Source organism: Yoonia sp. (assembly GCF_965660735.1).
Classification (GTDB): domain Bacteria; phylum Pseudomonadota; class Alphaproteobacteria; order Rhodobacterales; family Rhodobacteraceae; genus Yoonia.
Genome location: NZ_CBFIBD010000024.1, coordinates 1 through 48,162 on the forward strand (window position 1 = coordinate 1; position 48,162 = coordinate 48,162).

Sequence of the window (48,162 nt, forward strand, 5' to 3'; positions counted from 1 at the left end):
GGGGTGGACAGGTCGCGCGACACGCTGATGGCAAATACCTTGCAATTCGCGCGCGGTTTACCTGCAAATAACGCCCTGCTATGGGGCGCGCGCGGCATGGGAAAATCAAGCCTTGTCAAGGCGGTGCATGGCGCTTTGCAGGTTGATCACCCCGATCTGAAGATGGTCGAGGTCCAGCGCGAGGATTTGCCGACGATCGGGCGTTGCCTGAATGTGCTGCGCGGTGCGCCGGAACGGTTCATCCTATTCTGCGATGACCTGTCGTTTGGCCATGACGATGCGCATTACAAGTCGCTCAAGGCCGTTCTGGATGGCGGGATCGAGGGGCGGCCGGATAATGTGGTCCTATATGCGACATCCAACCGCCGCCATCTGATGCCCCGCGACATGATCGAAAACGAACGTTCCAGCGCCATTTCCCCCGCCGAGGCGGTCGAGGAAAAAGTGTCGCTTTCGGATCGGTTCGGGCTGTGGCTGGGCTTTCATCCCTGTGATCAGGATCAGTATCTCGCGATGATCCGCGGGTATTGCGATGCCCACGGTGTGGATATCGACGATGCCACCCTGAGAGCCGAGGCGATTGAATGGCAAGCGACCCGCGGCAGCCGGTCGGGCCGCGTAGCCTGGCAGTATTTTACCGATCTTGCGGGCCGGCGTGGTGTGATCCTGCCGTAAGCTGGATCACGCTCTACCCTACGTCACGGCAGGAAATCGGTTGGATCGACACTCTGCAGCCCGCGGCGCACTTCGAAATGCAGGAATGAAGGGTCGCTTGCGCGGATCTTGCCGATGGTTTGTCCGCGCGAAACCGTATCACCCTTGTTCACGGTCAGGCGGTCGATATTGGTATATACCGTCAGCAAGCCGTCATCATGCTTGATCACCACGATGGCCACACCGCTGGTGTTGGTGGTCACTGCGGCAACACTTCCGGCGTCGGCTGCTTTGACATCGGTGCCTGCGGGGGCCGCGATATCAATGCCTTCATTCGTGCCGGGGTTGTAGCCACGAAAAATGCTGCCTTGCACGGGCTGCGCAAGCCGGGCCGACGAAGTTGTGGTCGGCGATCCCAGATCGGGGGCCGCTGGCGTTGCGCTGGCGGGCAGGGGGGCCGACGGCCTCTCGTCGGGCAGCGGCGTTGCCGCGCTTGGCGGCACTGGCGTGGCAGACCCTGCGCCGGGGGCTTCGATCACGCGTGTCGTGGGGGCGGGGGATGACTGGCCTTGGGGGATCAGCAGAAACTGCCCGGAGCGCACCGTAAATTCACTGTCCAGTCCGTTCCATTCGGCAATCGTGCGCACCGGCACATTGTAAAGCCGCGACAACGCAAATACCGTTTCCCCACGTTGCACCTGGTGCCGGATCGGTTCGGGCTGTGCCGGAACCGCTGGTGCAGGATTTGCAACCGGTGTGACCGGATCAAGCGGCGTGGCTGTCACGGCCGTACTGCCTGCGCCTGCACGATCAAGCGCGCCCGTCGCCACGGCTGCCACGTCAAGCGGCTGACCGGCCACTGGCCCACCGGCGGTCATTGGGTCCGGTACACGGGACGGCAGCGCAACAATTTCGTCACGACGCAAGATCACATCCGGTGCGATTCCGTTATACGTCGCCAGTTCGTCCACATCCAACCCCAGACGGATGGCGATGCCGCGGATTGTATCGTCGCGCTGCGCCACCACAACCTGATAGGTCGGATAGGAAATCACACCACGCGCATCGGGCCTTGGTCGATCAGCCCGTGTCTGCACTGCATTGGTGGTGTCGAACCCATTGCCAAGATTGCGCATGTCGGGATCAAAATCCGCGCATGCCGACAGTGCCACCAATGCTGCACCTGCCATCAGCAGCGTCTTTTTGGGGGTCTTTTGCCCTTGGGCCATCTTACCGCTCCTCTTTGTCAGCCGCCCCTTGTTGTCCGGGGTCGTGCTTTTGCCTGTCTAGTCCTGTCCCAGCCCTTCAAGCAAGGGAACAAAGCGCACGGGGCGCAATTCGTCATAGTCATAGCCACTCTCGTGCCGGGTGACGCGGATCAGGCTTTGCACTGTATCCGACTGGCCGACCGGCAACACCATGATACCCCCAATGCGCAATTGCGCCAAGAGGGGGCCGGGCGGGTCTTCGGCGGCGGCCGTCAGCAATATCCGATCAAACGGGGCCTGTTCGGCCAGACCGAAACTGCCATCGGCGGTAAAAGCGGTGATGTTTGTAATGTCGCGTGCCTCGAATACGGCGCGGGCGGCCTGTACCAGCCGCCGGTAACGGTCCACCGTATAGACCCGGCGCGACAGTTTGCTTAGGATTGCGGCCTGATAGCCCGATCCGGTGCCGATTTCCAGAACCTTGTCGCGCGGCGTGATCCGCAAGGCCTGCGTCATGATTCCCACGATTGACGGCTGGCTGATCGTCTGACCGCAGGCGATAGGCAGCGGCATGTCGTCATATGCACGGTCGGCAAACGTGCCGCGCATGTAGTCGGCACGGTCCACTTGTTCCATCGCGGTCAGCACGCGGGCATCCGTAACCCCCTTGCTGCGCAGGGCGTAAAGGAATTGCATCTTGGTGGCCGCGTCGAACGTCACTTGAGCGCATCCCGCAGTGTCGCGACCATATCGTAATCGGTCAGGTCTACGCGCATCGGCGTGATCGAGATAAAGCCATCCAGATTGGCCGCCGCATCGGTGCCGGGGGCGGTGGGTTCGTGTTGCGGGCCACCGCGCAGCCACAGGAACTTGCGCCCGGTGGGCGATGTCTGGGCCTCGGCCCGGAACCGTGTGTTCAGACGGAACCCCTGGGTGGTGGCGGCCATGCCCTTGACGGCGGCCGCGGGCACGGGGGGGAAATTGACATTATAGAAAATCTGATAGTCCGCATCGTCCCATAGATTGTCGTTCAACAAGGCCCGCACAGTGGCCGCGCCATGGGCTGCCGCCGCTTCGAACGGGTTATCCAGATCCTTGTTGCCGTCGCCATAAAACTGCGACAAGGCGATTGAACGCACCCCTTGCAGCGCGCCTTCGATACAGGCACCGACCGTGCCGGAATAAAGCGTGTTTTCAGCCGCGTTATTGCCCCTGTTCACGCCAGACAGGATCAGGTCGGGCAGGCCTTCTTTCATCACGTCATAGATGCCGGCCATGACGCAATCGGCGGGCGAGCCTTCGGCGGCAAAGCGACGCTCGGACAGTTCTGCTATCATCGTCGGGTGGGTGTAGCTTATGCAATGACCGACGCCGGATTGCTCGAATGCGGGCGCAACGGTCCAGACCTCGCCGCCCGCGCCTGCGACATCATGGGCGATGGCAGTCAGCACCTTCAGCCCCGGTGCGTTGATCCCGTCGTCATTGGTGATGAGAATGCGCATTGTTCACCCCTGTTTCCCATTGTTCCTATGGCAGCGGGCAGGGGGCGGCAAGCCGGGTGGCACGCTGCAAGTTGCGCTTTTCGGGAATGTGGCGCAAAGGACTCAGAACCGGCCTAAGCGGGCAGGATTTGAGGCAACAGGCGCGCGGCCTCGGTGGCGGGGTCGGTCAGGGTGCTGCGATCCTCTCCGGGGTGGAACCGGGCGCGTGTGGCCGTGGGCATGGGCGCGGGTTCGAGGATCGTCACCTTCGGCCCGGTCCGCAAGCTTTCGGCCTGCCAACTGCGCGCGAGTGCGATCTGTGCGGCCTTGCTTGCACCATATGCGCCGAAAAACTGCGCCCCGCCGCGCGGGTCATCGAAAAACACCGCCTGTCCTGTTTCCCCCAACAAGGGGCCCACATAGGCGATCAGGCGCGCCGTGGCCTCAACGTTGATGGACATGGATTTCGCCAGATCCTTGGGGCCGATATGTCCGGCAGGCGCCAGGGGGGCCGCATGAACAGCAGCATGCAGCCACAGATCCAGTTTGCCCCAGCGGTCAAAGATTCCGCGGCACAGCTGCTGCATGGCCGCATCGACGGTAATGTCCATCGGTGCCAGCGTCGCCTGCCCACCCAGCGCCTGAATTGCGTCATCCAGGTCTTCCAGTGCGCCGACGGTCTTGCCAACGGCGATGATGTGATGCGTTGGCGCCAGCGCCTTGGCCAGTGCCGCGCCCAAGCCCCGAGAGGCACCCGTGATCAATGCTATCTGTGTCATGCGCGCGGTGATGTGCCGAACCGGCGGCAAGGTCAAGAGGTCAGGATCACGAACCGGGCACGGCCAGCGCATGCGTGGAGCCTGCAACATCCAACAGCATCACGGATGTATCGCCGATGGCGGTGACGGTGACGCCCAGCACCTGCGCCCCCGGCGTGGCCCGTGCGATTTGTCCGCGAGACGACCGCAACAGCGCCGCAGGCCCATCATGTGAATTGAAGATGCCGATCAGGGTCAGACCGTTCAACGGCAGAATGCCCGCGAGGGTCGCGTGATCGGCCGCAAGGGCCGGTGTTGTTTCTGACATGTGAACACCGCTTGTTTTTCTTCTGCGCACCTATGCCAGAGCCAAGGGGCAGGCAAAAGCCCGTCACAGGCGCCGCAGTGGTCTGATGGGCGTTATTCCGCCGCCGTTTTCGCCTGAAACCCCTGTTCGATCATATCGCTGGGCGCGATGGGGTATTCGCCAGAGAAACAGGCGTCGCAATAGGCGGGGTTCTTCTTGTCGCGCCCCTCTGCCACGCCGACGGCGCGGTAAAGCCCGTCAAGAGAAATGAATTTCAGGCTGTCCACTTGCAGATGGTCGCGCATTTCTTCTTCGGTCATTGTCGCGGCAAGCAGCTTTTCGCGCTGCGGTGTGTCCACGCCGTAAAAACAGGGCCATGCGGTGGGGGGGCTTGCGATGCGAAAATGCACTTCTGCCGCGCCGGCATCAAGGATCATTTCCTTGATCTTGCGGCTGGTGGTGCCGCGCACCACGCTGTCGTCCACCAGAATGACGCGCTTGCCCTTGATCAGGGCGCGGTTGACGTTCAGTTTCAGACGCACACCCATGTTGCGGATGCTTTCGGATGGTTCGATGAACGTCCGCCCCATATATTGGTTGCGGATGATTCCCATTGCATAGGGAATACCCGATTGCAGCGAATAGCCGATCGCCGCAGGCGTGCCGCTGTCGGGCACCGGGCAGACCAGATCGGCATCGACCGGGGCCTCTTTTGCCAGTTCGCGGCCGATGCTTTCGCGGGTTTCATAGACCGACCGGCCACCCAGAATACTATCGGGGCGGCTGAAATAGACGTGTTCGAAGATGCAGAAACGCGACTTGGCGCGGCGAAACGGGAAATGGCTTTCGACGCCATCGGTGTTGATCACGACCATTTCACCGGCTTCGATTTCGCGAACGAACTCGGCACCGATGATATCCAGCGCACAGGTTTCCGACGCCAGCACCCAAGCGTCGCCAACCCGGCCCAGCACCAGCGGGCGTACGCCTAACGGGTCGCGGCATCCAATCAGTTTTGTGCGGGTCATGGCGACGATGGAAAACGCGCCTTCGACCTTGCGCAGCGCCTCTTCCATACGGTCAACGATGGTGCGACCCATGGACCGGGCCATCAGGTGGATGATGCATTCACTGTCGGATGACGACTGAAAGATCGACCCGCGTTCGATCAATTCGCGCCGCAGGCGCAGGGCGTTGGTGATATTGCCGTTATGGGCAATTGCCGCACCGCCCATCGCAAATTCGCCAAAGAAAGGCTGCACATCGCGGATCGCGGTTTGCTGGCTTTTGTCACCGGCGGTGGAATAGCGCACATGCCCGATGCCAATGGGGCCGGGCAGGCGGGCCATCATGCTGGCAGAGGTAAAGTTATCGCGCACCAGACCCATCCGGCGGGCTTGATGAAACCCGCTCTGCGGGTCGTGGGTGACGATGCCGCCGGCCTCTTGGCCGCGGTGTTGCAGGGCGTGCAGGCCCAGGGCGATGAAATTCGATGCATCAGTGACACCGACCACACCAAAGACGCCACATTCCTCGCGCAGCTTGTCGTCGTCAAAGGGATGGGCGGGGGGCATGTCGTGGGACAAGAGGGCAGCTCCGAATCCAAGGGGGTTGACTTGGGCCCGTCTTAATAGGTCAGACGGGCCATGTCACGAAACGATCATCAGATGCCCGGCTGCAAAAGGCGCAGCTGCACATTTGTTGCACACCTGCTTATTGCGCAGCAGGCGGTGCGGCGGGTTCACCACAGGAACCGACCAATTGCTCATATTGTTGTGTGATCCATCCCAACGCCTGTTCGGGGTTCTGCGCCTCGATCCGGCCGGTCAACTGGGCAAATGCCCCGGCGGACCTGCTATCGTCAATCATTGCAATGGCTTGGCCGGAAAACACCGTCTCGTAGACAAAAAAGGCAACCGCAATCAACAGCACGCCGCGCAGCGCGCCGAACAGGAAACCGGCGGCCTGATCAACCCCACCCAAGGCCGACCGTTGCACCACTGTCGAAAACAGGGGTGTAAAGACGGACACCACGACAAGTGCGACGGCAAAAACTGCGGCAAATGCGGCGATGATGGCCAGTTCACAACTGTCTCCGATGAAATCGCCGACAACAGGCACCTGGCGGACCAACGGTTCCACCTGATCGGCAAAAATAAAGGCAACGACAGTGGCCCCGATCCATCCCAGGATCGCCATGGTCTCGCGGACGAAACCCCGGCTATAGGCCAGAACGGCCGATAAAAGGATGATGATGGCGACACCTGCGTCTACCAATGTGAAACCGTCCATGATCCGTCTCCTGCGTGGGCGCTACCTTGCGCCGAATAACTCTTCTACAAATCCGGCCAGATCCTGCGTCTGGCGCAGGCTTATTCCGGCAACCGCGGCTTTCTTGACCTGTTGCGGCATGATCGCGGATGTAAAACCAAGTTTCTGGGCTTCTTTCAATCTATTTTCGGTCTGGACCACCGGACGCAGCGCGCCCGACAGGCTGATTTCCCCGAATATGACGGCCTCTGACGGCAAAGCAGCATCTTCGCGCGCGGACACAAGGGCAGCAGCAACAGCCAGATCCGCAGCCGGTTCGGTGATGCGCAAACCCCCTGCTACGTTGAGATAAACATCCAACCCCGTAAAGGGCACGCCGCAGCGCGATTCAAGCACGGCAAGGATCATCGCCAGCCGCCCGCCGTCCCATCCGACGACGGATCGCCGGGGTTGGCTGTGTGGCGAAGGTGCCACAAGTGCCTGTATCTCGCACAGCATGGGGCGGGTGCCTTCGATGCCAGCAAAGACCACCGACCCGGGGGCAGGGGTACTGCGTTCGGACAAAAACAGCGCCGAGGGATTCTTGACCTCTGCCAGCCCCTTGCCGGTCATTTCAAAGACGCCGATTTCATCTGCGGGGCCAAAACGGTTCTTGACCGACCGCAGGATGCGGAACTGATGCCCACGTTCGCCTTCGAAATAAAGCACGGTATCGACCATATGTTCGACAACGCGGGGGCCTGCGATCGTGCCGTCCTTGGTGACGTGACCGACCATGATGACAGACATGCCATTGCGTTTTGCAAAGGTGGTCAATTCATGCGCCGAAGACCGGACCTGCGACACGCTGCCCGGCGCGCTGTCTACATTGTCGGCCCACATCGTCTGGATCGAATCGATGATTGCCAGATCGGGCTTTTCAGCCTCCAGCGTGGTCAGGATATCGCGCAGGTTGGTTTCGGATGCCAGCATCACAGGGCTTTTTTCCAACCCCAGCCGCCGTCCGCGCATTTGCACCTGCGCATTCGATTCCTCGCCGGAAATATAGATGACTTTCAGCCCGTTGCGGGCAAATCGTGCGGCCGCCTGCAACAGCAGAGTGGACTTGCCGATGCCGGGATCGCCACCCACCAGCAGGGCCGATGCCTTGACCAGCCCGCCGCCCAGCACGCGGTCCAATTCGCCCACACCGGCCTGCGTGCGCGGTGGTTCTGCCTCTTGCGTATCAAGATCGGTCAAGGGGATCGATCGGCCCCGCAATCCGCCCAGCGTCTTGCCCTTGGGGCCGGACGACAACGCCTTGTCCTCGGTAATGGAATTCCAAGCACCGCAAGCGTCGCAGCGACCCGACCATTTGCCGAAGGATGCGCCGCATTCATTGCAGGAAAAGGAAAGATCTTTCGCCATGTTCACCTTTTGGACCAATATGAAACGGTCGGCAATCTACTTTGTCTGTTTCGCGGTCAGGGTTGATATGATGACAGAGGCAAGAATACATGCCGTGAACAGGTAAAGCCCCCATGCCGTTTCCACCTTGCCCACGCCAATCCCCTTGATCACCACGATGTATAGCGCGACCAGAAACACATCGGCCATCGCGAGTTTTCCCAGCCACGACAGCACCGGCAATACCTTGCGCCGCATCATGTTGAAATGGATCAGCGCCAGCCCGATGGTTTTCAGATAGGGCGCGAACAGCGCAAAGAATGTGACCAGCAACGCCAGCGCCACATCGCTGTCCCACAGCGCCTGCATTCCCGAAATCACGCTGATTTCGCTTAGCCCGAACAGCGGCAGCAGGCCCGCGCGCATCAGTGGCGCGAACCACGCGATCGGAAACAGGACCAGCAGCAACAGGTTGGCGATCCTCAGGGCATTCAGCATCTATTTGCCGTAGGTCTTGCGGTTATAGCGCGCGCCAAGCTGGGTCAGTACTTCGTAACCGATTGTTTTTGCATCCGCAGCCAGATCGTCCACGCTTTGCTGCGGGCCGATAAGTGTCAGCTTGTCGGGCGTTTCATCAAGGTCGGTGATATCGATGGTCAGCAGATCCATCGACACGCGCCCCACCAGCGGGCAAGCCGTGTTGCCATGATAAAGCGTGGCCTTGTCAGACAGGATGCGGAAAATCCCATCGGCATACCCGCCCGAGACAGTGGCCAGCCGCGTCGCACGTTCAGCCTGCCAGCTATTGCCATACCCCACGACCTCGCCTGCGGCGACATCGCGGACCTGCACGACAGGCAGGTCCAGTTCGACCACCGGGGTCGCATCTGCAAACGGAAGCCCCCCATAAAGCCCGATACCCGGGCGGGTGAGGTCAAAGTGATATTCCGGCCCGAGCAGGATACCGCCCGTGGCCGCCAGTGACCGTGGCACATTGATGCCGTCCGTCAGCTGTTTGAAAATATCCAGCTGATGCGGGTTCATCGGGTGGTCGGGTTCATCGGAACAGGCCAGATGCGACATCACCAGCGTCGGGTTTTGCGACAGCACCAGTTCAGCCACCGCGGCCCATTCCTGCGGCTCCATCCCCAGTCGGTTCATGCCGGTGTCAAGCTGGATGCCAAAGGCGTGGCCGGGCAGGGTTTCGAAATGCTGTGTCATCTGCGCGACCGAATTCAGCAGGGGCGTCAGTCGCAATTCGCGGATCAGGTCGGTATCGCCCTTCATATGTCCTGAAAACACGTTGATTTCAGGCTTGTCACCCAGTTCGGCACGGATGGGTGCCGCCTCTTCCGCGACGGCGACAAAGAATTGCCGCACACCCGCGCGAAACAGCGCCTTGGCCACATTGGCGGCGCCAAGGCCATAGCCGTTTGCCTTGACCACGGCAGCGGTCTTGGCGTTGGTCATGTCGTCCAGTGCACGCCAGTTGGCGACAACGGCATCAAGGTCGATTGTAAGGCGTCCTGTACTCATGTCGCATCTTTTGGCAGGGGGAGGACCGCGCGGCAAGAGCTTACCGCATCACCGGCAGATTCTGCTCTGCCGAACCGTGACAGGCTTGCAATGATACATGCAACAACAGACGATCTCAGAACTGCTGATCTTCGCCTTGCTGCCATGGTTTGATCAGATTGCCGAACCGCGTGAATTCGGATGTGAACGACAGCTCGACCGTGCCGATTGGTCCGTGCCGCTGCTTGCCGATGATCACCTCTGCCTTGCCATGCAGGTTCGACATCTTGTCCTGCCAGGCGGCGATGGCTTCCATGTTGGCATCATCGGGCTTTTCACGTTCCACGTAATATTCGCCGCGATAGACGAACATGACGACATCGGCGTCCTGCTCGATCGACCCTGATTCGCGCAGGTCAGACAGTTGGGGGCGCTTGTCTTCGCGGCTTTCCACCTGGCGCGACAGCTGTGACAAGGCCACGACGGGAATGTTCAATTCCTTGGCAATCGCCTTGAGCCCCATCGAAATCTCGCCGATTTCCTGCACGCGGTTGTCAGAAGTGCCGCGCACCAGCTGCAAATAATCCACGATCAACAAATCCAGCCCATGCGTTCGTTTCAACCGGCGCGCGCGAGCCGCCAGTTGTGAAATCGGGATCGCGGCGGTGTCATCAATGAACAGTGGACACGATTCCAGCTTTTTCGCCGCATCGACAAAGCGGCGGAATTCGCTCTCGGTCATTTCACCCTGCCGGATCTTGTGGGACGAAATTTCCGACGCCTCCGCCAGGATACGTCCAGCCAGTTGTTCGGCGCTCATCTCAAGCGAAAAGAAACCGACGACCCCGCCGTCCATGGCCCCTTCCGACCCATCGGACAGCCGCCCCCGCTGATAGGCCTTGGCGACATTATAAGCGATATTCGTGGCCAGCGATGTCTTGCCCATCGACGGGCGCCCGGCAAGGATCAGCAGGTCCGATTTATGCAGCCCGCCCAGCTTCTTGTCCATATCGACAAGACCCGTGGAAATTCCCGCCAGCCCGCCCTCGCGCTGATAGGCAGAGTTGGCGACATTCACAGCTGTGGTCACCGCGCGCAAGAAACTTTGAAACCCCTGTTCGGCTGTGCCCTGTTCGGCCAGCGAATAAAGTGCCTGTTCGGCTTCGACGATCTGTTCCTTGGGCTCGCTTTCCACATCGACCTTGGCGGCTTTATCAGCAATGTTACGCCCCAGCTGGATCAGCTCGCGCCGTGTGGCCAGATCATAGATCATCTGGGCATAGTCGCGCGCCGCAAAAGCCGAGATCGCAGCCCCCGCCAGACGCGCCAGATAGGGCGGCCCGCCCAACTCCTTCAGGCCCTCGTCGTCCTCCATGAAGGTTTTCAGCGTTACAGGGCTTGCCAGCATGTTCTTGCCGATGCGGCTCGCGGCTGTTTCAAAAATACGCGCATGGACCGGATCATAGAAATGCTTGGGCCCGATCACCGAAGCTACCCGGTCAAAAATATCGTTGTTGGTCAGGATCGCGCCCAGAAGCTGTTGTTCGGCCTCGATGGAATGCGGCATCAGGTCAGGCGTGGTGTCATCAGACCCGGTTGCATTGAATGTCGTGATCTCGTTCATTTTATTGCCCCGCCTGCTCCAGACTGCTCCTAGCAGTAATGCAGATGCGCCTGCCACACCTGTTCCTGTGGATACCCGGGGATAACTCTTGCCGAGCCCCCCAAAAAAGGCAGGCGCCGTCAACATCGGGTAGCCATCGCTGTTCAGGCTACCCTATGCGGCAATATCCATCCACAGCCTGTGGAAAAGATTTTAACGGTTTATGCAGGCGTCCAATCGGCCGGATCGCGCAGATAGGCCTCGACTGTGGCCAATGTGGCCGGATCGAACGCGCCGCGCGCCTTGGCTTCGGTCAGGACATCCCACCATGTGCAAAGATGGATCAACTGCACGCCGTGATCGGCCAGTGTCTGTTCCACACCGTCAAAGATGCCATAGAAAAAGATCACGGCAGTGGCCGAACAGGTGGCACCCGTGTCGCGGATCGCATCCACAAAAGACAATTTCGAGCCGCCGTCGGTGGTCAGATCCTCGACCAGCAGCACCCGCTGACCTTCGGTCATCACGCCTTCGATGCGGGCGTTGCGGCCATAACCCTTGGGTTTCTTACGCACATAGGTCATTGGCAAGGCCAGACGTTCAGCGACCAGTGCTGCAAAGGGAATACCCGCCGTTTCGCCACCTGCAACATTGTCGAAGGCCTCGAAACCGGCCTCGCGCATGATTGAAACTGCCATGAAATCCATCAGCGTGGCGCGAATGCGCGGATAGGAAATCAGCTTGCGGCAATCAACATAGGTCGGCGCCTGCTTGCCGGATGCATGGGTGAACGGTTCAAAGGCGTTGAAATCAATCGCTCCGATCTCGATCAGCATGCCGGCGGTCAACTGCGCCATTTCTTCTTTGGTGGGAAAAGAGGTCGGGATCATCACGTCTACCTATTGCTTCTTCAGAGTATAAATATCCCCGCCGGAGGCATCCGCCGGTTCAATCAACGACACGCCAGTGCAGATCGAAACCGGGGTCAAAGACCGTCAGAGGGCCGTCATCTGTCGGGATCGTGGCGGGATAGGTGACAGGCGCCCCTTTTTCCAGCGTGATTGTCGCGTCATTGGGGGGCAGGCCATAAAATTGCGGTCCGTTCAGCGATGCGAAGGCTTCCAGCTTTTTCAGTTTGCCGGCGACTTCGAACACTTCGGTCAGACAGGACATGGTGTTTGGCGCCGTGAATATTCCGGCACAGCCACAGGGTTGCAGCTTGGCGGGGTCTGTGTGCGGCGCACTGTCGGTGCCAAGGAAAAACCGCTTGTCCCCCGAAATGGCCGCCTGCACCAGCGCGATGCGATGTGCCTCGCGTTTGGCGACGGGCAGGCAGTAATAATGCGGTTTGATGCCACCTGCGAGGATATGATTGCGGTTGATGATCAGGTGATGGGTCGTGATCGTCGCGGCCAGGTTCTTGTGGCTGTCGCGCACGTAATCCACCGCGTTCTGCGTGGTCACATGTTCCATCACGATCTTCAGATCAGGCACCTTCTTGCGCAGCGGTTTCAGTACCTTGTCGATAAACACCGCTTCGCGGTCGAAAATGTCGATGGCGCTGTCTGTCACCTCGCCATGCACGCAAAGCGGCATCCCGATTTCCGCCATGACTTCCAGCACCGGTCGGACCTTATCGAAATCGCGCACGCCTGATGCCGAATTTGTCGTGGCACCTGCCGGATACAGCTTGACCGCCGTGGCGATGCCGTCGGCATGGGCGCGGCGCACATCGGTGGGGTCGGTTTCTTCGGTCAGGTACAGCGTCATCAAGGGCGTAAAGTTCGCCCCCGCTGGTAACGCGGCCAGGATCCGGTCGCGATAGGCAACGGCTTGTGCCCCCGACACCACGGGCGGGACAAGATTGGGCATGATGATTGCCCGACCGAAATGGCGTGTCGTTTCTGGCAAGACAGCCCGCAACATGGCCCCGTCGCGCAGGTGCAGGTGCCAATCATCAGGGCGGCGGATCGTCAGGCGTGTGATATCAGTTTCAGTCATGCGCGACGGATTACACCTTTGCGCCCGTCGTGACCATAGGTTCTTGTCTTTGACCTTGCGCATCGCGGGGTTGATCCCGATATGTAACGCGTTGCCCACCATAGCCGGAGCCACAAGATGCTTGGATTTCTCATCGCCGCCGCCGCAGGATATTTGACGCCGCAGATTACCGAAAGTCTTGCTGATCCGGTGATCAAGGCGGTGTCGCGTCATATAACAATTAAACCGGCCGAAAGACCCGTCGTCGGCTTCCTGATTGCGATGCTGGCGGCAGGCGTAGCGGCGGATCTGCTACACAGCGGTTCACCATTTTGGGTGATCGCGGGCGGTGCGCTGGGCTATTTCGGCACGCGCCTTGCAAATCGCATCCAAAAACTGATCAATCGCGCCCCAGACGACCGCTAGCCATGCGGATGCTGCATTGCGGCAATGCGGCTTTGACGGTTTTGGGTTCATCGCAATGTCATATGTTCGGGTCAACGCACACCTAGCAGGAGTTGACCCATGGCTTTTTTCAATGAACCACTTGCCACGATCACGCACAGCGGCCTGATGTCCCGCATCGCGGCAAGGATGGTGCATTGGCTTGATCAGTTGATGGAGGCCCGAAGCCGGTCCGATGTCGTTGCCCGCCTCGAGAACTGCAGTGACGCCGATCTCAAACGGATGGGCGTTGCCCGTTCCGACATCGTCCGGCATGTCTATCGCGACGTCTATTACCTTTAATCTTCCGGCATCTCTGACAGATCGCGCAGCTTTTCGGCAAAAAATGCATTGCGCCCGCGCTGAAGCATGTAGCGGCAGATGACCCGTGCAAGGCCGCGATGATCGATGCTGATCAGCCGCAAGACCAGCGCCCGCACATAGGTCTGGTCATAACGCCTTGCACGCAACAACTGGATGAAACGCTCGCGGTCAAGCGTGCCATCCATGGCCAGTTTGATCATGACATCATGGATCCCAAGACGGTCCAGCGCCTGATCAAGATGCGTCCCCAAAAGCGGACAAGGCAACATCGTGACATGGGATTGCCTGAACAATGCCGCATGCACCGCGTCCAGTCGCTGCAGGGGATCAAAGGCGACAAAAACCTCATCTGCCGCGTCGATCATCTCGGGCGCATACCCAAAGCGATCATTGAAGTTGTTGATCCGTTGCGCCTTGTAACGCGGATCCCAGCCAGCTGTCTGCGCGTCAAGCGTCGCCTGTGGGCGTAGCGCGATGACTGTCGCACCGGGGGCCGCCACGCTAAAGGCCGCAGCGGCATAGGCACCACCATGGGCCCCGTGAAAGACGATTCGTTCGAAATCATCGAAAAATCCGTCATCAATCATACGGTCGAAGAAATCATAAATCGCCTGATCGCGAAACCAGCTTGCCTCGAACGACATTAGTGACAGATGTGACCAGCCATCCTGACGGGCAAATGCAAAACCGCGCGGCTCTGCATCCGCGTTATGGGCCCGAATTTCTTGCGCGTTTTCAAAAGTCACCAGCAGCTTGTTGCAGCCTTCAAGAAAGCCGACACAATGCGTGCTGCCTAATTGCTCAAAAAAACCATGGTCTTCGCAAATATCGTCGATTTCGGCGAACCAGTCGTTTGGTTCGAGGTCGGTCAAATTGGTAATAATCGTTAACTGTGGGTCTTGCATCGTTACGCTCCAACTGGGGAAAACACCCCCATCTGTCGGCTTACTATCTAACTAGGCTTTGCGGCAATAGTGGGCGCATTTTGGTGCCCAATTGTCAGCGTAAACGCCTAAAAGAACGCCTGAAGGCCCGTTTGTGCACGTCCGAGAATTAGTGCGTGCACATCATGCGTCCCTTCATAGGTATTCACCGTTTCAAGGTTAACCATATGCCGCATGATCTGGAAATCCTCGCTGATTCCATTGCCGCCATGCATGTCGCGCGACGCCCGCGCGATATCCAGCGCCTTGCCGCAGTTGTTCCGTTTCAACAGACTGATCATTTCAGGGGCTGCGCGGCCTGCCTCCATCAGGCGGCCAAGTTGCAGCACGCTTTGGGTGCCCAATGCGATCTCGGTCTGCATATCGGCCAGTTTTTTCTGGAAAAGCTGGGTTTGCGCCAATGGCTTGCCGAACTGCTTGCGGTCCAGGCCATAATTGCGCGCCGCGTGCCAACAGGCCTCTGCCGCGCCCATGACACCCCAGGCAATGCCATAACGCGCACGGTTCAAACAGCCAAATGGCCCTTTCAGGCCCTGCACGCCGGGCAACAGCGCCTCCTCGCCCACTGCGACACCGTCCATAACGATTTCGCCGGTAACCGAGGCGCGCAACGACAGCTTGCCGCCGATTTTCGGCGCGCTCAATCCCGCCATGCCCTTTTCAAGGACAAAGCCTCTGATCTTGCCGCCATGTGCGTCGGATTTGGCCCAGACCACAAACACATCCGCGATGGGGGCGTTGCTGATCCACATCTTTGACCCGTTCAAAACATACCCGTCAGCGGTCTTTTTCGCGGTCGTTTTCATGCCCGCCGGGTCGCTGCCCGCATCCGGTTCAGTCAACCCGAAACAGCCGATCAGCGTGCCTGCCGCCAATCCGGGGAGGTATTTGGCGCGCTGCGCGTCGGACCCATAGGCGTTGATGGGATACATCACGAGGGACGATTGCACCGACATCATCGACCGGTACCCGCTGTCCACCCGCTCGATCTCGCGCGCGACAAGCCCGTAGGTGACATAACCCGCGCCCAGCCCGCCGAATTCTTCGGGTATGGTGACGCCCAGCAACCCGGCTTCGCCCATCTGGGCAAAAATCGCAGGATCCACGATTGCGTCGCGGTAGGCGTCCTTGATCTTGGGCTGCAAAACACCCTGCGCGAATGTCTGCGCTGCATCGCGCAGCATCCGTTCGTCCTCGGTCAACTGATCCTCAAGCCGCAGTGGGTCGGCCCAGTCGAACGGGCCCAGATCAGGGCCAAAGCCAGTTGTTTTGATAGGGGTGGAATCATTCATGTGGCAGCCTCCGCAGTTGCCGGCAAGGCTAGGACTTTGGGGGCATCGTGGCAATGCACGGCTTGACGACGCGCGCACAGGATGCAGCTATAGCCGGTGAGGGAGTGAAAAAATGGCATTTGCAGATATCGAAGAGGTGCAGGCAGCGCTTGCCGGGCAGGACTATGTCTGCGGGCGGGCATTGGCGACGGTGGTGTTTCTCAGCCTGCGTCTGGGGCGGCCACTGTTTCTTGAAGGTGAAGCCGGCACCGGGAAGACCGAAATCGCCAAGGCGATCGCAGCGGCGCTGGGCCGGCGGCTGATCCGGCTGCAATGCTACGAAGGGCTTGATGCCGCTTCGGCCGTTTATGAATGGAACTTTGCCGAACAGATGATTGCCATCCGCGCGGCAGAGGCCGCAGGCGGGGCGGATCGCGATACGCTCAAGACAGAGCTCTTCACCGAAGACTACCTGATCGAACGCCCGCTGCTACAGGCCATGCGCCCCCAATCTGGTGGACCGCCCGTGCTTTTGATCGACGAGCTTGACCGCACCGACGCCCCGTTCGAGGCGTTCCTGCTCGAGGCGCTGTCGGATTTTCAGGTGACGATCCCGGAACTGGGAACCATCAAGGCCCCCGCACCGCCTATCGTGATCATTACATCCAACCGCACCCGCGAAGTGCACGACGCGCTGAAACGGCGCTGTCTTTATCACTGGGTCGACTACCCTGATTTCGATCGGGAAATGGAAATTCTGCACGCACGCGCGCCCGAAGCATCCGAGGCCTTGTCGCGTGAAATCGTGGCTTTTGTGCAAAAACTGCGCGGCGAGGATCTGTTCAAGAAACCGGGCGTGGCCGAAACCATCGACTGGGCAAAATGTCTGCTGGCACTGGATGTGATCAACCTGTCGCCCGCGACAATCGCCGATACGCTGGGTGCCATCCTGAAATATCAGGACGATATCCAAAAACTCCAGGGTTCCGAAGCGAAACGGATCCTGGATGCGGCAAAGGCCGAACTGGACATGCATTGATGCTTCTTCTGTTCAAAAATACCTCACAGGGGTCCGGGGATGTGAAATCCCCGGTCCGACGCGCGCAACATGGTTGATCTGCCTGATCTGGCGTTGCCGGACGACCCCAAACTGGCACAGAATATCGTGCATTTCGCACGCGCCCTGCGGCGTGCGGGCTTGCCGGCCGGGCCGGGCCGGGTAATCGATGCGATCCGGGCGGTGCATGCGGCCGGTTTCACGCGCCGGAATGATTTTTACTGGACCCTGCACGCCTGCTTCGTGTCGAAACCAGAAGAACGACTTGTCTTCGCTCAGCTCTTTCGGCTTTACTGGCGCGACCCGCAATATCTGGAACAGATGATGTCGTTGCTGTCGCCCATGGTGCGGGGCGCCCAAGACGAACGGTTGGCGCAAGCGGCTGAGAAACGCGCGGCACAGGCGCTTCTTGACGATCAGCTGCCCGACTTGCCCGCAACCGAACAAACAGGTGAAGAAACCGAGGTCGAGATCGACGCATCGCGCACCATATCGACCACCGAACGCTTGCGCAGTCTGGATTTCGAACAGATGAGCACCGCCGAAATGGCCGCCGCACAACGGATGCTGGCCAAACTGCGTCTGCCGGTTCCCCCGATCCACAGTCGCCGCACGCAACCCTTGCCGGGGCATCTGCCCGACTGGCGCGGCACCATGCGGACTGCCATGCGCCGCGGCGGCGAGGTGACTGATTTCGCGACCAGACGTCGGCGCTTGCGCTATCCAAATCTTGTCGTTCTGTGCGATATTTCGGGGTCGATGTCGCAGTATTCGCGGGCTGTCCTGCATTTCCTGCATTCCGTCGCCAATCGCGAGGGGCAAGGCTGGGCGCAGGTTCACGCCTTTACCTTTGGCACGCGGTTGACCAACATCACCCGGCATCTGCGCACCCGTGACGTGGATGCTGCCCTTGCCGCAGCCGGGGCCGAGGCGCAAGACTGGGAAGGCGGCACGAGAATCGCCGCCTGTCTGCACGCGTTCAACCGCGACTGGTCGCGCCGGGTCATGGGGCAGGGGGCCGTCGTCTTGTTGATCACCGATGGCCTTGACCGTGACAGCGATGCCAATCTGGGCCGTGAGATGGAACGGCTAAAACTATCGGCACGGCAGGTCATCTGGCTGAACCCGCTGTTGCGGTGGGATGGCTTTACCCCCAAGGCGCGCGGGATCATCCAGATGCTGCCCCATTGCACAAGCTTTCGGGCGGGGCATAATATCGCGTCATTGGAAGGGCTGACACAGGCGCTGGCCCATCCTGATGACGGCGGCCAAAAGGTGCGGCTGATGGCGATGATGGGGCAGGAGGGGGCATGACCCGTATAGCCAGACAAGAGGAACCGGCCATGATGGATATTCCAGAATTGGCTCTGCAATGGTATCGGGCCGGGCGCGACGTGGCCCTTGCGACCGTGGTGCAAACATGGGGGTCCGCACCGCGCCCCATCGGCAGCCAGTTGGTCATCGACGCAGACGGCATGATCCAAGGGTCGGTATCGGGGGGCTGCGTCGAAGGCGCGGTCATCTTGGAAGCGATCGACGCGCTGGCCGATGGCAAGCCGCGGCTGCTGGATTTCGGCGTCAGCGATGACGAAGCCTTTGCCGTGGGTCTGGCGTGCGGCGGACAGATCAGGGTGCTGGTTGAACCGGTCGGCAGTGCCCTACCGGTGCCCATCCTGGAACAGCTTGTTGCGGCACGCGCCCGGGCAGAGCCTGTGGCCTACGTGACCGATCTGGAAAGCGGGCCCGCGCGCCTGGCACCGGCTGGTGCCTACCCCGACCGGTTCCGCATGGATCGGTCCGGCATTGAGGATGACGGGCGGACGTTCGTGGGTGTGCACAACCCGCCCTTGCGCATGATCATCGTCGGGGCGGTGCATATCGCGCAGCCGCTGGTCGTCATGGCCCGCGCATGTGGTTATGCGCCGACGCTGATCGACCCGCGCGCCGCCTTTGGCGCGCAAGGCCGTTTTCCCGGCGAAACCATTCTGGACGACTGGCCGGATGCAGCCTTGGCTGCATTGCGGCCCGATGCGCGCACGGCGGTGGTGACGCTAACCCACGATCCAAAGCTGGATGATCCTGCGATCAAGGCTGTCTTGCGGTCCGACATCTTTTACCTAGGCTGTCTGGGATCGACCCGCACCCATGCCAAGCGCGTGGAGCGTTTGCAGGATGCAGGGTTCACGCCAGCAGAGATCGCGCGCATTCATGCCCCTGTCGGCCTTGATATCGGTGGGCGGAACCCGGGCGAGATTGCTGTCAGCATCATGGCGCAGGTGACGCAGACCCTGCGCAAGCGGTCGTGAAATTCGGCCCTGTCCCCGTCACCGATGCGCTGGGCGCGGTGCTGGCGCATTCGGTCGTTGTGGCGGATGGGCGCTTACGCAAGGGCCTGACGTTGGGGCCAGCGGAATTGGCCAGGCTGCTCGCAAGCGGACATGATACTGTTGTCGTGGCGCGGCTCGCACCGGACGACATGGATGAGGACACAGCCGCAGCACATCTGGCAAGGGCGATTACCGGCCCGGGGCTGCGGTTGACGCAGGCCGCCACCGGTCGGGTGAACGTCATTGCAACAGCCATCGGTATCGCCCGGATAGCGGTGGATGGGATCAACGCAGTGAACGCGGTGAACCCGATGATCACCGTGGCGACTGTTCCGCCACTGCACCGGGTCGCGCCCGGCAGCATGGTTGCCACGATCAAAATCATTTCCTACGCGGTCCCGCGGCCGCATCTGCAAACCGCCGCCGCGGCCGGAAGCGATCTGCTTGCGGTTGCGCAGCCGGCCTATCGCGACGCCACATTGATCGAAACCCGGCTGACGGATGTACCTGCGGCCAAGGGACGCGATGCGATCCGGGGGCGGCTGGACCGACTGGGGCTTGACCTGACGCCGCGGATCATCGTCAAACACGATACCGCCGAATTGGCGCAGGCCATTGCCCAAAGTCCCGGCGAGGTGATTTTCGTGCTGACGGCCTCGGCCACGTCTGACCCGGATGATGTGGGCCCTGCGGCCCTGCGTGCGGCGGGCGGGCGGCTCGTTCAGTTTGGCATGCCCGTAGACCCCGGGAACCTTCTTTTCCTGGGGTATCTGGACAAACGTCCGGTGATCGGATTGCCGGGGTGTGCCCGGTCGCCCGCGCTGAACGGGGCGGATTGGGTGATGGAGAGGGTGATTTGCGGCGTCGATCTGACGCCTGCGGATTTTGCCGCGATGGGGGTCGGAGGGTTGCTCAAGGAAATCCCGACACGACCCCAGCCGCGCGCGCAGATTGGCGCAGCCAAAAGAACCAGATAGCCTTTTGTCAGCTTGGGTATTGTGGCACGCCTGCCCGCCAAACCGGCATGATGCTGCAACTGCAGCGAAAGTTTGCTGTTCTCATGTCTGAAAAGCCGTGTTTAACTCTTACGAAAGAAAACACCATTTCGGGAGGGATTCATGACCAAGGTGACGATGCAGGTGAACGGGCGATCGGTGTCCGGGGACGTCGAAGGCCGGACACTGCTGGTGGATTTTCTGCGGGACGACCTGCGGCTGACAGGGACGCATGTGGGATGTGACACCAGCCAATGCGGCGCTTGTGTGGTGCATGTTGATGGGAACGCAGTGAAATCCTGCACGATGTTTGCGCTTGAGGCGGACGGGGCCGATGTGGCCACGATCGAAGGTCAGGCGAACCCCGATGGATCGCTGAATGTCATTCAGCAGGCGTTTCAGGACCATCATGGTCTGCAATGCGGATTTTGCACGCCGGGCATGGTGATGTCGGCAGCGGCGCTGCTGAAAGAGAATCCTACCCCGACAGAGGCCGAAATCAGAGAGTATCTGGAAGGAAATATCTGCCGCTGCACGGGCTATCACAACATTGTCAAGGCGATCATGGCCGCATCGGGCCAGGATGTAGGGGCGATCGCAGCCGAGTGATTTTGCGGGGCAGGGACAGGCAAGGCCTACCTGACGCACCCCGATTTACTTAGGGTGGAGCTTGGCCACCCGACGAGGGAGGAAATTCAATGCCAAAAGACACTGGAATAGGTGCAAGCACCAAACGCCGCGAGGATGTCCGGTTTCTGACCGGTCGTGGCCGATACACCGATGATATCTATACCCATGGCGAATGCGCGGCCGTCTTTGCCCGCTCTACCGTGGCAAACGGGGTCATCAAATCCATCGACACCAGAGCGGCCGCATCCATGCCGGGCGTGCTGGCGATTTTTACCGGCGAGGATTTTGCCGAGGTGGGTGGCAACCCCGCTGGCTGGCTGATCAACAGCCGCGACGGCGAGCCGATGAAAGAACCCAAGCGTCCGGTGCTGGCCCATGGCAAGGTCCGCCACGTGGGCGACGCCTATGCCGCCGTCATCGCAGAAACGGTCCAGCAGGCCCGCGATGCGGTCGAGGCGATCGAAGCCGATATCGAAGAGCTGCCCGCCATCGTGAACATGAAGGACGCGCTGTCAGGCACCAACTATGTCCATGATGAAATCGGCACAAACCAGTGTTTCGACTGGGGCTGGATCGAAGATAACCGCGCTGCGACGGACGAGGCGATCAAGAACGCGCATCACGTCACCACGCTGGAACTGGTCAATAACCGGCTTGTGCCCAACGCAATGGAACCGCGCTGTTCCATCGGGCATTACAATCCCGGTACAGATGAATACACGCTGCACACCACCAGCCAGAACCCGCATCTGACGCGGTTGTTGATCAGCGCCTTTGTCATGGGGATTCCCGAAAACAAGCTGACCGTGATCGCACCCGACGTGGGTGGCGGTTTTGGGTCCAAGATCTATCACTACGGCGAAGAAGCACTTGTTCTGGCGGCTGCCAAGAAACTGGGCCGGACCGTCAAATGGACTGCCGACCGGACAGAATCGTTTTTGACAGACGCCCATGGTCGCGATCACGTCACCAAGATCGAACTGGCGATGGACGCCGAGGGCAATTTCCTTGCCTTCCGGACCGAGACCATGGCCAACGTCGGCGCCTATCTGTCGAATTTTTCCACCGCAACGCCGACGTTCCTGCATGGCACGCTGATGGCGGGCAACTACACCGTGCCGCTGGTCTATGTGAACGTGAAGGCCGTGTTTACCAACACTGCCCCCGTTGACGCCTATCGCGGCGCGGGCCGCCCCGAGGCGACCTTTTCACTGGAACGCGTGATCGACAAAGCCGCCCGTGAGATCGGGCGTGACCCGATTGAACTGCGTCGGCAGAACTTCATCAAGCCGGACCAGTACCCTTTCGCCTCTGCGGCAGGTCTGGAATACGACAGCGGCAACTACGACGCACTGATGGACCAGATGGAAAAGGTCGCCGATGTGGCGGGCTTTGCCGGACGGCGCAAGGCGTCCGAGGCCAAGGGACTGCTGCGCGGCTTTGGCGTGAACGCCTATATCGAGGCTTGCGGCATCGCGCCGTCGAACCTTGTGGGTGTGCTGGGGGCGCGTGTCGGTCTTTATGATGCAGCAACGGTCCGGGTGAACGCCACCGGCAACCTGTCGGTCATGGTCGGCGCGCACAGCCACGGGCAAGGGCATGAAACAGTGTTCCCACAGGTCGTGGCCGAAATGCTTGGCATTGATCCGCAAAACATCGATATCGTGCATGGCGACACGTCGAAAATCCCCTTCGGGATGGGCACCTATGGATCGCGGTCCCTGGCGGTGTGCGGGTCGGCCGTGGTGCGTGCGACCGAAAAGATCATCAGCAAAGCCAAGAAAATCGCAGCGCATATGCTAGAGGCTTCTGAGGCGGATATCGAGCTGACGGACGGCGTGTTCAGCGTTGCAGGGACCGATAAATCCGTGAGCTTTGGTGAGGTCGCGCTGAAAGCCTACATCCCCCACAATTTCCCGATCGAGGATATCGAACCGGGGCTGGAGGAAACAGCATTCTACGATCCGGCGAACTTTACCTATCCGTCGGGTGCCTATTGCTGCGAGGTCGAAGTCGATCCTGAAACCGGCAAGGTGCGTGTGGACCGGATGACGGCGGTTGATGACTTTGGTAATGTTATCAACCCGATGGTTGTGACCGGGCAGGTGCACGGCGGTCTGGGACAGGGGATCGGTCAGGCCTTGGTCGAAAACACCACCTACGACGAGAACGGCCAGCTTCTGTCAGCCAGCTATATGGATTATACCATGCCGCGCGCCGATGACCTGCCGTTCTATACGGTCGATCACAGCAAGGGAAATGCCTGCACGCATAACCCCTTGGGTGTCAAAGGCTGCGGCGAGGCGGGGGCCATCGGATCACCGCCAACGGTCGTCAATGCGGTTGTCGACGCCCTGCAATCGGGCGGCAAGAACGTCACCCATATCGACATGCCAATGACCCCGCACCGGGTTTGGTCCGCGATGCAGGGGGCATGAAGAGAGAGGGCAGGACCGGGGGCCAGCCCCCGGACCCCCGAGGTATTTTTGAACAAAAGAAGGGCCATGGGCCACTTTTGTCGCACGAAAGGACGAACGATGTATGCTTTTGAGATAGAACGGCCCGCCACGATCGCCGATGCGGTCGCGGCGTTGCAGGCAGAGGATGCGCAGGCTTTGGGTGGCGGGCAGACCCTGATCCCGACGTTGAAGGCGCGGCTGGCGATGCCCGGCAGCTTGATCAGCCTGAGCGGAATTGGCGAGATGCAGGGTGTATGTCAAGACGATGACGGGTCAGTCTGTATCGGGGGGGCGACCACCCATGCCGCGGTTGCCGGGCAGGCCGCAGCGCATTATCCCGCGCTGGCCGCACTTGCCAGCCATATCGGTGATCCGGCCGTGCGTAACCGCGGCACGATTGGCGGATCGCTGGCCAATAACGATCCCTCGGCATGTTATCCTGCGGCCGCCCTTGGATCGGGAGCCACGATCATGACCAACGCGCGCAAGATTGCGGCCGACGATTACTTTCAAGGCATGTTCACAACAGCCTTGGACGCAGGCGAGGTTATCACCGAGGTGCGGTTTCCCGTGCCAGTGGTGGCGAATTATCAAAAGTTTGTCCAGCCTGCGTCCCGTTTCGCATTGGTCGGTGTTTTTGTCGCGAAATATGCGGATGGCGTGCGCGTGGCCGTTACCGGCGCGTCCGAGGAAGGCGTGTTTCGCTGGACCGAGGCAGAGGCAGCATTAACCGCGAATTTCACCGGCGACGCGCTGGAAGGGCTGAACGTTCCCGAAGAGGGTATGATTGCCGATCTGCATGGCTCTGCTGCATATCGTGCCCATCTTGTCGGCGTGATGACGAAAAGGGCTGTTGCAGCCGCAAGCTGAGCGACAATACCGGGTGATCGGGTCAGCCAAGGGGTTTTTGGGGCCCGTTCCTCGTGACGGAAGAAGCATTTGCGCGGCATTACCCGCCAGGACGTTCCGTTGGGCTGCTGAAAGAATCGATCACGAATCGAAAACGCCCTGACGAAAAGTCAGGGCGTTTGCGCAGCACATGCCGAGAGCGGCCAGCCAAAAGTGCTATTTCGGCAGTGGCCCGATCAGCATAACCATTTGGCGACCTTCCATCTTGGGAAAGTTTTCGACCCGTCCTGTCTCTTTGGTATCCTCAGCCACGCGTTCCAGCAACTGCCGCCCGAGTTCCTGGTGGGCCATTTCACGGCCACGGAAACGCAGGGTGATTTTCACCTTGTCGCCGTTTTCCAGAAACTTGAACACATTGCGCATTTTCACTTCGTAATCATGCTGGTCAGTGTTCGGACGAAACTTGACCTCCTTGATCTCGATGATCTTCTGCTTCTTGCGCGCCTCGGCTTCTTTTTTCTGGGTCTCGTATTTGAATTTGCCGTAGTCCATGATCTTGCACACCGGCGGCGTCGCATTGGGTGAGATTTCGACCAGATCCAACCCCGCCTCCTCGGCCATGACCATGGCACGTTCAGGCGTGACGACGCCGACGTTTTCACCATCGGCCCCGATGAGTCTGATTTCGCTGCTACGGATACGGTCATTGATCCGTGGGCCGGTATCGCGCTGCGGTGGCGCGTTATGTGGTCTGCGTCCTATGGTCTTTATCCTTTGATTGTTCCAATTGCGTAGCCTGCACGCTAGACTCAGTCTGCGCCCGCTTCAACCGGAAAAGGGGCGGTTTATCGCCAATCGTTCCGTTGATCCGGCTTTCCTGCGTCCCCATATGCTAAGACATCAACAACGGTCCTTTGGGCCAACAGGAAGGATCAGATCAATGAGAGCGATTATCATCATCGTCATTGCAGCCGTGCTTGGTTTTTTTGGGTATCAGTATGCCGTTAATGGACGTGCCCCGGCAGAGGCGGTATCCGTTCTGACCGGAGAGGCCGCAAGACAACAGGCCGAAGCCGAGGCTGCCGCAGCGCAAGCTGCCGCCGAAGCAGAGGCTGCCGCTGCCGAAGCCGAGGCCGCCGCCGAAGCCGCACAACAAGCGGCCCTGCAAGAGGCTGAGGAAGCCGCCGCTGCTGCAGAGCAAGCCGCCGCCACCGCTGCTGCCGAAGCCGAGGCTGCAGCACAGGCTGCTGCAGAAGAGGCCGCTGCTGCGGCAGAGGCTGTGATGGAGGGTACATCTGGCGCCGCAGAAGAGGCCGTTGAAGCCGCGACAGAAGCTGCATCCGAAGCGGCAGAGGCTGTTGCCGAAGCCGCAGATGCTGCCGAAGAGGCAATGACCGACGGCACCCAGGCCGCGACCACGAATGACATCATGGAACAGTCGGACGAGCTACTGACGGTTGAAGGGTTCAATGCGGACCGGGTGCTGATCCTGATCGAAAATGCTGACATCCCTGAAGAACAGAAAGCCACGCTGACCAACGCGGTCAATACGGCCAAGGAAAACCCTGTCCTTTTGCAGCCCGTGCTGGACCAGATCAGGCAATTCATCGGCCAGTAAGTGCGACATCAAGAACAGGCCCGCATCGTGAGTGATGCGGGCCTTTCGCTGTCACGACAGTGGTTTATCCAACAAAAGCCTTTTCAATGACGAACTGGCCGGGGTCTGAATTGGCACCTTCGTGCAGGCCCGCTTTTTCCAGCAGTGCCTTGATATCATGGTTGAACGCCAGCGATCCGCAGACCATTGCCCGATCCGTGGCGGGGTCCAGTGGCGGCACACCCAGATCGACAAAAAGTTCGCCGTTTTCGATCAGTGTGGTGATCCGCCCCATCTTGGGGCTTTGTTCGCGTGTCGTCGTGGGATAATAACGTATCTTGTCCAGGTTTTCCTGTCCCAGAAGTTCCAGCATCATCTCGTCTGACTTCAGATTTTCGATCAGCTCGCGGCTATAGGTCAGTTCGTCCACGTCGCGGCAGGTGTGGGTGATGATGACTTCGTCATAGTTTTCATATGTTTCAGGTTCGCGCAGCAGTGATGCGAAAGGGGCAAAGCCGGTACCGGTGGCAAAGAAGTAAAGACGCTTGCCGGGCAGCAGCGCGTCATGGACCAGCGTGCCGACGGGCTTGGGCCGCAGGATGATCTCGTCTCCCGGCTGGATATGCTGCAAACGCGACGTCAGCGGGCCGTCGGGAACCTTGATCGAATAGAACTCCAGCTCTTCATCCCAGGATGGTGAGGCGATGGAATAAGCGCGCAGCAGCGGCTTTTGCTTACCGGTTTCAGGGTGCGGGTCGCCCATCAGGCCGATCATGACGAATTCGCCGGACCGAAAGCGCAGGCTGGCGGGCCGTGTCACCCGAAAGGAGAAAAGCCGGTCGGTGTAATGTTTCACCTGCGTCACTGTCTGCGCGTCGGGCAGGGTGGGCACGGGCTTGGCGGTGTCTAGGGTCACGGGTGTCTGCTCTGTCATATGTCTACTGGCGACCCTGATGGGGCCGCCCTCCGTCTTAGTCATTGATATGGATCAGGGAAAGGGTGCGTCTTAATTTTGGGTGCGCAAACGGGCCTGGTAGTCGTGATTTTTCCAGTCCGCACGGGCCAGCCATTGGTTTTCAGGCTGCCGCGCGGCAAGGTCGGGGTCGATTTCGACCTCGTCAAAGCCGGACCGGCGGGCCATGGCGTATTGATCGGCAAGCACATGCCCGCGCGCGCGCAGACGGCCCTTGAACCCCGCCCGCCGCAACATCGCCGCCAATGTAAACCCGCGTCCGTCCGCGAAGGACGGGAAATCGATGCGGATCATCGGTGCATTGGCATAGCGCGGCAAGGTCGCGGGGGCGGCGTCTGAAGGGATGTCCACCGCGCAGTCGCAGTTGTTGGCCGCACAATTCGCAGCGTCGCGGAATGCGCCTGTCCAGTCGTCGTTGGCAAAGCCGGTATCGGTGACGATCACGTTCATGCTGCTTTCCCTTCCCGCACCATGCGGCCGTTTTCAAAATGAATCCCGCATTCCGATTTGTCGCTGTCACGCCAGCGGCCCGCGCGTGGGTCTTCGTGGGCACCGACGCGGGTGGTGCAGGGCATGCAGCCGATTGACGGGAACCCGCGCGCGACCAGCGGATGCCGCGGCAGGCCGTGATCGGTGATATAGGTGCGCAGATCCCCGGCCGTCCAGTTGGCCAGCGGATTGACCTTGATCCTGCGCCCTTCTTTTTCGAAAAGCGGCAGTTCCGCCCGTTGCCCGCCCTGATAGCGTTTGCGCCCGGTTATCCAGCCGCCGAACCCTTGCAGGGCGTCTTCGAGTGGCCGGGTTTTACGCAGATCGCAGCAGGCGTCCGTGTCGGCCTGATGCAACAGACCGTCCACGTCTTCTGTCAGAACCGCGTCGCGGTTCGGCGTGCTGACGCGGACGTCGGTCAGGCCCAGCGTTTGCGCAACCCGGCGCTGATAGTCCAGTGTTTCGGGGAACAGCATTTCGGTATCCAGAAAGATCACCGACACGTCCTTGCGGATATGCGCGGCCATATGCAGCAACACGACGCTTTCGGCCCCGAAAGAAGACACAATCGCGATCTTGCCGATTTCCCCATCCGTCAGCGCATGGCGCAGCACAGTCTGGGTGTCGGATTTACGGTGCAGGATGTTGCGGCGCTCGGCCAGTTCCTTAAGCGGCATCTGCTTTGTCCTCGGCTGGGTAGAGAAGGGTTTTGAAAGGGGCCATGCCAAGCCGGCGATAGGCCTGCAGGAAGGTTTCATCGGCATCGTGACGCAGGTCGAGATAACCGGTCACGAGCCGTTCGATGGCTGGCACGATTTGGTCAGCGCTGAACCCCGGTCCGGCGCGTTCGCCGATACTTGTCGTCTGTGTACCGTCGCCGCCCAGCGTGATCTGGTAGTTTTCCACGCCTGCGCGATCCAGACCAAGAATCCCGATATGGCCGACATGGTGATGCCCGCAGGCGTTGATGCAGCCGGATATCTTGATCTTGAGTTGGCCAATGTCGTGCTCGATCTTCAATTCATCAAAGCGGGTCGCGATTTCCTGCGCGATTGGAATCGAACGGGCCGTGGCCAGCGCGCAGTAGTCCATGCCGGGGCAGGCGATGATGTCAGAGGCAAGCCCGATGTTGGCGGTGGCCAGATCGGCGGCGCGCAGGGCGGCATAGACCGCCGGCAGGTCCGACTGATGCACATGCGGCAGGATCACGTTCTGCTCGTGGCTGATCCGCAGTTCGTTGTGCCCAAAGCGTTCGGCGATATCGGCCATGGCGCGCATCTGGTCAGATGTGGCATCGCCGGGCGTTGCCCCGTGTTTCTTGATGCTGATCGACACAATCGCATATCCGTCTGCCTTGTGCGCCGCCAGATTGGTGTCGGTCCACGACCGAAACGCGGGATTGGCAAGGCGTGCGGCCTCGTACCCGTCCGTGGATTTGGTCGCGAAAGCAGGCGGAGCAAAGGCAGTTTCGATTTCGGTCAGCAGGGCCTGATCATGACCGGTAAAACCGGGACGGATCGCGTCAAAGCGGTCTTCGACCAGTTGTTGTATCTTCTCCAGCCCGTTTTCATGGACGGTGATCTTGATCCGCGCCTTGTACTTGTTGTCGCGGCGGCCCAGCAGGTTGTACACGCTGACGATTGCTTCGCAGTAGGCCAGCAAATCAGCCTTGGGCAGGAAGTCGCGCAGGACCTTGCCGACCATTGGCGTCCGGCCAAGGCCACCACCGACGATCACTTCGAAGCCAGGTTCGCCATCGGCATTGCGCACCATGCGCAGGCCAATGTCATGGGCTTTCGTGACTGCGCGATCTTCGGCAGCACCAGTGACGGCGATCTTGAACTTGCGCGGCAGGAACTGGAATTCGGGATGGTCGGTGGACCACTGGCGCAGCAATTCGGCAATCGCGCGCGGGTCTTCGATTTCGTCAGCGGCAGCACCGGCGAAATGGTCGGCTGTCACGTTGCGGATCGTGTTGCCGCTGGTCTGGATCGCGTGCATGCCGACATCGGCCAACGCGTCCAGCATATCCGGCACATCGCGCAGGGCGGGCCAGTTGTACTGGATGTTCTGGCGCGTGGTGAAATGGCCATAGCCCTTGTCCCAGCGGTCGGCGATCATCGCCAGTTGCCGCATCTGGGCGGGGTTCAACGTGCCATAAGGTACGGCGACCCGCAGCATATAGGCGTGCAGTTGCAAATAGAGCCCGTTCATCAGGCGCAGCGGCTTGAATTCATCCTCTGTCAGGGAACCGTCAATACGGCGTTCCACCTGCCCACGAAACTGGGCCACGCGGCTGCGCACAAATGCGTCGTCGAAGTCATTGTATACGTACATTTTAAAGCTCTGCCTGATTGCCGTGCCGATAGTTGGATGGCCCGCGCGTGCGGAAATCCTCTCGGAAGTGGGTAGGTTCAGGGCCTGCGGCACCGGGTTTTGCCTCGGCCAGATAGGCCCCGGCGATTTCGGCCTGCCGTGATCGTGCCTCCAGCAGGCGCAGGTCGGCGTGGGCCTCGTCTGTCATCAGCTCGGCCTTGGCAATGTCGCGGGTCCATGTGTCATCTTCGGTCAGCCAAACGGCGTCGCCTTCGAGCAGGGCATTGGCGGTCACGACCTTGGGGGTGAAAGCGCGGGGCATTACGCGAACTCCTTGCGTTGATTGGCGTAGGCTGCGGCGTCGCGCGGGGCGAGGCCAAGAAATGTGATCGCGGGGCCTGTCAGGTTGGCCTGTGTCATGGTCGGTTCCATGTCGGCCAGCGTGGTGGCGATGATGCGCTGGTCTGCGCGGCTGACGTTTTCGATGATCGTGACGGGCGTGCAGGGATCCGCCCCATGCATCAGCAGACGGCCCTGAATGAAGCGGGCGGATTTCTTGCCCATGTAGATCGCCGCGACCTCGCCTGATTGCGCCAGTGCGCGCCAGTCGTGGTCTGCGTAGCCCTTGGTGTCATGCCCGGTAATCAGCCGCACGGCGGAATTGCGGCCGCGTTTGGTCAGGCTTTGGCCGATGTTGGCCACGGCAGCAGAGGCGGCAGTGATGCCGGGAATGACCTGATAAGAGATGTCAGCGGATTCCAATGCTGCGATCTCTTCGTCCAGCCGCCCGAACACGGTCGGATCACCCGCTTTCAAGCGCACGACATGGTGCCCGTCCTGCGCGTGGGCAACGATCAGCGCGTCGATGTCGGACTGCGCCATGGATGCGCCGAAACCTTCTTTGCCCGCGTCGATGATGATTGCTTCGCGGCGGGCAAGCTCCAGGATTTCTGGCGTGACCAGGCGGTCGTGAATAACCACGTCAGCCTTGTCGAGCGCGTTGCGCGCCTTGAGCGTCAAGAGTTCCGGGTCGCCCGGACCTGCGCCGACAAGGTCGACATGACCGGCCTTTTGAGTGGCCGCAATGTGGGCATCAAGAAGGGTTTCGAGCGTCGGGATCACGCCTGCCGCGCCTTTGTCGCCAAATGCCTTGGGGCCTGCGTTGAAATAGAAGTCGGCCCAGAAATCGCGGCGCCTGCGCCCCATTGGCAGCACCTCGACCGCGTGGCGGAAGGTCTTGCCGATGCGGGCCAGAATGCCAAGCGATTGCGGCAGGCGTGCTTCGATGTCGGCCTTGATCGCACGGGCCAGGACAGGGGCGGCGCCTTCGGTGCCGATGGCCACTGTCACCGGATCGCGGTCGACGATTGCGGGGGTGATGAACTGGCTGTCGTGCAGGTTATCCACGATATTGACCAGCGCACCTTCGGCATGGGCAATGGCCGCGACGCGGGCGTCTTCGGCGGCATCTTCGTTTGCGGCATAGAACAATGCCGCGCAAATCGTATCACCCTTGTCCATTGCGCGGCGGATCACACGCAGCTTGCCTTGCGCGGCCCAGCGTTCGATTTCTGGGGTGATGTCGGCGGCAACGACCGTCAGGCGTGCTTCGGTCTTCATCAGCAGGCGCAGTTTGGCCATGGCAGCATCGCCACCGCCTGAAAGAACGATGCGGCGGCCTGCGACGGCCATGAAGATCGGGAAGTGTTGCATGATGCGCCTCTGATTTCCTGTCTTCAATATAGAACAATGTTCTGCTATTTGCCTCCCCCAGAGGTCAGTTAAGGATGTTTGTTCCAGTTGATCCTGAATTTGGACGGGTTGTCCTGTAAAGGTGGAGAAAAGAGAATGTCAGTGCGGATAGACGCTGTGGATCGGAAAATCTTGGCGGCGCTGCAGGCGGACGCGGCGCAATCGCTGGACGAAATTGCCAAGAGTGTGGGGTCATCCAAGACCCCTGTCTGGAATCGCATTCGCAAGATGCGCGAAGCCGGGATCATCGGCCAGCAAACCGTCTTGCTTGACGCAGAAGCGCTGGGGTTCGAGGCATGCTTCTTTGTCCTGATCCGCACGTCGGAACATGATGCGGAATGGCAGGCGAAGTTTCTGCATGCGTTGAAATCCCGCGCAGAGGTGCAAGAGGCGCACCGCCTTGCGGGGGACATCGATTATATCCTGAAGGTGCGGGTGAAAAATGCGCGGGCCTATGACACGTTTTATCAGGCGCTGATTTCAGAAGTGAAAGTGCACAACGTCACGGCACTTTTGTCGATGGAGGAAATCAAATCGACAGTGGCGCTGCCACTTTAGATCGGGTCAAATGAGGCGTCCCGGTTTGAGGTTCTGACATGATATTCATCACGATCTGGCCGCTGTTCGCGCTGATCTGTCTGGGCTACGTCATGGCGCGCGGCGGCTTTCCGGAACCGGGGTTCTGGCCTGCGGCCGAGAGGGTGAACTATTTCATCCTGTTCCCGGCGCTGCTGGTATCAAGCCTGTCGGACGCGCCAGTACGCGACCCGGCGATCCTGCGGCTGGGGTTGGCGGTGATCGTCACGATTTGCCTTGCCGCAGGGACGCTTGCGGTGGTGCGCCGGCTTACCCCGATGCCAGCAGCGCGCTTTGGTCCCTCTTTGCAGGGGGTCGTGCGGTTCAACACCTATCTGGGTCTTGCGATCACGGCGAGCCTTGGCGGACCTGCGGGGCTGGAACGGGCGGCGGTGTTGTTGGCCGTGGCAGTGCCGCTCGTCAATGTGCTTTCGATCATCGCGCTGACCGATGCCGGGGCCGCGCGGCGTCCTGTGGCGCTGCTGCGCATGGTGCTGCGCAATCCGCTGATTTTGGCGTGCCTTGCCGGGATCGTCATTGCGTTGACCGGGATTGGTTTGCCATTTGGTATCGGACAGTTCTTTGCGTTGCTGGGACAGGGCAGCCTGCCTTTGGGCCTGTTGTGTGTTGGTGCCGCACTGCGGCCGGGGGCGTTGCGGCAGGATATGGGCGCGCTGGCGGGGAATGGTGCGGTTCGCCTGTTGGGAATGCCGCTGCTGGCCGCGGTCATCGGGCGAGCCATGGGGCTGGAAGGGGTCGAGGCGCTGGTACTGGTCGTTTTCTGCGCCATTCCGACGGCACCTACGGCCTATGTGCTGACGCGGCAGTTTGGTGGCGATGGGACCTATATGGCGGGGCTGGTCACGGCGCAGACCATGGCGGCGGTTGTCACGATCCCGCTGGTCTTGCTGGTCATCGGCTACGGCTGACCATCAACCGTTCCAGCCCGTGAAAGTGGTAGACATCGCCATATCGTGGCGGCGCGCTCAACGTCAGATCAAGGCAGCGGCTGAACAATACTTGCAGGGCGATCCGCAATTCCAGCCGGGCCAGTGGCGCGCCAACGCAGAAATGGATCCCGCCGCCAAAGCTGGTGTTCTGCGGGCCCCTGCGCGCCGGATCGAACGTATCCGGCGCGGCATAGGCTGCCGGATCACGGTTCGCGGCCCCTAGCAGGCAGGCGATCTGATCACCGCGTTTGAAGCTGTGACTACCGATCTGCGCATCCTCGTAAACCCAGCGTGTGAACATATGCAGAGGCGGATCAAACCGGATGATTTCCTCAACACAAAGATCTGTAATCGTTGATATATTACGTTCCAGCAGGGTCTTGGTGCCGTTGCCCAGCGTGTGCACTGTGGCCTCGTGCCCGGCATTCAGCAGCAGGATGCAGGTCGTGATCAATTCGTCCGTCGTCAGTTTTTCGCCGTCCTGTCCAGCGGCAATCAGGGTCGAGATCAGATCATCGGTCGGCGTGGCGCGGCGCTTCGAGACATAGCTGCGCATGAACGCCACGAAGTCATTGGTGGCGGCGATGGCTGCGGCTTCGATTTCCGGTGTCCGCCGGGCCTGATACATCGCGACCATCGCGTTGGACCAGCGCAGCAGATCATCGGCGCGGTCTTCGGGCACGCCCAGCAGGCGCGAGATGATGACGACCGGCACCGGCTGTGCATAGGCCGCCAGCAGGTCGAACGGCCCGGACGGGAACCTGTCGATCAGATCGTGACAAAGCCGGGTAATCTCGGGTTCAAGTGCGGCAATCGTGCGGCTGGTAAATGCCCGCAGCACCAAAGACCGCAACCGCGTGTGGCGCGGCGGTTCCAGCTCCAGCATCGAATGGGCTTCGACGTCAAAGAAGGGTTGCAGCGCGGCGGGGGTTGCGGGGACCAGTTCAGGTGGACATTCGCGCCCCATCCGCCGGTCACGCAGCACGGCATGGACCGCCTTGTGACTGACCGCGCAGGCCATTTCATAGTCGGACCACCAAAAGAAATCACCCATTGCCCGCGCACGGTCGTAGAACGGGTAGGGGTCTTGCACAAAGGAGGGATCGGTCGGCGATTGCTGCAATTTTTTCATGGCTTTCGTTTGCCTTGCCTGTCTGGTCAACGCAAGAGGCGCTGGATATGCTGATGCACATGGAGAGATTTTTGCGCCCTCGGCTTTTTGTGATTGCCGCCTTCTTGGCGGCGGTGACAGCCTTTTCTGCGGGCGTGTGGTGGTATGGTTATGTTTCTGCATTGGGGCAGCTGGAACAGCGGGCGCGGTCTGATCTGGCGCTGGCATCGGACCGGTTGACGGGAGAATTGCGCCGGTTTCGCGAATTGGCGGTGCTGACTGCTGATCATCCGCAATTGCAGCCGGTGATGGCCGGGCTGACGCCGGCGGAAATGATCCGACCTGTGCTGCAACGGATTGCGGACAAGACCGGCGCACTGGACATCATGCTGGTGGATGCGCGGGGCAACAGCGTGCTGACAACGGCCGGTGCGCCAAAGATCGATCATGTGGGGCGGCCCTATTTCGAAAGGGCGCTGGATGGTGCATTGGGCTTTTCGCATCTTTATGGCGGGGCTTACCCTGACAGGGCGTTCGCCTTTGCTGCGCCGATTTTTTCAGCCCGGGGGCCGGTCGCGGGGGCGCTGGTTGTTTATGCCGATGTCGAAATCGTGGAAGCCGCCTGGCGCGGTGCGCGACCTGCGGTGTTTTTCACGGATGATCAGGGGGTAATTTTCCTGTCGAACAGGTCCGAACTGTTGCTCCGGTCGCGGCTGGACGGGGCCCGTGATGCAACGTTGGGGGCCATTCCATTCGTACGCTACACCGAAGGAATGGTCAGTGGTTATGAAGTTTGGGATGTGGATGGGGGGCGTTACCTGCCAGCGCGGGCGCTGCATTTGACGCTGGATCTGCCGGTCATCAATCTGGTTGGCGAGGTTTTGGTCGATGTGACACCGGCGCTGCAGCTGGCCAGTTTGCAGGCTGCGGTCGTGGCGGCTGTATGTCTGGCTTTCGGTTTGTTGCTATTCATGGCGACACAACGGCGGCGGACGCTGACGGCCTTGAATCAACGGCTGGAGCGGCGGGTCCGCGACCGCACGGCGGAATTGTCTGCCTTGAATACCGATCTTCGCCGCGAAGTTGCCGAACGCACTGCCGCCGAGGCGCGTCTGCAAAAGGCGCAGGATGATCTGGTGCAAGCGGGCAAACTATCGGCATTGGGCCAGATGTCGGCAGGGATCAGCCATGAATTGAACCAGCCGCTGACTGCGATACGGTCATTTGCCGAAAACGCCCAAGGGTTTCTGGACAGGGGCAAGCCCGACATTGCGGCACAAAACCTTGGCCGTATTTCGGAGCTGGCCCGCCGCATGGGGCGGATTATCCGCAACCTCCGCGCCTTTGCCCGACAAGAGGACGAACCGCCCAAGGATGTCGATATCGTCACCGTGATTGACGCGGTGCTGGAAATCGTTGCCCCCCGGGCCGCACAGGATCAAGTCTTGCTGGAATGGGACCGCCCGGCGGAACCCGTGATCGTGCGCGGCGGCGAGGTGCGCTTGCAGCAGGTGATCCTTAATCTGGTGACAAACGGGATGGATGCCATGGAAGACAGCGCGACAAGGATCGTTCATATCGCGGTCACCCGGAACGGTGCGCGCACCCGTGTCACCGTGCGCGATACCGGTCCGGGCATTGCAGAGCCTGAAAAAATCTTTGATCCTTTCTATTCGACAAAGGCGGTGGGTGCTGCCGAGGGCATGGGGCTGGGCCTGTCGATCTCATACGGGCTGGTCCAGAGTTTTGGTGGTGCAATCCGGGGGCGCAATCACCCCGATGGCGGTGCGGTCTTTACCGTGGAACTCGATAGCGTCCTGCGACAGGCCGCAGCATGACCCGGCTTGTTTTGCTTGTTGATGATGACCGTGACATCCGCGAGGCGCTGGGCCAGACGCTGGAACTGGCAAATCTCGACGCACGGGTGGCGGGGTCTTTTGTCGAGGCCAAGGATCAGCTGAAGGCTGATTTCGCCGGTGTGGTCATCACCGACATCCGGATGCCGGGCCGTGACGGGTTCTATCTGCTGGATTACATGCGCGATCTGGACCCGGAATTGCCGGTAATCCTGCTGACGGGCGAGGCGGATATCCCGATGGCCGTGCGTGCCATGTCGGCAGGTGCCTATGATTTTCTGGAAAAACCCTGTGCGCCGCAGGATTTGGTAGCGGTCGTTGAAAGGGCGCTGAAGGCCCGCGCGCTGGTGTTGGAGAACCGACGTCTCAAGCATGAACTGGAGGTCGGCGATGCCGCTTCGCGGATGTTGTCGGGGCAGTCCAGGTTGGCCGAGGACCTGCGTAATCAGGCACGCGCGGTGGCCCGTGCCGGTACCGAGGCGCTGATTGTCGGCGAACAGGGGTCCGGCACGTCCAAGATAGCCGAAGTGATCCACCTTTTGTCCCCAGCCGCTTCACGCCCCTTTATCAAGCGGGCGGCGGCGTCGCTGGACGCGGCGGGGCTACGGGCGGCCTTTGCCGACGTGCTGGATGGCACGCTTTATATTGATGAAATCACGACGCTGGATCCGGCGGTGCAACTGTTGCTGCTGGACCAGCTGGAAGATCGCGGGGCCGCGCGGGTGCTGGCAGGCACCACGCGCGACATTCAGGCTGCTGTCAGCAGCGGTGATGTGAATGCCGAATTGTTCTATCGGCTGGATCTGATGCGCGTGCGCATTCCGGCCCTGCGCGAACGCCCCGAAGACATCCCGGTGTTGTTCCAGCATTACGTCGCGCAGGCCTGCGAGCAGGCAAACCTGACGCCGCAGCCAATTACGGCCGATCTTACGGCCAGGCTTATGGCTCAGGATTGGCCGGGCAATGCGCGTGCGCTGATGAATGTCGCGATGCGGTTCGCGCTGGGGTTGGATGAAAGCGACAGCAAGGGCGGCGCGGGGTTGGCTGCGCAGATGAACCAGGTGGAACGGTCACTGTTGATCGCGGCACTTCGCCGCCACGCGGGTCGCGCCACACAGGTTGCCCGTGAACTGCAACTGCCGCGCAAGACCTTTTACGACAAATTGAAAAAGCATGGTCTGCGCGCAGAGGATTTTCGAACCTAGGTTCAGTAGGCGCGACATTCTGACACATCTGGTGTCATATGAACTGTGCTAGCTTGTATGCGGTTGTGCACGGTCACCCAGCCATCAAAGTGTCGGGAGCCGCGTTTGGAAGGCCACAGGGGAGGGACGTCCGTGTCAAATGCGCCGATGAGCGAAGAGATATTTGATCGTTCGGAATACGAGCGGACCGGTAAACATCTGCGGTACGTCGAACGGGCGTTACCGAAAGAGTCGGTCTCCGTTCTGGCGCAAGAGGTTGTAAAGCGCCTGGCGTTTCGAATGCCCAAATCCCCTAAATCCAAACACCTTCCGACATCCCTGGAAATTGATGATTTCTGCGCGGCCTTGCGGTCGCCTGATGAAAGTGCGGGCGAAAAGATCGTCCTTGCGGCTCAGCGTGAAGGGGCTGAGACGCGTGATATCTATCTTGGCTATGTAGTGGGTGCGGCCCGCCGCCTGGGCGAGATGTGGGAAGACGACAGCGCGTCGTTCATGGAAGTTACGCTGGCCAGTGGCCGGCTTTACCGGATTATTCGTGGCCTGCGTCACGTGCTGGCATCCGACATCGGAAAAGACCGTGACGAATGCCCCGTGTTCTTTACCTTGGTTCCCAATGAAACGCACACATTGGGCATCGAGATCGTGACTGACATGTTCCGCCGCGAAGGCTGGGACATTGATCTGGCGTTGGACATGTCACATGACGAAGTTGTCGCGCGCAGCGAGAGTCGCAATTACAAGGTTATCCTTTTGGTTGCTAATTCAGACCAGATGCTGGGCACGCTAAGCCGCCTGATCGTTGCACTGCGGATCACGCAACCTTTGGCACATGTCGTCGTTGCCGGTAAAATCCTGACCCACTTTCCAAGGATCGCCGAAATCACCGGCGTCGATGCTGTCATTCACCGGTTGGACAGCGCGGTGCCGACGATCAAAGGCTTGCTGGAAGCCGGGTAGGTGTGTGTGAAAACCCGCACTGACCGGGGTGTTAGATGTGTGGATTTTCGCCCAATATGATGTTTGCGCATCTACAAAGCTAAATAAACGCAAATAAAACCAACAATTTATCCGGATTCTTGCGCATTCCGCGAAAACGCTTGCGGTCGTGCTTGGGCGGCTATCTTTTGGCACCGTCCGCCTGAACAGGGCGACGTTCCATTCTCTAGGGAGGAGATATAATGACCTTTTTGAAAACTGCTGCTGCATTGGCTGCAATCTCGATCACGGCGACGATGGCGCAGGCCGATGCCCACGCCGCTGGCTGCGATGACGGTGAAATCGTTGTCAAGTTCAGCCACGTCACCAACACTGACCGTCACCCCAAGGGGATCGCCGCGTCCCTGCTGATGGAACGGATCAACACCGAGATGGACGGCACCATGTGCATGGAGGTGTTCCCGAACTCGACGCTTTACACCGACGAGCAGGTAATCGAGGCGATGTTGCGCGGCGACGTGCAATTGGCGGCGCCTTCGTTGTCGCTGTTTGAATCCATCACCAAGGCATACCGCCTTTTCGACCTGCCGTTCATGTTCAAGAACGTTGATGCGGTAGACGCCTTTCAAAGCTCGGAAGCGGGTCAGGCGATGAAGGATGCCATGCAGCGTCGTGGTCTTCAGGGCTTGCAGTTCTGGCACAACGGCATGAAGCAGATCAGCGCCAACGTGCCGTTGGAAACGCCATCCGATGCGAACGGCCTGAAATTCCGCGTTCAGCCGTCCGACGTGCTTGTCGCCCAGATGGAAGCGCTGGGCGCATCCCCACAGCCAATGGCATTTTCCGAAGTCTACGGCGCGCTACAGACCGGCGTTGTGGATGGCCAAGAGAACACATGGTCCAATATTTATGGCCAGAAATTCTTTGAGGTGCAGGACGGGATTACCGAAACCAACCACGGGATCATCGACTATCTTGTCGTGGCCTCGGTTGACTGGCTCGATAGCCTGGATGCAGATACCCGCGATCAGTTTCTGACGATCCTTCAGGAAGTGACCGAGACGCGCAATGGCGAATCCAGCCGCGTCAACGCAGAGGCCAAGCAAGCCATTCTGGATGCTGGTGGCACCGTGCGTCAGCTGACACCTGAACAGCGTGCAGTCTGGGTCGAAACGATGAAACCCGTCTGGGAACAGTTCGCTGACGAAGTCGGTCAGGAAAACATCGATGCGGCACAGGCGATCAACGCCGCCATGTAAGCTGAAAGACCGACGGCCCGGGGACTGACCCCGGGCCGTCTTTCTGCAACCCCGGGGAGGGCATGATGAGCAGCAAATACGCACCAAAGGGGCCGGTGGGCCGCGCGGTTCACGGGTTAGAGGAAAACGTGATCGCGATCCTGATTGGCCTGATGACCATGCTGACGTTTGTAAATGTGATCATGCGCTACGGGTTCAACAGTTCGATCATCTGGAGCCTCGAAGTCGTGCTTGTGCTATTTGCATGGCTTGTGTTGTTTGGCGTCTCTTATGGCTTCAAGGTGACTGCCCATCTGGGCGTCGACGCCATTACCAACCTGCTGGCACCGGGACCGCGCAAGGTGGTTGCACTGATTGCCGGCGCTGTGACAATTTTTTACGCGATGCTGTTACTGAAAGGGGCCTGGGATCAATGGGCACCCTTTGCCGATCTGCCACCCACGACCGGCACCTGGTTTCCAACCGGTTTCGATACCGGTGCGCGGGGCCGCAGTTTTTTTGAGACTGACCAGATCCCGATGCCCGAAGCACTGCGGTTTCTGGAGGATTGGATCAATTATGGCGAGCGTTATTCCAAGATGCCCCGCATGATCCCCTATACCATCCTGCCGATTGCCGCCGTCCTGATCCTGTTCCGGGTCTGTCAGGCCGTCTGGCGCATCTGGACCGATGAAGCCGAAAGCCTGATCGTCAGCCACGAAGCCGAAGATGCGGTGAAAGAAGCCGCCAAGCTGAACAAGGAATCATGAGCCAATGGAAGTCGCACTGCTTTTTCTGATGATTATTGGCCTTTTGCTGATCGGTGTGCCGATAGCCGTGGCCCTTGGTGTCAGCTCGATCATTTTTCAGCTGGCTTTTTCCGATACCTCGCTCGCCGCTGTGGCCCAGTCGTTGTATCTGGCGATGGCCGGGCATTACACGCTGCTGGCCATTCCGTTTTTCGTGCTGGCGTCATCGTTCATGTCCACCGGCGGCGTGGCGAAACGGATCATCCGCTTTGCCATTGCCTGTGTGGGCCATTTACAAGGCGGTCTGGCGATCGCGGGCGTGTTCGCCTGCATGATGTTCGCGGCTCTTTCGGGCTCGTCGCCCGCCACTGTGGTCGCGATCGGGTCGATCGTGATCGCGGCCATGACGCAAGTGGGCTACACCAAGGAATTCGCCGCCGGTGTGATCTGTAACGCAGGCACTCTGGGCATCCTGATCCCGCCATCCATCGTTATGGTCGTTTACGCTTCGGCCACGGATGTGTCTGTCGGCAGGATGTTCCTGGCCGGTGTGATCCCCGGTATCATGGCCGGCGTTATGCTGATGGTGACGATTTATGTCATCGCCCGGATCAAGAATATGCCCAAGGGGGATTGGGCCGGCTGGGGCGAGATTTTCGACAGCTTTCGGGATGCTCTTTGGGGCCTGTTGCTGATCGTGATCATCATGGGCGGCATCTATGGCCACCCCTGGATCCGGTTCGAGGAAGGACTGAGCCCGATTTACTGGCAGGGTGGGGCGTTTACCCCAACCGAGGCCGCCGCCGTCGCGGCAGTCTATGCCTTTGTCGTGGCCACGTTCATCTATCGTGACATGGGTCCGCTGGCCGCGCGGGATGCCGACGGCAATCTTTATCAGGGTATGGCGGTAAGCCTGTCCGCCGCCGCCGTGCCGCAGAAATCAAGCCTGCTGCAAAAGCCATGGGCGCTGATCACGGCGTTCTTTCACAAGGACACCCGCGAAACATTGTTCGAGGGTGCAAAACTGACCATCACGCTGATGTTCATCATCGCAAATGCGCTGCTACTCAAGCATGTCCTTACGGACGAGCAGATCCCGCAGCATATCGCGGGTGCGATGCTTGATGCCGGTTTCGGGCCGATCATGTTCCTGGTGATGGTCAACGTCATCTTGTTGATTGGCGGACAGTTCATGGAACCGTCAGGGCTGATCGTGATTGTCGCGCCGCTGGTGTTTCCGATTGCTATTCAGCTTGGGATCGACCCGATCCATCTGGGTATCATCATGGTCGTGAACATGGAAATCGGGATGATCACGCCACCTGTCGGGCTGAACCTGTTTGTCACATCCGGCGTCGCAGGTATGCCGATGATGGCCGTGGTGCGTGCCGCGCTGCCATTTTTGGCCGTGCTTTTCGTGTTCCTGATCATGATCACCTATATCCCGGCCATCTCGACCTGGTTGCCGACTACCTTTATGGGGCCGGAGATTGTGGTCAAATAACAAGGCCGCACAAATTTCGCGAAATTTGTGCGGCAATCCCGTCAGCTTGCCTCAAGTGCGGTGATGATCGGCGAAAAGTCATCGGCGGTCAGGCTGGCCCCTCCGACGAGCGCGCCATCGACGTCAGGCACGGCAAAGATATCAGCCGCATTGCTGGCCTTGACCGATCCGCCATAAAGAATGCGCATCTCGGCAGCATCATCGAAACGGGCCCGCATCCGCGCGCGGATATGGCCGTGAACCTGCCTGATCTGGTCAAGCGTTGGCACCTTGCCGGTGCCGATGGCCCATACCGGTTCATAGGCGATCACGGTGTTATAGGCACCCGCACCATCCGGAACAGACCCCGCAAGCTGGCTGTCGATCACATCCAGCGTCGTTCCCGCCTCGCGTTGGTCGCGCGTTTCGCCGATGCAGATCACCGCAACCAGCCCTGCGGCATGGGCGGCCTGTGATTTCGCCGCGACGATAGCATCGGTTTCGCCATGATCCATGCGCCGTTCAGAATGGCCGGTGATCACATGGCTGGCCCCGGCATCGGCCAGCATCTTCGCGCTGATATCGCCGGTATGCGCACCCGCCATCAACGTGTGGCAATCCTGCCCGCCGATGTCGAACAGCAGATCCTTGCACTGGCTGATCAAGGTGGCCGGAGGGCAGATCAGGATATCAACCGATGCATCGGAGTGCCGCGCGGCGAGTGTTTCAAGCTGGGTCAGATCGGCGCGCAGCCCGTTCATCTTCCAGTTTCCGGCGGCAAGTTTGCGGGGCATGGTGGTTCCTTTGATGCATGTCATTGCCTATGTGGTAGCAAGCAAGGCGCAACAGGGAAAGAGCCTTGCCCATCAGGAGAGGATGACAATGATCCCCAGAGTCGATGCAATGGCCTTGTTGGCTGGCGCACCCGAGGCCCGCGCGGCAGCCCGGCTAGGCGCAACAGAGGTCGGGTTTCTGACCGTCCATAACACACCGATTTCCGCCGACGATGTCAGCCGGGTGATTGATGCCTACCGGGCTTTCTATGCCTTGCCTGCCGCGAAAAAGGCCGCGATCGATATGGCCCGCACCGGGGCGAACCGTGGCTGGGGGGCTGCCGGGTCTGAACGTGTCGATCCCGATGCAAACCCTGACTACAAACAGGTTTTCGATTGCGGCCTGGAATTACCCGAAGATGACCCGCTGCGTGACATGCCGTGCTATGCGCCAAATTTGTGGCCCGACGAACCTGCCGGTTTTGCCGATACCCTGCGGGCCTATTTTGCCGCGACAACTGCGTTTTCGCGGGACTTGCTCTGTAGCATTGCCGATGCTGCGGGCGAGGACGGCGCGTATTTCGCCGATAAATTCGACAAGCCCATGGCGCTGTTGCGGGGCAATTATTATCCGGAACGCCCCGTCTGGGCCGGGGACAAGGATTTCGGGATTGCCACCCACACAGACTATGGCTGCCTGACGCTGCTGGCCACCGACGGGTCGCCGGGCCTGGAGGTGCGCCAGCGTGGTGGTGGCTGGATACCTGTGCAGGCCCCGCAGGGTGAATTCATCATCAATTTCGGCGAAATGCTGGAAATGTGGACCAATCGGCGGATCAGGGCGACACCGCATCGGGTCAAGGGGACAAAGCAGGCGCGTATTTCCGTGCCGCTGTTTTTCAACCCCGACTATGATACTGATGTGTCACCGGCAGGCGCCCCGCCCATCATGGCCGTGGATCATCTGCAAAAACGGTTCGATGAGACATACATCCACATGGGTTCAGGCGTTTGACCCCAGTTTTTCATCAAACTTTATCGATTCACCACAGCCGCAGGCATCGACCACATTTGGGTTGCGGAACTTGAACCCGGATTCCAGCAGTGACGTTTCATAGTCGATTTCGGTGCCGAACAAGAACATCTGCGCCATGGGGGCAATCATCACCCGCGCGCCGTCTTGCTCTACGACTTCGTCAAGGGGATCGACTTCGGTGACATAGTCCATCGTGTATTCCATGCCCGCACAGCCGCCTTTCTTGACGCCAATGCGCAATCCCTGATGCCCGTCCTTGGTCATCAGTTTCGCGATTTGGGCTGCGGCCTTGGGTGTGATCGTCACAGCTTGTTTGCCGGGGATACCGAACATGGGATGCTCCTTGCGTGTCTTCTACACACTTAGGATACTTGCGCCACAATTCCAAGCGGGCAGGACATTATCGGCACAGTTGTGATCTGCACCAAAGACAAAAAGGGGCGCCTGTCGCGCCCCTTTGCCGTGTCATGCGTCCGCTGATGGCGTCAAAGCCCCACGCAGTTCGCATAATATGTGGTTGTCGCCGGCCAATCGCTGAACATGCCCACGATGCCGACATCCTGCGCCAGCACGTCAAGCACTTCGTAGTAGTCGCCATCGTTGTCGATCGCATCGGTCACGGATTGATAATACCAGCCACCGCCGGACGCCAGCGGGCCGGACCGTTCCAGCGTCCATGTGATGATGTTCAGCCCCGCGGCGGTGGCCTCTTGTGCATAGGCGGATGGCACCATGGCGCCGTTTTCCAGCGTCAGCAGCATCCACAGCGGAGGCGCGATATAGTTCACGCCCATATCGGCCAGGTCCTTCATCGTCGGCTTGAAGGTCGCAGGATTATTGGGGTCGATTGCACCTTCGTCTTCGTCAAAAGCTTCGTAGCGGTCATCAAGATAAACCGCCTGCGCGCCAAATTCAGGTTCGTTTTCGATCCAGTACAGCACGTCATCAAGGTTGAACGACTGCGCCCAGACATCCGATGCAGGCACGCCTGCGGCCTTGTATGCGTCGATCATCTTTTGGGCGTAATCGGCCTGGGTAAATCCGTTATAAGGCATCTCCACCGCGGCTGATTTCAGCTCGGGGGTGAATTTCGCACCCAGATCACGGAACAGGGCGATGGATTCGGCGTGGGTCATCAGCGTGGCGTTGCCAGAATACAGGTCTGTGCGGAAATCGGCGGTGCCGCCCAGATAGGCCTCTGGTGTGGTTGCGCTGTTGTCGGCGGCGTCCATCTTGGGCGACAGGGTCTTGAATTCAGCCAGTGTCAGGTCGGATGTGCGGCATTCGGCGCTGGCGGGCGTGTCGCCGCTGGCGGGGCTGAAAGGCGTGGTGCAGTTGTCAGCCAGATCGCTTGCGACGATGTTGGTTGTCGTGTGCAGGTCGTTTTGCGCGTGTCGGCAGACCAGTTCCAGATCTGAAGTAAAGGTCACGTCGCATTCCAGAATACCCGCGCCCATCTGGGCGGCAGCCACATTCGATTCGACCGTGTGTTCGGGGAACATCAGCGGCGCGCCGCGGTGACCGATGGAAAAGCCGGTCCGCGCAGGTGTCTGGGCGGCACAGGATTCCAGCTTGGTTTTCAGGGGGCTGTCATCCATCTGTGCGATCAGATAGGCGGGGCGCGGTCCATAGGACAGATGCGCGTCGGCGATTGCCGTGGTGCCTGCAAGGGCCGCCAGAAGTGTCAGGGAAAGCCGTGTCATGGGATGCTCCATCAAAGATCAATGGATGTCTCATGCCGTGTTCTTGTAACGCGGGGCTGACAGAATGGTAACGCTGGCGCGACAAGACGGATCAGCGCGGGCGGGCGGGGTTTCCGACCACCGTTGCGCCTGCCGCGACATCGCGTGTGACAACGGCGCCTGCACCAATCACGGCATCATCGCCGACGGTGACGCCGGGCAACACCAAGGCGCCGCCGCCGATCCAGACATTTGTCCCGATTTTGACGGGCTTGCCCATCTCAAGTCCTTGCGCCCGCACGGCCGGGTCACGCGGATGGTCTGCGGTCAGGATCTGCGTGCCGGGGCCGATTTGGGTGTCGGTTCCAATGTCGATAGGGCAGACGTCCAGCAGAACACAGCCATAGTTCAGGAACACCCCTGCGCTCAGATGTATATTGCTGCCGTAATCCACGTAAAATGGCGGGCGGATGACGGCGCCTTCGTCGCGACCCAGAAGTTCAGCCAGCAACTTGGCGCGTTCGGCGTCATCGCCATACAAGGTCGCGTTATAATCACGCATCAGTAGCTGTGCACGTTTGCGCGCGGCCACCAGTTCGGGATCGCCGGGGCGGTAAAGTTTACCCGCAATCATCAGGGATTTTTGGTCAGGGACAGGCAAGACGCCTACATGAACCCCAGTTCCAGCCGCGCTTCGTCAGACATCATGTCCATGCCCCATTGCGGCTCGAACGTCATTTCCACATCCACTTGCTTGACGCCGGGCAGGGGTTCGATGGCATCTGCAACCCAGCCGGGCATTTCACCGGCAACGGGACAGCCAGGTGCTGTCAGTGTCATGATCACGTTGACGGCGTTGTCGTCCTTGATGTCGATGGTATAGATCAAACCAAGGTCATAGATATTGACAGGGATTTCAGGATCATAGACAGACCGACAGGCCTGCACGATGTCCTCGTAAAGAGGGTGGTCGGTTGTCGATGGCGCAATCAGCGGCGCGCCTTCAAGGTGGCTGTTGGTATCGGTCATACGCCTGTTCCCTTATTCCTGACCAAACATATAGGATTTGTCCCCGGTGCCGTAAAGCCCCGGCGTCGCATCCGGTCAGTGTGCGTGCTTCATTTCTTTGACCGGAGCGGCGCGCGTAGCTGCACACGGTTTTCGATTTCCGCAAAAAGATCGGCGGCGATGTTGCGCCCTGTCGCCTTTTCAATCCCTTCAAGGCCGGGGGATGAATTGACCTCTAGCACCTTTGGTCCATCCTCCCCGCGCAGCATATCCACTCCGGCAAAGTTCAAATGCAAGGCTTTTGCAGCCCGCAGGGCGGTTTCGCGTTCCTCTTTCGTGATCCGCACCTTGGTGGCCGCGCCGCCCTGATGCAGGTTGGACCTGAATTCGCCTTCGGCGGCCTTGCGTTTGATTGCCCCCACGACTTTGCCGCCGATAACCATGCAGCGGATGTCTTCGCCATTGGCCTCTTTCACGAATTGCTGCACGAGGAAATTGGCTTGCAGGTTGCGAAAGGCGGAAATCACACTGTCGGCGGCTTTCTTGGTTTCGGCCAGCACAACGCCTTTGCCCTGGGTGCTTTCCAGCAGTTTCACGATCAATGGCGCACCACCGACCAGCCCGATCAGGTTGCCGGTGTCCTTGGGTGATGACGCAAAGGCGGTGGCAGGCATCCCGATGCGGTTGCGTGCCAGCACCTGATGCGCGGCCAGCTTGTCGCGCGAGGTGCCGATGCCGTCGCTGGCATTCACGCAATAGGTGCCGATGGTTTCGAACTGCCGCACGACCGCAGTGCCGTAAGACGTGATCGAGGCACCGATGCGCGGGATGACCGCATCGAACCGGGGCAGGCGCTTGCCATCGTAATAGACCGCCGGCGCATTTTTGTTGATCGCCATGTAGCAGCGCGTGGTGTCGATCACCTCGACGACGTGATCGCGCGCGTGGCCTTCTTCGATCAGGCGGCGCGTGGAGTAGTTGTTCTCGCGCGACAGCACGGCAATGCGCAGGCTCCGCTTGGGCACCTTGCGCCGCCGTCCGCGCAGGTAGACGTCATAGTCCAGTTCCGGCTGAAAGAACCTCTCGTTGGGATGCACGCTCACCTCTGGTCCCAGCGCCTGCCGGCCCAGCAACATGCGCGAACTCATCGTGCGGCGATCGGTCAGCGTGACCTCGATCGGCCATGACCGGCCTGCAACCTCGATCCTTGTTTCGATCACATAGCGGTTTTCCACCTCGCCGTTCGAACTGGTCACATCGCGCTGTTCCAGCAAGGGTGCGGAACACGACACCTCGACATCGTCGCGTCCGGCGATGGGGTGCACGCTGAAACGGACCAGCGGTTTGTCGGCGGGTCCAAAGGGTTCGATCTCGAACGCATGCAGCGCGGAGGTGCGCGCGCCGGTGTCCACCTTGGCCTTCAGCGCGGGCAGGCCCAGCATTGGCAGGGACACCCATTCTTCCCAGCCAAATGTCATGTCGTCTGTGCTCTGGTTGTCGTCGTCTTGCATGGTATATATCCAAAGGTTCTGCCATCACGGCTAGAACATGGAGCGCGCGCAGATGACAACCAAAAGATTTTCCTTTTCGCTGAATGCCACCGATGGCAAGGCCCGCACCGGCGTCATCAGCACCCCGCGCGGGGACATCCGCACGCCGGCCTTCATGCCCGTGGGCACCGCAGCCACCGTCAAGGCGATGCTGCCCGAAAGTGTCGCCGCCACGGGGGCGGATATTTTGCTTGGCAACACCTATCACCTGATGCTGCGGCCGACGGCAGAACGCATCGACCGGCTGGGTGGGTTGCACAAGTTTATGAACTGGCACAAGCCGATCCTGACGGACAGCGGCGGGTTTCAGGTGATGTCACTGGCCGATCTGCGCAAACTGACCGAGAAAGGCGTGACCTTCAAATCGCATATCGACGGGTCGAAGCACGAGCTGACACCAGAACGGTCGATGGAGATTC

The 48,162-nt window shown here is 60.0% G+C and carries 50 protein-coding genes; 21 read left to right on the forward strand and 29 right to left on the reverse strand.

The genetic code is table 11. The annotated features are described in order from the left end of the window. A partial coding sequence (locus ACTG4B_RS09990) for an ATP-binding protein (RefSeq protein ID WP_439155554.1) occupies positions 1-675 on the forward strand: 675 nt, incomplete at its 5' end. Between the two features lie 23 nt (positions 676-698). On the opposite strand, the gene ACTG4B_RS09995 is transcribed toward ACTG4B_RS09990, so the two are convergent. The 13 genes from ACTG4B_RS09995 to pyrC all read right to left on the reverse strand — a co-directional run bounded on the left by ACTG4B_RS09995 (position 699) and on the right by pyrC (position 13,184). Next, positions 699-1,883, reverse strand: a complete 1,185-nt coding sequence (locus ACTG4B_RS09995; protein ID WP_439155555.1) for a peptidoglycan DD-metalloendopeptidase family protein — start codon at positions 1,881-1,883, stop codon at positions 699-701. A gap of 57 nt (positions 1,884-1,940) precedes the next feature. Further along, positions 1,941-2,582, reverse strand: coding sequence for a protein-L-isoaspartate(D-aspartate) O-methyltransferase (locus ACTG4B_RS10000; protein ID WP_439155556.1), 642 nt, complete (start codon positions 2,580-2,582; stop codon positions 1,941-1,943). Next, positions 2,579-3,364, reverse strand: a complete 786-nt coding sequence (gene surE, locus ACTG4B_RS10005; protein WP_439155557.1) for a 5'/3'-nucleotidase SurE — start codon at positions 3,362-3,364, stop codon at positions 2,579-2,581. Before surE ends, ACTG4B_RS10000 begins: the two co-directional genes overlap by 4 nt. A gap of 113 nt (positions 3,365-3,477) precedes the next feature. Then, on the reverse strand, positions 3,478-4,122 hold the full coding sequence (locus tag ACTG4B_RS10010; RefSeq protein WP_439155558.1) for an SDR family NAD(P)-dependent oxidoreductase: 645 nt from the start codon (positions 4,120-4,122) through the stop codon (positions 3,478-3,480). Positions 4,123-4,168: 46 nt separating this feature from the next. Continuing rightward, the gene (locus tag ACTG4B_RS10015; protein WP_439155559.1) at positions 4,169-4,429 is read right to left on the reverse strand and encodes a hypothetical protein; all 261 of its coding nucleotides are present in this window, start codon (positions 4,427-4,429) and stop codon (positions 4,169-4,171) included. Positions 4,430-4,521: 92 nt separating this feature from the next. After that, positions 4,522-5,982 carry an amidophosphoribosyltransferase gene (gene purF / locus ACTG4B_RS10020; protein ID WP_439155602.1) on the reverse strand — a complete coding sequence of 487 codons (1,461 nt, stop codon included), beginning with the start codon at positions 5,980-5,982 and terminating at the stop codon, positions 4,522-4,524. A 139-nt stretch (positions 5,983-6,121) separates the two neighbouring features. Then, a complete protein-coding gene (locus ACTG4B_RS10025) occupies positions 6,122-6,700 on the reverse strand; it encodes a CvpA family protein (RefSeq protein WP_439155560.1) in 579 nt (192 codons plus the stop codon). Positions 6,701-6,721: 21 nt separating this feature from the next. Further along, the gene (radA, locus tag ACTG4B_RS10030) at positions 6,722-8,086 is read right to left on the reverse strand and encodes a DNA repair protein RadA (RefSeq protein ID WP_439155561.1); all 1,365 of its coding nucleotides are present in this window, start codon (positions 8,084-8,086) and stop codon (positions 6,722-6,724) included. A gap of 36 nt (positions 8,087-8,122) precedes the next feature. Next, positions 8,123-8,563 carry a paraquat-inducible protein A gene (locus tag ACTG4B_RS10035; RefSeq protein WP_439155562.1) on the reverse strand — a complete coding sequence of 147 codons (441 nt, stop codon included), beginning with the start codon at positions 8,561-8,563 and terminating at the stop codon, positions 8,123-8,125. Beyond that, a complete protein-coding gene (gene alr, locus ACTG4B_RS10040; RefSeq protein ID WP_439155563.1) occupies positions 8,564-9,601 on the reverse strand; it encodes an alanine racemase in 1,038 nt (345 codons plus the stop codon). It lies immediately after the preceding gene. 115 nt (positions 9,602-9,716) lie between these two features. Beyond that, entirely contained in the window at positions 9,717-11,204 is a 1,488-nt protein-coding gene (locus ACTG4B_RS10045) for a replicative DNA helicase (RefSeq protein ID WP_439155564.1), read from the reverse strand. A 200-nt stretch (positions 11,205-11,404) separates the two neighbouring features. Further along, positions 11,405-12,073 (reverse strand): orotate phosphoribosyltransferase, encoded by a 669-nt coding sequence (locus ACTG4B_RS10050; RefSeq protein WP_439155565.1) that lies wholly within the window; start codon positions 12,071-12,073, stop codon positions 11,405-11,407. A gap of 58 nt (positions 12,074-12,131) precedes the next feature. Next, complete coding sequence (gene pyrC, locus ACTG4B_RS10055) at positions 12,132-13,184, reverse strand: dihydroorotase (protein WP_439155566.1); 1,053 nt, start codon at positions 13,182-13,184, stop codon at positions 12,132-12,134. Positions 13,185-13,301: 117 nt separating this feature from the next. Between pyrC and ACTG4B_RS10060 the strand changes: the two genes are divergently transcribed. After that, positions 13,302-13,589, forward strand: coding sequence for a hypothetical protein (locus ACTG4B_RS10060; protein WP_439155567.1), 288 nt, complete (start codon positions 13,302-13,304; stop codon positions 13,587-13,589). Between the two features lie 99 nt (positions 13,590-13,688). After that, complete coding sequence (locus tag ACTG4B_RS10065; protein WP_439155568.1) at positions 13,689-13,910, forward strand: DUF1127 domain-containing protein; 222 nt, start codon at positions 13,689-13,691, stop codon at positions 13,908-13,910. On the opposite strand, the gene ACTG4B_RS10070 is transcribed toward ACTG4B_RS10065, so the two are convergent. Both ACTG4B_RS10070 and ACTG4B_RS10075 read right to left on the reverse strand, forming a co-directional pair. Beyond that, entirely contained in the window at positions 13,907-14,836 is a 930-nt protein-coding gene (locus tag ACTG4B_RS10070; protein WP_439155569.1) for a phosphoadenosine phosphosulfate reductase, read from the reverse strand. The two genes, ACTG4B_RS10065 and ACTG4B_RS10070, sit on opposite strands and share 4 nt — an antisense overlap. 107 nt (positions 14,837-14,943) lie before the next feature. Then, entirely contained in the window at positions 14,944-16,167 is a 1,224-nt protein-coding gene (locus tag ACTG4B_RS10075; protein ID WP_439155570.1) for an acyl-CoA dehydrogenase, read from the reverse strand. Between the two features lie 112 nt (positions 16,168-16,279). Between ACTG4B_RS10075 and ACTG4B_RS10080 the strand changes: the two genes are divergently transcribed. The 7 genes from ACTG4B_RS10080 to ACTG4B_RS10110 all read left to right on the forward strand — a co-directional run bounded on the left by ACTG4B_RS10080 (position 16,280) and on the right by ACTG4B_RS10110 (position 24,484). Next, positions 16,280-17,185: an AAA family ATPase gene (locus ACTG4B_RS10080; protein WP_439155571.1), complete on the forward strand. Its 906-nt coding sequence runs from the start codon at positions 16,280-16,282 to the stop codon at positions 17,183-17,185. A 69-nt stretch (positions 17,186-17,254) separates the two neighbouring features. Next, complete coding sequence (locus ACTG4B_RS10085) at positions 17,255-18,517, forward strand: vWA domain-containing protein (protein ID WP_439155572.1); 1,263 nt, start codon at positions 17,255-17,257, stop codon at positions 18,515-18,517. Beyond that, positions 18,514-19,509: an XdhC family protein gene (locus ACTG4B_RS10090; protein WP_439155573.1), complete on the forward strand. Its 996-nt coding sequence runs from the start codon at positions 18,514-18,516 to the stop codon at positions 19,507-19,509. Before ACTG4B_RS10085 ends, ACTG4B_RS10090 begins: the two co-directional genes overlap by 4 nt. Continuing rightward, a complete protein-coding gene (locus ACTG4B_RS10095) occupies positions 19,506-20,507 on the forward strand; it encodes a molybdopterin-binding protein (protein WP_439155574.1) in 1,002 nt (333 codons plus the stop codon). The genes ACTG4B_RS10090 and ACTG4B_RS10095 overlap by 4 nt, the downstream gene beginning before the upstream one ends. Before the next feature lie 141 nt (positions 20,508-20,648). Beyond that, positions 20,649-21,134, forward strand: coding sequence for a (2Fe-2S)-binding protein (locus ACTG4B_RS10100; RefSeq protein ID WP_439155575.1), 486 nt, complete (start codon positions 20,649-20,651; stop codon positions 21,132-21,134). An 89-nt stretch (positions 21,135-21,223) separates the two neighbouring features. Further along, a complete protein-coding gene (locus ACTG4B_RS10105; RefSeq protein ID WP_439155576.1) occupies positions 21,224-23,593 on the forward strand; it encodes a xanthine dehydrogenase family protein molybdopterin-binding subunit in 2,370 nt (789 codons plus the stop codon). 99 nt (positions 23,594-23,692) lie between these two features. Further along, on the forward strand, positions 23,693-24,484 hold the full coding sequence (locus tag ACTG4B_RS10110) for an FAD binding domain-containing protein (protein ID WP_439155577.1): 792 nt from the start codon (positions 23,693-23,695) through the stop codon (positions 24,482-24,484). 195 nt (positions 24,485-24,679) lie between these two features. Here the strand turns inward: ACTG4B_RS10110 and infC are convergent, their stop codons facing one another. After that, positions 24,680-25,276, reverse strand: coding sequence for a translation initiation factor IF-3 (infC, locus tag ACTG4B_RS10115; RefSeq protein WP_439155603.1), 597 nt, complete (start codon positions 25,274-25,276; stop codon positions 24,680-24,682). A 127-nt stretch (positions 25,277-25,403) separates the two neighbouring features. Between infC and ACTG4B_RS10120 the strand changes: the two genes are divergently transcribed. Then, positions 25,404-26,081, forward strand: coding sequence for a hypothetical protein (locus ACTG4B_RS10120; RefSeq protein ID WP_439155578.1), 678 nt, complete (start codon positions 25,404-25,406; stop codon positions 26,079-26,081). 64 nt (positions 26,082-26,145) lie between these two features. On the opposite strand, the gene ACTG4B_RS10125 is transcribed toward ACTG4B_RS10120, so the two are convergent. The 6 genes from ACTG4B_RS10125 to cysG all read right to left on the reverse strand — a co-directional run bounded on the left by ACTG4B_RS10125 (position 26,146) and on the right by cysG (position 31,551). After that, positions 26,146-26,994: a ferredoxin--NADP reductase gene (locus ACTG4B_RS10125; RefSeq protein WP_439155579.1), complete on the reverse strand. Its 849-nt coding sequence runs from the start codon at positions 26,992-26,994 to the stop codon at positions 26,146-26,148. A 72-nt stretch (positions 26,995-27,066) separates the two neighbouring features. Beyond that, positions 27,067-27,483, reverse strand: coding sequence for a DUF934 domain-containing protein (locus ACTG4B_RS10130; RefSeq protein WP_439155580.1), 417 nt, complete (start codon positions 27,481-27,483; stop codon positions 27,067-27,069). Then, positions 27,480-28,199 (reverse strand): phosphoadenylyl-sulfate reductase, encoded by a 720-nt coding sequence (locus ACTG4B_RS10135; RefSeq protein ID WP_439155581.1) that lies wholly within the window; start codon positions 28,197-28,199, stop codon positions 27,480-27,482. The genes ACTG4B_RS10130 and ACTG4B_RS10135 overlap by 4 nt, the downstream gene beginning before the upstream one ends. Beyond that, a complete protein-coding gene (locus ACTG4B_RS10140; protein ID WP_439155582.1) occupies positions 28,189-29,859 on the reverse strand; it encodes a nitrite/sulfite reductase in 1,671 nt (556 codons plus the stop codon). Before ACTG4B_RS10140 ends, ACTG4B_RS10135 begins: the two co-directional genes overlap by 11 nt. A 1-nt stretch (position 29,860) precedes the next feature. Next, complete coding sequence (locus ACTG4B_RS10145) at positions 29,861-30,160, reverse strand: DUF2849 domain-containing protein (RefSeq protein WP_439155583.1); 300 nt, start codon at positions 30,158-30,160, stop codon at positions 29,861-29,863. Next, complete coding sequence (cysG, locus tag ACTG4B_RS10150; RefSeq protein ID WP_439155584.1) at positions 30,160-31,551, reverse strand: siroheme synthase CysG; 1,392 nt, start codon at positions 31,549-31,551, stop codon at positions 30,160-30,162. Before cysG ends, ACTG4B_RS10145 begins: the two co-directional genes overlap by 1 nt. Positions 31,552-31,686: 135 nt before the next feature. On the opposite strand from cysG, the gene ACTG4B_RS10155 reads away from it, so the two are divergent. After that, the gene (locus ACTG4B_RS10155) at positions 31,687-32,148 is read left to right on the forward strand and encodes an Lrp/AsnC family transcriptional regulator (protein ID WP_439155585.1); all 462 of its coding nucleotides are present in this window, start codon (positions 31,687-31,689) and stop codon (positions 32,146-32,148) included. A 38-nt stretch (positions 32,149-32,186) separates the two neighbouring features. Beyond that, positions 32,187-33,095, forward strand: a complete 909-nt coding sequence (locus ACTG4B_RS10160) for an AEC family transporter (RefSeq protein ID WP_439155586.1) — start codon at positions 32,187-32,189, stop codon at positions 33,093-33,095. Here ACTG4B_RS10160 and ACTG4B_RS10165 read toward each other — a convergent pair. Then, positions 33,079-34,248 carry a cytochrome P450 gene (locus ACTG4B_RS10165; protein WP_439155587.1) on the reverse strand — a complete coding sequence of 390 codons (1,170 nt, stop codon included), beginning with the start codon at positions 34,246-34,248 and terminating at the stop codon, positions 33,079-33,081. The genes ACTG4B_RS10160 and ACTG4B_RS10165 overlap by 17 nt on opposite strands. Positions 34,249-34,319: 71 nt before the next feature. On the opposite strand from ACTG4B_RS10165, the gene ACTG4B_RS10170 reads away from it, so the two are divergent. From ACTG4B_RS10170 to ACTG4B_RS10195, 6 genes are all read left to right on the forward strand, one after another. Continuing rightward, positions 34,320-36,065 carry a sensor histidine kinase gene (locus ACTG4B_RS10170; RefSeq protein ID WP_439155588.1) on the forward strand — a complete coding sequence of 582 codons (1,746 nt, stop codon included), beginning with the start codon at positions 34,320-34,322 and terminating at the stop codon, positions 36,063-36,065. Beyond that, entirely contained in the window at positions 36,062-37,288 is a 1,227-nt protein-coding gene (locus ACTG4B_RS10175) for a sigma-54-dependent transcriptional regulator (RefSeq protein WP_439155589.1), read from the forward strand. Before ACTG4B_RS10170 ends, ACTG4B_RS10175 begins: the two co-directional genes overlap by 4 nt. Before the next feature lie 132 nt (positions 37,289-37,420). Further along, entirely contained in the window at positions 37,421-38,245 is an 825-nt protein-coding gene (locus ACTG4B_RS10180; RefSeq protein WP_439155590.1) for a cobalamin B12-binding domain-containing protein, read from the forward strand. A gap of 221 nt (positions 38,246-38,466) precedes the next feature. Further along, positions 38,467-39,483 carry a DctP family TRAP transporter solute-binding subunit gene (locus ACTG4B_RS10185; protein ID WP_439155591.1) on the forward strand — a complete coding sequence of 339 codons (1,017 nt, stop codon included), beginning with the start codon at positions 38,467-38,469 and terminating at the stop codon, positions 39,481-39,483. Between the two features lie 65 nt (positions 39,484-39,548). Next, complete coding sequence (locus ACTG4B_RS10190) at positions 39,549-40,232, forward strand: TRAP transporter small permease (protein WP_439155592.1); 684 nt, start codon at positions 39,549-39,551, stop codon at positions 40,230-40,232. Positions 40,233-40,236: 4 nt separating this feature from the next. Then, on the forward strand, positions 40,237-41,715 hold the full coding sequence (locus tag ACTG4B_RS10195) for a TRAP transporter large permease (protein ID WP_439155593.1): 1,479 nt from the start codon (positions 40,237-40,239) through the stop codon (positions 41,713-41,715). A gap of 41 nt (positions 41,716-41,756) precedes the next feature. Here the strand turns inward: ACTG4B_RS10195 and tpiA are convergent, their stop codons facing one another. Next, positions 41,757-42,488, reverse strand: coding sequence for a triose-phosphate isomerase (tpiA, locus tag ACTG4B_RS10200; RefSeq protein ID WP_439155594.1), 732 nt, complete (start codon positions 42,486-42,488; stop codon positions 41,757-41,759). 88 nt (positions 42,489-42,576) lie between these two features. Between tpiA and ACTG4B_RS10205 the strand changes: the two genes are divergently transcribed. Next, positions 42,577-43,482 (forward strand): isopenicillin N synthase family dioxygenase, encoded by a 906-nt coding sequence (locus tag ACTG4B_RS10205; protein WP_439155595.1) that lies wholly within the window; start codon positions 42,577-42,579, stop codon positions 43,480-43,482. Here the strand turns inward: ACTG4B_RS10205 and ACTG4B_RS10210 are convergent. The 5 genes from ACTG4B_RS10210 to rimK form a co-directional block, all read right to left on the reverse strand. Beyond that, a complete protein-coding gene (locus tag ACTG4B_RS10210; protein WP_439155596.1) occupies positions 43,471-43,836 on the reverse strand; it encodes a HesB/IscA family protein in 366 nt (121 codons plus the stop codon). The two genes, ACTG4B_RS10205 and ACTG4B_RS10210, sit on opposite strands and share 12 nt — an antisense overlap. Positions 43,837-43,988: 152 nt before the next feature. Next, complete coding sequence (locus ACTG4B_RS10215; protein WP_439155597.1) at positions 43,989-45,206, reverse strand: glycerophosphodiester phosphodiesterase family protein; 1,218 nt, start codon at positions 45,204-45,206, stop codon at positions 43,989-43,991. 91 nt (positions 45,207-45,297) lie between these two features. After that, positions 45,298-45,819, reverse strand: coding sequence for a sugar O-acetyltransferase (locus tag ACTG4B_RS10220; RefSeq protein ID WP_439155598.1), 522 nt, complete (start codon positions 45,817-45,819; stop codon positions 45,298-45,300). A 32-nt stretch (positions 45,820-45,851) separates the two neighbouring features. Next, positions 45,852-46,214, reverse strand: a complete 363-nt coding sequence (locus tag ACTG4B_RS10225; RefSeq protein ID WP_439155599.1) for an SUF system Fe-S cluster assembly protein — start codon at positions 46,212-46,214, stop codon at positions 45,852-45,854. A gap of 89 nt (positions 46,215-46,303) precedes the next feature. Next, complete coding sequence (gene rimK / locus ACTG4B_RS10230; RefSeq protein WP_439155600.1) at positions 46,304-47,704, reverse strand: 30S ribosomal protein S6--L-glutamate ligase; 1,401 nt, start codon at positions 47,702-47,704, stop codon at positions 46,304-46,306. A 52-nt stretch (positions 47,705-47,756) separates the two neighbouring features. Between rimK and ACTG4B_RS10235 the strand changes: the two genes are divergently transcribed. Continuing rightward, positions 47,757-48,162, forward strand: a 406-nt coding sequence (locus ACTG4B_RS10235) for a tRNA-guanine transglycosylase (protein ID WP_439155601.1), incomplete at its 3' end; no start/stop codon positions are given.

Coding starts and splice junctions, on each gene's coding strand:
- ACTG4B_RS09995 (WP_439155555.1), bottom strand. CDS start 1,883: ATGGCCCAAGGGCAAAAGACCCCCAAAAAGACGCTGCTGATGGCAGGT.
- surE (WP_439155557.1), bottom strand. CDS start 3,364: ATGCGCATTCTCATCACCAATGACGACGGGATCAACGCACCGGGGCTG.
- ACTG4B_RS10010 (WP_439155558.1), bottom strand. CDS start 4,122: ATGACACAGATAGCATTGATCACGGGTGCCTCTCGGGGCTTGGGCGCG.
- ACTG4B_RS10015 (WP_439155559.1), bottom strand. CDS start 4,429: ATGTCAGAAACAACACCGGCCCTTGCGGCCGATCACGCGACCCTCGCG.
- purF (WP_439155602.1), bottom strand. CDS start 5,982: ATGCCCCCCGCCCATCCCTTTGACGACGACAAGCTGCGCGAGGAATGT.
- ACTG4B_RS10025 (WP_439155560.1), bottom strand. CDS start 6,700: ATGGACGGTTTCACATTGGTAGACGCAGGTGTCGCCATCATCATCCTT.
- radA (WP_439155561.1), bottom strand. CDS start 8,086: ATGGCGAAAGATCTTTCCTTTTCCTGCAATGAATGCGGCGCATCCTTC.
- ACTG4B_RS10035 (WP_439155562.1), bottom strand. CDS start 8,563: ATGCTGAATGCCCTGAGGATCGCCAACCTGTTGCTGCTGGTCCTGTTT.
- alr (WP_439155563.1), bottom strand. CDS start 9,601: ATGAGTACAGGACGCCTTACAATCGACCTTGATGCCGTTGTCGCCAAC.
- ACTG4B_RS10045 (WP_439155564.1), bottom strand. CDS start 11,204: ATGAACGAGATCACGACATTCAATGCAACCGGGTCTGATGACACCACG.
- ACTG4B_RS10050 (WP_439155565.1), bottom strand. CDS start 12,073: ATGATCCCGACCTCTTTTCCCACCAAAGAAGAAATGGCGCAGTTGACC.
- pyrC (WP_439155566.1), bottom strand. CDS start 13,184: ATGACTGAAACTGATATCACACGCCTGACGATCCGCCGCCCTGATGAT.
- ACTG4B_RS10060 (WP_439155567.1), top strand. CDS start 13,302: ATGCTTGGATTTCTCATCGCCGCCGCCGCAGGATATTTGACGCCGCAG.
- ACTG4B_RS10065 (WP_439155568.1), top strand. CDS start 13,689: ATGGCTTTTTTCAATGAACCACTTGCCACGATCACGCACAGCGGCCTG.
- ACTG4B_RS10070 (WP_439155569.1), bottom strand. CDS start 14,836: ATGCAAGACCCACAGTTAACGATTATTACCAATTTGACCGACCTCGAA.
- ACTG4B_RS10075 (WP_439155570.1), bottom strand. CDS start 16,167: ATGAATGATTCCACCCCTATCAAAACAACTGGCTTTGGCCCTGATCTG.
- ACTG4B_RS10080 (WP_439155571.1), top strand. CDS start 16,280: ATGGCATTTGCAGATATCGAAGAGGTGCAGGCAGCGCTTGCCGGGCAG.
- ACTG4B_RS10085 (WP_439155572.1), top strand. CDS start 17,255: ATGGTTGATCTGCCTGATCTGGCGTTGCCGGACGACCCCAAACTGGCA.
- ACTG4B_RS10090 (WP_439155573.1), top strand. CDS start 18,514: ATGACCCGTATAGCCAGACAAGAGGAACCGGCCATGATGGATATTCCA.
- ACTG4B_RS10100 (WP_439155575.1), top strand. CDS start 20,649: ATGACCAAGGTGACGATGCAGGTGAACGGGCGATCGGTGTCCGGGGAC.
- ACTG4B_RS10105 (WP_439155576.1), top strand. CDS start 21,224: ATGCCAAAAGACACTGGAATAGGTGCAAGCACCAAACGCCGCGAGGAT.
- ACTG4B_RS10110 (WP_439155577.1), top strand. CDS start 23,693: ATGTATGCTTTTGAGATAGAACGGCCCGCCACGATCGCCGATGCGGTC.
- ACTG4B_RS10120 (WP_439155578.1), top strand. CDS start 25,404: ATGAGAGCGATTATCATCATCGTCATTGCAGCCGTGCTTGGTTTTTTT.
- ACTG4B_RS10125 (WP_439155579.1), bottom strand. CDS start 26,994: ATGACAGAGCAGACACCCGTGACCCTAGACACCGCCAAGCCCGTGCCC.
- ACTG4B_RS10130 (WP_439155580.1), bottom strand. CDS start 27,483: ATGAACGTGATCGTCACCGATACCGGCTTTGCCAACGACGACTGGACA.
- ACTG4B_RS10135 (WP_439155581.1), bottom strand. CDS start 28,199: ATGCCGCTTAAGGAACTGGCCGAGCGCCGCAACATCCTGCACCGTAAA.
- ACTG4B_RS10140 (WP_439155582.1), bottom strand. CDS start 29,859: ATGTACGTATACAATGACTTCGACGACGCATTTGTGCGCAGCCGCGTG.
- ACTG4B_RS10145 (WP_439155583.1), bottom strand. CDS start 30,160: ATGCCCCGCGCTTTCACCCCCAAGGTCGTGACCGCCAATGCCCTGCTC.
- cysG (WP_439155584.1), bottom strand. CDS start 31,551: ATGCAACACTTCCCGATCTTCATGGCCGTCGCAGGCCGCCGCATCGTT.
- ACTG4B_RS10155 (WP_439155585.1), top strand. CDS start 31,687: ATGTCAGTGCGGATAGACGCTGTGGATCGGAAAATCTTGGCGGCGCTG.
- ACTG4B_RS10160 (WP_439155586.1), top strand. CDS start 32,187: ATGATATTCATCACGATCTGGCCGCTGTTCGCGCTGATCTGTCTGGGC.
- ACTG4B_RS10165 (WP_439155587.1), bottom strand. CDS start 34,248: ATGAAAAAATTGCAGCAATCGCCGACCGATCCCTCCTTTGTGCAAGAC.
- ACTG4B_RS10175 (WP_439155589.1), top strand. CDS start 36,062: ATGACCCGGCTTGTTTTGCTTGTTGATGATGACCGTGACATCCGCGAG.
- ACTG4B_RS10185 (WP_439155591.1), top strand. CDS start 38,467: ATGACCTTTTTGAAAACTGCTGCTGCATTGGCTGCAATCTCGATCACG.
- ACTG4B_RS10190 (WP_439155592.1), top strand. CDS start 39,549: ATGAGCAGCAAATACGCACCAAAGGGGCCGGTGGGCCGCGCGGTTCAC.
- ACTG4B_RS10195 (WP_439155593.1), top strand. CDS start 40,237: ATGGAAGTCGCACTGCTTTTTCTGATGATTATTGGCCTTTTGCTGATC.
- tpiA (WP_439155594.1), bottom strand. CDS start 42,488: ATGCCCCGCAAACTTGCCGCCGGAAACTGGAAGATGAACGGGCTGCGC.
- ACTG4B_RS10205 (WP_439155595.1), top strand. CDS start 42,577: ATGATCCCCAGAGTCGATGCAATGGCCTTGTTGGCTGGCGCACCCGAG.
- ACTG4B_RS10210 (WP_439155596.1), bottom strand. CDS start 43,836: ATGTTCGGTATCCCCGGCAAACAAGCTGTGACGATCACACCCAAGGCC.
- ACTG4B_RS10215 (WP_439155597.1), bottom strand. CDS start 45,206: ATGACACGGCTTTCCCTGACACTTCTGGCGGCCCTTGCAGGCACCACG.
- ACTG4B_RS10220 (WP_439155598.1), bottom strand. CDS start 45,819: ATGATTGCGGGTAAACTTTACCGCCCCGGCGATCCCGAACTGGTGGCC.
- ACTG4B_RS10225 (WP_439155599.1), bottom strand. CDS start 46,214: ATGACCGATACCAACAGCCACCTTGAAGGCGCGCCGCTGATTGCGCCA.
- rimK (WP_439155600.1), bottom strand. CDS start 47,704: ATGCAAGACGACGACAACCAGAGCACAGACGACATGACATTTGGCTGG.